The sequence below is a fragment of the Paenibacillus macerans genome (genome assembly GCF_050565405.1).
In the GTDB taxonomy this organism is placed as follows: domain Bacteria; phylum Bacillota; class Bacilli; order Paenibacillales; family Paenibacillaceae; genus Fontibacillus; species Fontibacillus macerans_B.
This window is the reverse complement of record NZ_JBNYYG010000032.1, coordinates 1-57,671: the sequence shown is the minus strand read 5'-3', so window position 1 is coordinate 57,671 and position 57,671 is coordinate 1. Positions and strand designations below refer to the sequence as shown.

The 57,671-nt window shown below is 58.6% G+C and carries 45 protein-coding genes (1 of these 45 running past the window's edge); 39 read left to right on the top strand and 6 right to left on the bottom strand.

Annotated elements, in window-relative coordinates:
* The 11 genes from ACQ4N8_RS18015 to ACQ4N8_RS17965 form a co-directional block, all read left to right on the top strand.
* On the top strand, positions 1 to 782 hold the 3' portion of the coding sequence (locus tag ACQ4N8_RS18015; protein WP_430705735.1) for a carbohydrate ABC transporter permease. 94 nt of this gene lie to the left of the window's left edge; only the last 782 of its 876 coding nucleotides appear in the window; the start codon falls outside the window, past its left edge; it ends in the stop codon at positions 780 to 782.
* Positions 783 to 793: 11 nt separating this feature from the next.
* Complete coding sequence (locus ACQ4N8_RS18010) at positions 794 to 1,630, top strand: carbohydrate ABC transporter permease (RefSeq protein WP_430705734.1); 837 nt, start codon at positions 794 to 796, stop codon at positions 1,628 to 1,630.
* Between the two features lie 55 nt (positions 1,631 to 1,685).
* The gene (locus tag ACQ4N8_RS18005; RefSeq protein ID WP_430705733.1) at positions 1,686 to 3,584 is read left to right on the top strand and encodes a cache domain-containing sensor histidine kinase; all 1,899 of its coding nucleotides are present in this window, start codon (positions 1,686 to 1,688) and stop codon (positions 3,582 to 3,584) included.
* Complete coding sequence (locus ACQ4N8_RS18000; RefSeq protein WP_430705732.1) at positions 3,574 to 5,229, top strand: response regulator transcription factor; 1,656 nt, start codon at positions 3,574 to 3,576, stop codon at positions 5,227 to 5,229. The genes ACQ4N8_RS18005 and ACQ4N8_RS18000 overlap by 11 nt, the downstream gene beginning before the upstream one ends.
* Positions 5,230 to 5,254: 25 nt before the next feature.
* Entirely contained in the window at positions 5,255 to 7,564 is a 2,310-nt protein-coding gene (locus ACQ4N8_RS17995; protein ID WP_430705731.1) for a glycoside hydrolase family 3 C-terminal domain-containing protein, read from the top strand.
* A gap of 644 nt (positions 7,565 to 8,208) precedes the next feature.
* On the top strand, positions 8,209 to 9,708 hold the full coding sequence (locus ACQ4N8_RS17990) for a sugar ABC transporter ATP-binding protein (protein WP_430705730.1): 1,500 nt from the start codon (positions 8,209 to 8,211) through the stop codon (positions 9,706 to 9,708).
* A gap of 106 nt (positions 9,709 to 9,814) precedes the next feature.
* Positions 9,815 to 10,795 (top strand): ABC transporter permease, encoded by a 981-nt coding sequence (locus ACQ4N8_RS17985; RefSeq protein ID WP_430705729.1) that lies wholly within the window; start codon positions 9,815 to 9,817, stop codon positions 10,793 to 10,795.
* Between the two features lie 38 nt (positions 10,796 to 10,833).
* The gene (locus ACQ4N8_RS17980; RefSeq protein ID WP_430705728.1) at positions 10,834 to 11,928 is read left to right on the top strand and encodes an ABC transporter substrate-binding protein; all 1,095 of its coding nucleotides are present in this window, start codon (positions 10,834 to 10,836) and stop codon (positions 11,926 to 11,928) included.
* 185 nt (positions 11,929 to 12,113) lie between these two features.
* A complete protein-coding gene (locus ACQ4N8_RS17975; RefSeq protein WP_430705727.1) occupies positions 12,114 to 13,736 on the top strand; it encodes a response regulator in 1,623 nt (540 codons plus the stop codon).
* A gap of 1 nt (position 13,737) precedes the next feature.
* Entirely contained in the window at positions 13,738 to 15,639 is a 1,902-nt protein-coding gene (locus tag ACQ4N8_RS17970) for a sensor histidine kinase (protein WP_430705726.1), read from the top strand.
* A complete protein-coding gene (locus ACQ4N8_RS17965) occupies positions 15,611 to 16,609 on the top strand; it encodes a substrate-binding domain-containing protein (protein ID WP_430705725.1) in 999 nt (332 codons plus the stop codon). Before ACQ4N8_RS17970 ends, ACQ4N8_RS17965 begins: the two co-directional genes overlap by 29 nt.
* An 82-nt stretch (positions 16,610 to 16,691) precedes the next feature.
* On the opposite strand, the gene ACQ4N8_RS17960 is transcribed toward ACQ4N8_RS17965, so the two are convergent.
* The gene (locus ACQ4N8_RS17960; protein WP_430705724.1) at positions 16,692 to 17,567 is read right to left on the bottom strand and encodes an AraC family transcriptional regulator; all 876 of its coding nucleotides are present in this window, start codon (positions 17,565 to 17,567) and stop codon (positions 16,692 to 16,694) included.
* Between the two features lie 243 nt (positions 17,568 to 17,810).
* Between ACQ4N8_RS17960 and ACQ4N8_RS17955 the strand changes: the two genes are divergently transcribed.
* The 7 genes from ACQ4N8_RS17955 to ACQ4N8_RS17925 all read left to right on the top strand — a co-directional run bounded on the left by ACQ4N8_RS17955 (position 17,811) and on the right by ACQ4N8_RS17925 (position 25,051).
* Positions 17,811 to 19,601 carry an L-fucose isomerase gene (locus ACQ4N8_RS17955; RefSeq protein ID WP_430705723.1) on the top strand — a complete coding sequence of 597 codons (1,791 nt, stop codon included), beginning with the start codon at positions 17,811 to 17,813 and terminating at the stop codon, positions 19,599 to 19,601.
* 32 nt (positions 19,602 to 19,633) lie between these two features.
* Entirely contained in the window at positions 19,634 to 20,293 is a 660-nt protein-coding gene (locus tag ACQ4N8_RS17950) for a class II aldolase/adducin family protein (protein ID WP_430705722.1), read from the top strand.
* Between the two features lie 17 nt (positions 20,294 to 20,310).
* Entirely contained in the window at positions 20,311 to 21,876 is a 1,566-nt protein-coding gene (locus tag ACQ4N8_RS17945; RefSeq protein WP_430705721.1) for a rhamnulokinase, read from the top strand.
* 78 nt (positions 21,877 to 21,954) lie between these two features.
* A complete protein-coding gene (gene fucU / locus ACQ4N8_RS17940) occupies positions 21,955 to 22,389 on the top strand; it encodes an L-fucose mutarotase (protein ID WP_430705720.1) in 435 nt (144 codons plus the stop codon).
* A 158-nt stretch (positions 22,390 to 22,547) separates the two neighbouring features.
* Positions 22,548 to 23,276 (top strand): SDR family NAD(P)-dependent oxidoreductase, encoded by a 729-nt coding sequence (locus ACQ4N8_RS17935; RefSeq protein ID WP_430705719.1) that lies wholly within the window; start codon positions 22,548 to 22,550, stop codon positions 23,274 to 23,276.
* A gap of 48 nt (positions 23,277 to 23,324) precedes the next feature.
* A complete protein-coding gene (locus ACQ4N8_RS17930; protein WP_430705718.1) occupies positions 23,325 to 24,302 on the top strand; it encodes an aldo/keto reductase in 978 nt (325 codons plus the stop codon).
* 113 nt (positions 24,303 to 24,415) lie between these two features.
* Positions 24,416 to 25,051 (top strand): ThuA domain-containing protein, encoded by a 636-nt coding sequence (locus tag ACQ4N8_RS17925; RefSeq protein WP_430705717.1) that lies wholly within the window; start codon positions 24,416 to 24,418, stop codon positions 25,049 to 25,051.
* Positions 25,052 to 25,456: 405 nt separating this feature from the next.
* Here ACQ4N8_RS17925 and ACQ4N8_RS17920 read toward each other — a convergent pair whose 3' ends face one another.
* A complete protein-coding gene (locus ACQ4N8_RS17920) occupies positions 25,457 to 26,359 on the bottom strand; it encodes a transposase (RefSeq protein WP_430705716.1) in 903 nt (300 codons plus the stop codon).
* A gap of 408 nt (positions 26,360 to 26,767) precedes the next feature.
* Between ACQ4N8_RS17920 and ACQ4N8_RS17915 the strand changes: the two genes are divergently transcribed.
* The 5 genes from ACQ4N8_RS17915 to ACQ4N8_RS17895 all read left to right on the top strand — a co-directional run bounded on the left by ACQ4N8_RS17915 (position 26,768) and on the right by ACQ4N8_RS17895 (position 32,768).
* Positions 26,768 to 28,849: a bifunctional aldolase/short-chain dehydrogenase gene (locus tag ACQ4N8_RS17915; RefSeq protein WP_430705715.1), complete on the top strand. Its 2,082-nt coding sequence runs from the start codon at positions 26,768 to 26,770 to the stop codon at positions 28,847 to 28,849.
* Positions 28,850 to 28,928: 79 nt separating this feature from the next.
* Positions 28,929 to 29,687, top strand: a complete 759-nt coding sequence (locus tag ACQ4N8_RS17910; protein WP_430705714.1) for a DeoR/GlpR family DNA-binding transcription regulator — start codon at positions 28,929 to 28,931, stop codon at positions 29,685 to 29,687.
* 51 nt (positions 29,688 to 29,738) lie between these two features.
* Entirely contained in the window at positions 29,739 to 30,467 is a 729-nt protein-coding gene (locus ACQ4N8_RS17905; RefSeq protein ID WP_430705741.1) for a (Fe-S)-binding protein, read from the top strand.
* On the top strand, positions 30,464 to 32,050 hold the full coding sequence (locus ACQ4N8_RS17900) for a LutB/LldF family L-lactate oxidation iron-sulfur protein (protein WP_430705713.1): 1,587 nt from the start codon (positions 30,464 to 30,466) through the stop codon (positions 32,048 to 32,050). Before ACQ4N8_RS17905 ends, ACQ4N8_RS17900 begins: the two co-directional genes overlap by 4 nt.
* Positions 32,043 to 32,768, top strand: coding sequence for a LutC/YkgG family protein (locus ACQ4N8_RS17895; RefSeq protein WP_430705740.1), 726 nt, complete (start codon positions 32,043 to 32,045; stop codon positions 32,766 to 32,768). The genes ACQ4N8_RS17900 and ACQ4N8_RS17895 overlap by 8 nt, the downstream gene beginning before the upstream one ends.
* Here the strand turns inward: ACQ4N8_RS17895 and ACQ4N8_RS17890 are convergent.
* On the bottom strand, positions 32,765 to 33,520 hold the full coding sequence (locus ACQ4N8_RS17890; protein WP_430705712.1) for a DeoR/GlpR family DNA-binding transcription regulator: 756 nt from the start codon (positions 33,518 to 33,520) through the stop codon (positions 32,765 to 32,767). The genes ACQ4N8_RS17895 and ACQ4N8_RS17890 overlap by 4 nt on opposite strands.
* A gap of 255 nt (positions 33,521 to 33,775) precedes the next feature.
* Between ACQ4N8_RS17890 and rhaB the strand changes: the two genes are divergently transcribed.
* From rhaB to ACQ4N8_RS17850, 8 genes are all read left to right on the top strand, one after another.
* Positions 33,776 to 35,233: a rhamnulokinase gene (gene rhaB / locus ACQ4N8_RS17885; RefSeq protein WP_430705711.1), complete on the top strand. Its 1,458-nt coding sequence runs from the start codon at positions 33,776 to 33,778 to the stop codon at positions 35,231 to 35,233.
* A gap of 51 nt (positions 35,234 to 35,284) precedes the next feature.
* Positions 35,285 to 36,544 carry an L-rhamnose isomerase gene (gene rhaA, locus ACQ4N8_RS17880; protein WP_430705710.1) on the top strand — a complete coding sequence of 420 codons (1,260 nt, stop codon included), beginning with the start codon at positions 35,285 to 35,287 and terminating at the stop codon, positions 36,542 to 36,544.
* A 144-nt stretch (positions 36,545 to 36,688) separates the two neighbouring features.
* A complete protein-coding gene (gene rhaD, locus ACQ4N8_RS17875) occupies positions 36,689 to 37,543 on the top strand; it encodes a rhamnulose-1-phosphate aldolase (RefSeq protein ID WP_430705709.1) in 855 nt (284 codons plus the stop codon).
* Positions 37,544 to 38,229: 686 nt separating this feature from the next.
* Positions 38,230 to 39,720: an L-arabinose isomerase gene (araA, locus tag ACQ4N8_RS17870; protein WP_430705708.1), complete on the top strand. Its 1,491-nt coding sequence runs from the start codon at positions 38,230 to 38,232 to the stop codon at positions 39,718 to 39,720.
* Positions 39,721 to 39,813: 93 nt separating this feature from the next.
* Entirely contained in the window at positions 39,814 to 40,908 is a 1,095-nt protein-coding gene (locus ACQ4N8_RS17865) for a GntR family transcriptional regulator (protein WP_430705739.1), read from the top strand.
* A 50-nt stretch (positions 40,909 to 40,958) separates the two neighbouring features.
* On the top strand, positions 40,959 to 41,654 hold the full coding sequence (araD, locus tag ACQ4N8_RS17860; protein ID WP_430705707.1) for an L-ribulose-5-phosphate 4-epimerase: 696 nt from the start codon (positions 40,959 to 40,961) through the stop codon (positions 41,652 to 41,654).
* A 19-nt stretch (positions 41,655 to 41,673) separates the two neighbouring features.
* Complete coding sequence (locus ACQ4N8_RS17855) at positions 41,674 to 43,344, top strand: ribulokinase (protein WP_430705706.1); 1,671 nt, start codon at positions 41,674 to 41,676, stop codon at positions 43,342 to 43,344.
* A gap of 40 nt (positions 43,345 to 43,384) precedes the next feature.
* A complete protein-coding gene (locus ACQ4N8_RS17850; RefSeq protein ID WP_430705705.1) occupies positions 43,385 to 44,572 on the top strand; it encodes a sn-glycerol-1-phosphate dehydrogenase in 1,188 nt (395 codons plus the stop codon).
* A 449-nt stretch (positions 44,573 to 45,021) separates the two neighbouring features.
* Here ACQ4N8_RS17850 and ACQ4N8_RS17845 read toward each other — a convergent pair whose 3' ends face one another.
* A complete protein-coding gene (locus ACQ4N8_RS17845; protein WP_430705704.1) occupies positions 45,022 to 45,891 on the bottom strand; it encodes a LysR family transcriptional regulator in 870 nt (289 codons plus the stop codon).
* Positions 45,892 to 46,043: 152 nt separating this feature from the next.
* On the opposite strand from ACQ4N8_RS17845, the gene ACQ4N8_RS17840 reads away from it, so the two are divergent.
* Complete coding sequence (locus tag ACQ4N8_RS17840; protein WP_430705703.1) at positions 46,044 to 46,940, top strand: DMT family transporter; 897 nt, start codon at positions 46,044 to 46,046, stop codon at positions 46,938 to 46,940.
* Position 46,941: 1 nt separating this feature from the next.
* Positions 46,942 to 47,679: an SDR family NAD(P)-dependent oxidoreductase gene (locus ACQ4N8_RS17835; RefSeq protein ID WP_430705702.1), complete on the top strand. Its 738-nt coding sequence runs from the start codon at positions 46,942 to 46,944 to the stop codon at positions 47,677 to 47,679.
* 73 nt (positions 47,680 to 47,752) lie between these two features.
* On the opposite strand, the gene ACQ4N8_RS17830 is transcribed toward ACQ4N8_RS17835, so the two are convergent.
* On the bottom strand, positions 47,753 to 48,670 hold the full coding sequence (locus ACQ4N8_RS17830; protein WP_430705701.1) for an ArsR/SmtB family transcription factor: 918 nt from the start codon (positions 48,668 to 48,670) through the stop codon (positions 47,753 to 47,755).
* Positions 48,671 to 49,048: 378 nt separating this feature from the next.
* Here ACQ4N8_RS17830 and ACQ4N8_RS17825 point away from each other — a divergent pair, with 378 nt between their 5' ends.
* From ACQ4N8_RS17825 to ACQ4N8_RS17800, 6 genes are all read left to right on the top strand, one after another.
* Entirely contained in the window at positions 49,049 to 50,569 is a 1,521-nt protein-coding gene (locus ACQ4N8_RS17825; RefSeq protein ID WP_430705700.1) for an alpha-N-arabinofuranosidase, read from the top strand.
* 174 nt (positions 50,570 to 50,743) lie between these two features.
* On the top strand, positions 50,744 to 52,075 hold the full coding sequence (locus ACQ4N8_RS17820) for an ABC transporter substrate-binding protein (protein WP_430705699.1): 1,332 nt from the start codon (positions 50,744 to 50,746) through the stop codon (positions 52,073 to 52,075).
* A gap of 72 nt (positions 52,076 to 52,147) precedes the next feature.
* The gene (locus ACQ4N8_RS17815) at positions 52,148 to 53,047 is read left to right on the top strand and encodes a carbohydrate ABC transporter permease (protein WP_430705698.1); all 900 of its coding nucleotides are present in this window, start codon (positions 52,148 to 52,150) and stop codon (positions 53,045 to 53,047) included.
* The gene (locus ACQ4N8_RS17810; protein ID WP_430705697.1) at positions 53,044 to 53,886 is read left to right on the top strand and encodes a carbohydrate ABC transporter permease; all 843 of its coding nucleotides are present in this window, start codon (positions 53,044 to 53,046) and stop codon (positions 53,884 to 53,886) included. The genes ACQ4N8_RS17815 and ACQ4N8_RS17810 overlap by 4 nt, the downstream gene beginning before the upstream one ends.
* A gap of 103 nt (positions 53,887 to 53,989) precedes the next feature.
* A complete protein-coding gene (locus tag ACQ4N8_RS17805) occupies positions 53,990 to 56,458 on the top strand; it encodes a LamG-like jellyroll fold domain-containing protein (protein ID WP_430705738.1) in 2,469 nt (822 codons plus the stop codon).
* An 89-nt stretch (positions 56,459 to 56,547) separates the two neighbouring features.
* Positions 56,548 to 57,522, top strand: coding sequence for a glycoside hydrolase family 43 protein (locus ACQ4N8_RS17800; RefSeq protein ID WP_430705696.1), 975 nt, complete (start codon positions 56,548 to 56,550; stop codon positions 57,520 to 57,522).
* A gap of 73 nt (positions 57,523 to 57,595) precedes the next feature.
* Here the strand turns inward: ACQ4N8_RS17800 and ACQ4N8_RS17795 are convergent.
* Positions 57,596 to 57,671 (bottom strand): IS3 family transposase (locus ACQ4N8_RS17795; protein WP_430705435.1); only part of this gene is annotated, 76 nt, incomplete at its 5' end.

The following is a 57,671-nucleotide window of genomic DNA, read 5'->3' as shown; positions in this document are numbered from 1 at the left end:
TGTCTCTGTACTATTCGGTGATGGATTGGAACGGCATCGGTTCGATGAAGTTCGTCGGCCTTGATAATTTCGTGAAGATCCTGGGCGACGACACCTTCTGGTTATCCGTCAAAAATAACGTCATCATCATGGTGACTGGCCTGATCGGCCAAATTCCGCTTGGTTTATTGCTTGCGCTTCTATTGAACCGCGGGCTCAAAGGCTCCGGATTTTTCCGGACGGTTGGCTTCATGCCGGTCGTGATTTCATCTGTTATGGTGTCCCTGATCTGGGGCATGGTTTACAACACGGAGTACGGGATGCTGAACAATTTGCTGGGCATCATCGGCCTCGACGGCTGGAAGCAAAATTGGCTCGGCGATGACCGGTGGTCGATGCTGTCGATCAGCATTGCGTATATTTGGCAGAACTGCGGGCTGTACATGGTCATTTTCCTGGCCGCATTGCAAAATATCCCCGATGAGGTCAATGAAGCAGCCGAGCTGGATGGGGCAACCGGGCTCAAACGGACCTTTCGTATTACGATACCGATGATTCGCAGCACGCTTATGGTTGGGGTCGTCTACAGCATCAGCAACTCCTTCCGCGTATTCGATCTGATTCAGATCCTGACGGGCGGCGGTCCGGCGCACCAAACCGAGGTCATGACGATCCACATGTACAACAGCGCCTTCATCAACATGCGTTACGGATACGGCAGCGCAGTTTCGATCCTGATTCTGCTGTTCAGCTTGATCGTTATTTCGTTGATTAACCGTTTGGGCCGGGAAAAAGATGCTTGAGGAAGGGGGAAATGGCCATGAATAAGAAGTCTGCAGGCTTCCGAATATTTGCGTACACTTTTCTAAGTCTATTCGCTATTATGAATATAGTCCCGCTGTTTTGGATGGTCGTAAACTCTTTCAAAAATGAACAGGAATATGCGGCCAGTCCGTTTTCGTTCCCGGAAGCCTTGCATTTCTCCAACTACGCGGAGGCGTGGAAGGTCGCGAATATGAATGTGTACTTTCTGAACAGCCTTTTTGTTACGTTTGCTTCGCTGATCGTAACCGTATTTTTCGGGGCCTTGGCGTCCTATTTTCTATCGCGTTTTCAATTTAAGCTTCGCGGAATAACCTACGGCGTATTTCTGCTCGGCATGCTTGTGCCGATTCACGCGACGCTGATTCCGATTTTTCTGATCATGCAAAAACTGCATTTGCTTGATACGCATTTATCGTTGATCTTGCCGTATACGGCGTTCCACCTGTCTCTGACGATTATTATTCTGGAGGGCTTCATGCGCGGGTTCCCCAAAGACTTGGAGGAATCGGGCGTGATGGACGGCGCGGGCATTTTCCGGATCTTCTGGTCGATCATTCTCCCGATCACAAGACCCGCAATGGCGACCGTCGTCATCCTCAACTTTATATACAATTGGAATGAATATTTGTTCGCCTTGGTATTGATCAGTTCGTCCGCTCTCAAGACGCTGCCGCTTGGTTTGGCCAACTTCGTCGGCATCGAAACGGCGAGCCTCACCTTGCAGATGGCCGCTTTGACAATGGCGTTGATTCCGATCATCATTTTTTACTTGCTTCTGCAAAAACAACTGGTTACCGGCATGACGGCAGGAGCGGTCAAAGGCTAATCCGGCGTGAGAGTTTGCCGCACAGTGCGGAGAAGGTGAACGAGGTGCCCGGGAAATGAACGATAAACGTCATTACGGTCCGTTACGGATCGGCAGAAGATGGCGACGGTACGAAACCCTACATCACGACCGGACGGAGGAGCGCGCGATGACGAGCTACAGAAGGATTCTCGGCAACTTTGGCTTAAAACGAAAAGCGCTTGTCATTTTCCTGCTCTTTGTCATCCTGCCAACGTTTGGCGTCGGCGTGGTCGTGCAATATAAGTTCAACCAGGTGCTGCGCGACCAGTTCATTAATTCGACCAAGCGCAATCTCGACAATGTCGTGGGCCAACTCGGCGAGCAGACCAAAATGGTCGAGGATATCGCCAACTATTTGATATTAAGTCCGGACATGAGGAGTTTCTTAAGGTCGTCTCCGCCGCTAGGCAGCGAGCAGCAGGCGAACCTGAAACGTAATATCGAGGATTTCCTCACATTCCAATTGATGTCGAAAGGCTATATCCGATCGATCGAAATATTGGGCTTCAACGGAAGCTTCATCGAGATGGGCGAACCGTTCAGCGGCGACGAACGAAAGTGGGAGCAGGCCGCGAAAGCGCGCAAGGGCGGGATTTCCTGGACCGAAGGCTATGCGCTTCACAGCGACTGGAAAAATGGAGAAGTTCGGGTGCTGTCGATGTTCCGCGTCCTCAATTCCTACAGCCAGATCACCAAACCGCTCGGCAGGCTGATCATCCGTTTGGATGAAACCAGCATCGTCAGCCTCCTGGAGAAAGGAATTTACAAGGACGGGGCGGGAACCGTGTTTATCGTAGGCGCCGAGGGACAGGTCATTCTGGGCTCGCGCAACCCGTTGCCGGACGATTTCAAGCCGGACTTGCCTCTTTTGGACAAGCTGTCCTCAAGCAAAGGCGACCTGACCTACGAGGTGGAAGGCAAACGGTATTTGATCCTGTATAACCGGATGGAGAACACGGACTGGAAAGTCATTGCGATGATCCCGGAGGCGAAGGTGTCCGAGGAGTTCCGCGGGATCAAAATGATCATGCTGGTGATCTTGACGGCAATCCTGCTGCTCGGTTTAACCGCGTTGATCGGCTTCCATTATACGATCATCCGTCCGATTTTGCGCCTCAAAAAGGAAACCAGCAAGGTCACGTACGGCGATTTCAACGCCCGGGTACCGGTCAATTCCAACGACGAAATATCCGAGTTGAACCGGAAGTTCAATGAAATGGTATCGACGATCCAGCAGTTGATCGAGCACAAATACAAGCTGGAGCTGAGGGAGCGGGAAGCCGAGCTCAAGCTGATGCAAAACCAGATGGATCCGCATTTTCTGTACAACACGCTCGACATGATCCGCTGGACGGCGCGTTTGGAAAAGGCGGCGAAGTCGAGCCAGCTGATCGAAATGCTGTCGAAATTTTTCCGCTCCAGCGTGGGAGGCGGCAGTTACCAAACCACGCTGCGCAAGGAGCTGGATTTTGCCCAGTCCTATTTGTACTTGCAGCAGCGGCGGCTTGGGGAGAAGAAGCTGAAGTATGCCCTTTATGCCGAAGCGGGCATTGAGGAAGCCGTTACGCTGAAGGCGACGATCCAGCCGTTGGTGGAAAACTTCATTAAACATGGATTGGACCGCAGCAAACCGGTCTTCGAAGTCAACGTTCGTTGCTATGCCTGCGGAGATGAGATCTGGGTCGACGTCATCGACAACGGCAAAGGGATGAATCCCGGCAAGGCGGAAGAAATCCGGAGCGCCCTGGAGCAAGCACCGGCGGGCGGAAGCAGGGAGGGAGCCATGAACAACATTCACGAAAGACTATCGATCTTTTTCGGGCAAGATTACGGTTTGCAGATCGTCGATACTTCGGCCGAAGGAACTTGGGTACGGCTTCGTTTTCCTTATGCCGAGGCAAGCCTAACGGGAGGTGATCGCGGTGAAGCTTGATGTTCGGGCAAGCTCCGAGTCTGCCGGCGAAGAGAATCGCATCAAAATGCTGATCGTGGATGACGAATCGGTCATCTGCGAGGGGCTGCGTTATACGATCGATTGGGCCGAGCTCGGCGTAGATGTCGTTGGGGAAGCTTATGACGGGAAGGAAGCGTTGCGGCTCATCGAGGAACGCGGAGTCGAACTCGTGCTCTCCGATATCCGCATGGACGGCATGGACGGGCTGGAACTGGCCCAACAATTGCGGCTTCGTCATCCCGGGGTACAGGTAGTCATGATCAGCGGTTACGAGGATTTCGGATATGCGCGCCAGGCAATCCGGCTTGGCGTTAATGATTATTTGCTCAAGCCGGTCGACATTGAGGAATTGACCGCCGTCGTGAAAAAAATCGTTCTTGGCATCCGCACCAGCGATAGGGAGGGGGCGGTTCGGGAGATCCAACTGTGGCTTTCGGGCATGGCGCGCCACGGGTCGGCGTACGGCAAAGAGGCTCCCGCCTCGCTGCATGGCGTTCAGTACCGCATTTTGGCGACGCAGCTGGCCGATTTCCAAGACAAGTTTGGCGATATGGAGGGCGAATGGTACGAAGCGGTCCGGGAGGCCTGGCAACTTGGGCTGCACCGCAATCTGGAGCGCTTCCCGTTCAGCGCGGTGTCCGTATTCGAACATGAGAACCTGCTGATTACCTTGCTGGCAGCGGAGCAATGGGCCGAGCCGAGCCTTTGGGATGAATGGGTGTCATCGGCGATTTTGCCGCTCGCTCCTGCGGCGGAAGGGCGAATTTATTGCGGCGCTTCCTCCGTATTCGAAGACCTGGGGGCAACCGCCGAACGCTGCGCCGAGGCGGTGCGTCTACTGGCGCTCCAGGTGCTGGACGACCGCCAGGTCCTGACGGCCGACTATGCCGAAACGGTTCAGTCGGGCCGGACGCTGCCGGTGTTCGATACAGCGGAAACGGTGCAGTGCCTTGTGTCCGCGCTGTTCAAGCAAGACCGGGAAGAGGTACGCCGGCTGGTGGCGGATATGTTCCGTTTTTTCGGGGCATCGCGTTATTTGCTGCCGGAAATTTGGAACAGGTACGAGGAATTGTTCGCGCTGCTGCGCCAGCGCCTGCGCAAAAGCGGAATGACCGGGCTGGATTACGGCCATCAAGGCCAGCCGGACCCGAATTTCTACAATACCTACGCGGCGCTCGAGGCGGTGGTTATGGAGGACATGGCGGAACTGCTGCAGTTGATCGATAAAAACGGGATCGACAAATCCTACTGGATCGTCGAAAAGGCGAAGAAGTTCATCCTCGAGCATTACCGCACGGATCTGAAAGCTTCGGAGGTCGCCGCCTGGCTGAAAATCACGCCAAGCTATTTTAGCTATATTTTCAAGCAGAGCACGGGAAAAGGCTTCACGGAATACATGAACGAGATGCGGATCGAATACGCGAAAAACCTGCTTGCCACGACGCACGACAAGGTGTTCGAGATCGCGGACAAGGTCGGCTACAAGGAATACAAATATTTCGTGTCCGTATTCAAGTCGTATACGGGCATGACGCCGAAGGAATACCGCGGCTTGCGCATCTGCAAGGAGGCGGGTGCAGGCGGCGGGGAAAAGCCGGCGGGCATGGAACCGGCGAAGGAATAGGATGATACGGCGGGGGGAAACACGGATGGAAACTTACAAGCAGCCGTCCGCTCCGTTGGAAGAGCGGGTGGCGGATTTACTGGCCCGGATGACGCTCCGGGAAAAGGTAGGCCAACTGAATCAGCGGATGTACGGCTGGGACGCCTACGTGCGAAAAGGCGATGCTTTCGTGCTGACCGACGATTTTATGGACGAGGTGGCCCGGGGCGGGGGGATGGGCGCATTGTACGGCTTGTTCCGCAGCGACCCGTGGTCGGGCGTGAATTACGCGAACGGAATTACCGCGGCGGATAGCGCGAAAGTGGCGAACATGGTCCAACGGTACATGCTCGAGCATACCCGGCTGGGCATTCCCGTCCTGCTGACGGAAGAATGTCCGCACGGCCACCAGGCGCTCGACGGGACGTTGCTGCCGGTTAATTTGGGTGCCGGCGCGACGTGGAATCCGGCGCTGATGGCGCGGGCGTATGCCTATGTGGCGGCGGAGATCCGCAGCCGCGGCGCGCATGTCGGTCTGGTGTCGGCGCTGGATATTTTGCAGGAACCCCGCTGGGGGCGTTCCGAGGAATGCTTCGGCGAAGACCCTTACCTGGCCGCCCGCTTCGCGGAAGCGGCGGTCCGCGGGATGCAGGGCGAGGACCCGCGGAAGCTGGATGCGCCGGACCGTGTCGCGGTCGTCCTGAAGCATTTGTGCGCGCAGGGAGCGGCGCAGGGCGGACGCAACGCCGGTCCGGCGGCCATCGGTCCGCGGGAACTGCGGGAGATCCATCTCCCGGCGGCCCGGGCGGGAGCGCTCGCCGGGGCGGCCGGCTTCATGGCGGCGTACAACGAAATCGACGGCGTGCCGTGCCACGCCAACCGTGGTTTGTTGACCGGCATCCTGCGCGAGGAGTGGGGATTCGACGGCGTGGTGATGGCGGACGGCGGCGCGGTGGACCGGCTGCTGGCGCTCGCCGGCAGCCACGAGTCCGCCGCGGCGCTCGCCTTGACGTCGGGCGTGGATCTCAGCCTGTGGGACACCGCTTTTACGACACTGGAGGAAGCCGTCCGTCAGGGGCTGGTGCAGGAGGCGGATATCGACCGGGCGGCCGCGCGCGTACTGCGCCTCAAATTCCGGCTCGGGCTGTTCGACCGGCCGTACGTGCCGGAGTTACGGACGATTTCCGTCGTCGGCAGCCCGGAATTCCGCGAGGTGAATCTGCAGGTCGCCCGCGAATCGGCCGTACTGCTCAGAAACGAGGACCGTTTGCTGCCCCTCGCCGGCCATCTGCGGCGGCTCGCGGTTATCGGCCCGAATGCAGACCGCTTGTACAACCAGCTGGGCGACTACACGAGCGTCCAGCGCGAGGGGACCGGCACGACGGTGCTGCAGGGCATCCGTGCGTGCGCCCCGGAAGGCGCCGATATCGTGTACGCCTTGGGCTGCGGCATTCGCGACCGGTCTGCGGCGGGCATCGCCGAGGCGGTTGAGGCCGCCAAGGGCGCGGACGTCGCGGTGCTTGTGCTCGGCGGGAGCAGCGCCCGGGAATTCGGGGGCGACTTCGAAGACAACGGCGCGGCGATCGTCAAGGAGGGCAGTCCGTCCGAGATGGACTGCGGCGAAGGCGTCGACCTGGCCGACCTGTCGCTCGGCGGGGTGCAGCGGGAACTGGTCGAGGCCGTCGCCGCCACCGGCAAGCCCGTCGTCGCCGTCATCGTTCAGGGCCGCCCGCATGCGATCGCCGATGTCGTCGACTTGTGCGGCGCCGTCCTCTGCGCGTGGTATCCCGGCACGGAGGGCGGCCGGGCGATCGCGGAGCTCCTGTTCGGAAAGGCGAATCCGAGCGGCAAGCTGCCGGTGTCGCTGCCGCGATCCTCGGCCCAGCTTCCCGTGTATTACAACCAAAAGGATCCCGGACGAACAAGAAATTACGTCGATATGCCCGCCGCGCCTCTGTACCCGTTCGGCTACGGACTGAGCTACACGGAGTTTGCCTATTCTCGTCTTTCTTTGTCCCGGGGTAGTATATCAGCGGCGGAGCTGGAACACGGAGAGAAGGTGACGGTCCGTGTCGAGGTGGAAAATACGGGAGCCTGCTGTGGGGCTGAAACGGTCCAGCTGTACATCCGGGCCCGGGAATCGGGCATTACCCGCCGGATTGCCGAGCTGAAAGAGTTCAGCAAAATCGAGCTGAGCCCGGGAGAACGCCGCACCGTCGAATTCGTCCTGGGGCGGGAGGAACTGGGGATCTGGAACCGGGAGCTGCGTTTTGCGGCGGTACCGTGCAAGATCGCCGTTCAGGTCGGGGGCAGCAGCCGCGACACGATTTCCGCCGAGCTGGCCGTGACGGTTTAGCGGCCGCGAGGATCGTTTATTCATCGTAGCGGCCTCCCGCCGGACGGGAGATTCGGAAACAGCGCAAGTAACCGGAGCAGTTAGTCCCGTCGCTTGCGCTGTTTTGTTTGGATTGCGGCAGGACGAATCAACCTAACTGCAAAAGCCGGAATCGCCGGTATCGAGGTAGATTCTATTCGAATTTTCATATACAATGCGCCGGAAACGCTAAAAGGGGATGATTTCTATTCGATTTTTCACATACATTCGCCGAAATCGCCCAAAGTGGACGAGTTCTATTCGATTTTTCATATACATTTGCCCAATCGCATCCACGCTTAGAAATCCACAACCGTAAACACCGCTTGCAAACGTCACCAACCAACGTCACCAACCAACGTCACCGCAACTCCTACCAACAACCCCCGCCAAACAAACCTTACCTCCCCCCTCCAACACCCCCTACGCCAAAAAACCACCAACAACCTTCGCCGCAACTCCCATCCATCCCCCAATAGCCGTCGCTCCTTTTCTCTACCGCACTCTCACGTAGGAGCACAGGGATATCATAAAATTTTAAACGTTTTCCAGTAGATTATTCCACTCTAATTCGGGGGACCGGCCTATAAACTGAACGTGAAGTCGAAAAAATCGAGGTGGGTCGGATGGACGACATTCTGGTCTCGATGGAAGGGATCGATAAGCAATTCCCCGGCGTGCGGGCATTAAGCGGCTGCCGGTTCGAGCTGAAGGCGGGCGAGGTACACGCGCTGGTCGGCGAAAACGGGGCGGGCAAATCCACGCTGATGAAAATCTTGACGGGCGTGTATCCGAAGGACGCCGGCACGATTCGCTACAAAGGACGGCAGGTTGAGATTCCCGATACGCGGACGGCCCGGGAGCTTGGCATTGGCATCATCCACCAGGAGCTGCAGTTGATGCCGGATCTGACGGTGGCGCAAAACATCTACATCGGCCGCGAGCCGAAAAAGTGGGCGGGCCTGCTGCTCGATGACGATAAGCTCAACAATCGGACGGCTGCCCTGTTTGCCGAACTGAACGTCAAGCTGGATCCGCGGGCGAGGGTGGCCGGCCTGACGGTCGCGATGCAGCAGATGGCGGAAATTTCGAAAGCGCTTTCCCATCAATCGGAGGTACTGATTATGGATGAGCCGACGGCGGCGTTGACGGATGCCGAGATCGAGGAGTTGTTCAACACGATCCGCCGTTTGCGCGACAAGGGCGTGGGCATCGTGTACATCTCGCACCGGATGGAGGAGCTGAAGCGCGTCACCGACCGGATTACCGTTATGCGGGATGGGTGTTACGTGGATACGGTGGACACGGCGGAAGCCAAGATCGACGACATCATCCAGATGATGGTCGAGCGGCAGATTTACGCGACCTCCAAACCGGATACGGCGCACGTTAGCGAGGAAAAAGTGCTGGAGGTCCGGAATCTGTGCCGGGGGACGGCGGTGAGAGACGTCAGCTTCCATCTGAAAAAAGGGGAGATCCTTGGCATCGCTGGGCTAATGGGGGCGGGACGGACCGAGGTGGCCCGGGCGGTATTCGGGGCGGATGCGCCCGATGCCGGCGAGATTTACGTATGTGGCCGGCACGTCAAGCTTCGCCGACCGGCGGACGCGGTGAAGCAGGGGATCGGCTATTTGTCCGAGGACCGCAAACGGTTCGGCCTGCTGGTGGATATGGATGTCAAAAGCAATATCGCCGTGGCCTCGCTGCACCAATACCGGAAGGCGTTCGGCTGGATGCGCGGAAAAGCGATCCGGGACAACGCCGAAGCGCAGGTTGCCGCCTTGAAAATCAAGACGCCCGGCGTGAACCAGGTCGTGAAGTTCCTGTCCGGCGGCAATCAGCAAAAGGTCGTCATCGGCAAATGGCTGACCCGGGACTGCGATATTCTGCTGATCGACGAGCCTACCCGCGGCATCGACGTCGGCGCCAAAAGCGAGATTTACAAGCTATTGGACGACCTCGCGCGCCAGGGCAAGTCGATCGTCATGATCTCCTCGGAACTGCCGGAAATTCTACGGATGAGCCATCGCGTGCTGGTCATGTGCGAGGGCCGGATCACAGGGGAACTGTCCAGGGAGGAGGCGACCCAGGAGGCGATCATGCGGCTGGCGACGATGAGGGAGTAGGAGCGGACTCCCGATTCGAAGCGCTGGACGCCGCACGCCCGAAACCAAGCGGACGCTGAGCATCGGACGGTGCTGCAAAAGTATTTCACATATAGGAGGGTTTCATATGGCTGAACTGCAACAATCGGCCGCTACAGCAAGGCCCAGATTATTCCGGGCAGGCGCCACCCAGAAAATATTGGCGTTCGCCAGCCTGATTCTGCTTGTCGTGGTCTTTTCGCTGTCGTCCGAGAACTTCTTCCGGTTCGACAACCTGATCGGCATCATGCTCTCGACGGCGGTGATCGGCGTACTGGCGCTCGGTTCCACCTTCGTCATCATTACGGGCGGGATCGACCTGTCCGTCGGCACGGTGATGACCTTCGCCGCCGTCATGGTCGGCGTGATCGTATCCTTCTGGAATCTGCCGGTCCCGCTGGGCATCCTCGGCGGCATAGCGGCCGGTGCGCTGTGCGGCTTCATCAGCGGCTGGCTGGTGGCGAGGATGGGCATTCCTCCGTTCATCGCCACGCTGGGCATGATGATGGTGACCAAAGGGCTGTCGCTTGTCGTCTCCGGGACGAAACCGATTTATTTCAACGACACGCCCGGTTTCTCCAAGATTGCCATGGCCACGCTGTTCGGCATCCCGTCGGCGGTGTTCATCTTTTTTGGCCTGGCGATCGTCGCGAGCATCATTCTGTCGAAAACGCTTATCGGCCGCTACAACTTCGCGATCGGCAGCAATGAGGAAGCCACCCGGCTGTCCGGCGTCAACGTGACCTTCTGGAAAATGATCATTTACGTCATTACCGGCGCCTTCGCCGGGATCGCCGGGATCATGATGGCTTCGCGGCTCAGCTCGGCCCAGCCGTCGCTCGGCTCGGGCTACGAGCTGGAGGCGATCGCCGCCGTCGTGATCGGTGGCACTTCGCTCAGCGGTGGCCAGGGTTCCATCCTCGGCACCGTCATCGGCGCGCTGATCATGAGCGTGTTGACCAACGGGCTGCGGATATTGTCCGTGCCGCAGGAGTGGCAGACGGTGATCGTCGGGGCCGTCGTGATTCTGGCGGTGTACGCCGATATTTTGCGGCGGCGGAAGAAGTAGGCGGAAAGTCCAAATTCAAAATTAAAGGGGAGAAAAACATGAAAAAAAACAGATGGATGCCGGCGATCATGATGCTGTTGATGGCGGTACTAGTACTGGGCGCGTGCGGCGAGGTCGGCAACAATGGCGCGGGAGGCAACGCGGGGAACGGCAGCGCGAACAGCGGTGGAGGCAGCAGCAGCAGCGGCGGCGGCGGTAACGCTGGTAATGGCGGTGCCTCCGAAGGTTCGGGCAATGCGGCTAACGGCGGGGCGGCGGACGAAAAGCCGTACATTCCGCTCATCTCCAAAGGGTTCCAGCATCAATTCTGGCAGGCGGTGAAGCAGGGTGCGGAGAAAGCGGCGGCGGAATTCGACGTCGACATTACGTTTGAGGGGCCGGAGAACGAATCCCAGGTCGACAAGCAAATCGAGATGCTGCAGGCGGCGCTGGACAAAGAGCCGGATGCGATCGGGCTTGCGGCGCTCGACAGCCAGGCGGCCGTGCAACTGCTGGAGAAGGCCAAGTCGGCCGGCATCCCGGTCATCGGTTTCGACTCCGGCGTGGACAGCGACATCCCGGCCGCGACGGCCGCAACCGACAACAAGGCCGCCGCGGCGCTCGCCGCCGATAAAATGGCCGAATTGATCGGCGGCAAAGGGGAAATCGCGCTGATCGTGCATGACCAAACGAGCCGGACCGGCGTCGACCGCCGCGACGGATTCATGGAGCAGATCAAAGCGAAATATCCCGACATCGACATCGTCGATGTCCAATACGGCGGCGGGGATCAGCTCAAATCCACCGACCTGGCGAAAGCGGTCATGCAAGCCCATCCCGATTTGAAGGGCATTTTCGGCTCGAACGAAGGCTCGGCGATCGGCGTCGTCAATGCGGTGGGCGAACTCGGCAAAAGCGGCAAAGTGACGGTCGTCGGCTTCGATTCCGGGAAGCTGCAGACGGATGCGATCCGCAACGGGACGATGGCCGGCGCGGTGACCCAGGATCCGATCGGCATCGGCTATTGGACGGTCAAGGCGGCGGTCATGGCCCTCCGTGGCGAAACGGTCGAGAATACGATCGATACCGGCTTTCACTGGTACGATAAAACGAACATGGACGCGGAAGAGATTAAACCGCTGCTCTACGAATAGGATAAAAATAAACGGTTAGCGTCGGCGGACACGAACCATGGACCCAGGCGACAGGTCCTGTTTCGTATCCGTCGGCGCGTTGTACAAGGAAGAGATGTAAGCGCTGTCGAAATTGAGGAGTGCTTTGGGAGCCTGCCAACGCCCATGTTGAACCTATTGACCTCTCAAGCGGGGAGGGGAGCGACTTGTACAAACTGATTGTAGTGGACGACGAGGACGAGGTGCGGGAGGGCATCCGGCTGAAAACCGACTGGGCCGCCTGCGGCTTCGAGCTCGCCGGGGATTACGCCAACGGCCGGGATGCGCTGGAGGCGGTTCATCAATTTCACCCCGACGTCATCCTAACGGATATTTGCATGCCGTTTATGGACGGGCTGGAGTTGGCTGAGCAGGTCGCCGGGCGTTACCGGGATATCCGAATCGTCATCGTGACCGGGTACGAGCATTTCGAATACGCCCAGCAGGCGATTCGGCTGAAGGTGAACGACTATTTGCTCAAACCGGTGAACCTGGAGGAGCTGACCGATTTTTTGCGGCGGATGAGAAGCGAACTGGACGAGGAGCGCGCCCATCGGGAAGACTTAAACCGGCTGCGCCGGCGGCTGAACGAGAGCCTGCCGCTGATGCGCGAACGCTTCCTGGAACGAATGGTCACCAGCCGGCTGAACGAAGCGGAAATCAACGAGAAGCTGGCTTATTACCAAATCGATTTATGCGGTCCGGCGTATCTGGCGCTTGTCGCGGATCTGGATGACCCCGTCCCGAACGGATTGCCTGCCGCTCAGAACCTGGATCAAGACGAGCTGCTGCGCTTTGCGGCCTTCAACATTTTCGAGGAAGTGTTCGCCAAGGAGCGGGGCGGATTCGCGTTTGGCACCCGGGACGACAAGATCGGGCTGCTGCTGGCCGGCGACCCGCAGGAGCTGGAGTCCGCCGCCCAAACGGCCGCCGAGCAAGCCGGATTTGCCGTGCACAAATACTTGAAGCGTTCGGTTTCCATCGGCATCGGCCGCCCTTGCCGGCTGCGGAGCGAACTGGCCCATTCGTACCGCGAGGCTGCCTCAGCGTTGGAATACCGCTTCTTGCACGGCCGGGGACGGGTGCTGGGCATCTCCGACGTCGAGTACGGCAAACCCGGCCTCGGCGGACATACCGGTTACGGGGAGCTGGAGAAGAGGCTCGCCGCCGCGCTCAAAACCGGCAAAGCCGACCTGGTCTCGCAGGCGCTGGAGGAAGGCTTCGGCGAGCTGCGCCGGTCGCTGGCCGCGCCGCGCCGCTGTTACGCCGCCGCCCATCGCATGCTTGCCCTGCTTATCCAGATGATCGTGGACGCCGGCTTCGACGACGGAGAACTGTTCGGCGAAGATCCGTTTTCCGGCTTGCCGCCGATCCAGACTTTAGGCGATCTGCAAAGCTGGCTGGACGACTGCTGCCGCCGAGTGCTCGCTTACCTGTCCGAACGGCGGGCCGGGGTGAGCGAATGGCAGATTGAGGAGGCGTTGCGGTTCATCCGGGAGCATTACGGCGACCCGGAGCTCAATTTAGGCCGGGTTTGCCGGCACGTGTATCTCAGTACGAGCTATTTCAGCGCCTTATTCAAGCAGCATGCCGGATGCACCTTTGTGGAGTACCTGACCCGGCTGCGCATCGACAAGGCCAAGGAGCTGCTCGCATTAACCCGCCTCAAAACCTATGATGTCGCCGGGAAAGTCGGGTATGGCGATCCGCAGTATTTCAGTGTGATTTTCAAGCGGGTAACGGGGGTCACGCCGAAGGAGTACCGTTCCGCCCTGAAGGAGAGTCGATAGGATGGCCGGGTGGACAAGGGGACGCTTCCGCTTCAAAAGCATCCGCACGGAAATCGCCGTCGCTTTCGCTGGCCTGATGCTTTGCACAACGGTGGGGCTGACGCTGAACACGCTGTTCCTGTCTTCGGACGCGGTCAAGCAGAGTTCCGGCCGCTACGCCGAGAAGCTGCTCGAGCAGGTCGGAGCGAACATCGCGGCTTACGTCGGCAACATGACCGGCATTTCCGAAATGGCGCTCAATAACAAGGACCTGCAGGCTCTGATGGAATCCGGCGATCCGATGGGCGCCGAGGGACGGGAGCATGCCGGGCGACTGCACGATTTTTTTCGGGCGGTAACCGAGTCGCGGAACGACATCGCGTCGATCCTCTTCATCGGCAGCAACGGCGCCGTGGTGTCCGACCGGGGGGGCGGGAAGATAAAGGACGCGGCGGAGCTGACCGGACAGGATTGGTACGCCGCGGCCCTGGAGGCCGGCGGCCGGGAGGTCGTATCTTCCTCGCGGGTGCAGCGTCTTGTTCACGGGGAATATCGTTGGGTCGTTTCGATCTCCCGGCAAATTCGAGGCGGCGGCTCAGGTAACGGCGCAAGCGGCGTTCTGCTGGTCGATCTCAACTATAACGTGATCAACGATCTCGGCAATTCGCTGCAAATGGGCAGCCGCGGGTATGTGTTTATCGTCGCGCCGGACGGCAGTCTCGTCTACCATCCGCAGCAGCAGCTCGTCTATTCCGGCCTCAAAACGGAGCCGATCGAAGCGATCATGCGCTCGCGGGACGCTACCTTCGAAGCGGTGAACGACAGTGGGGCCAGGCTCTATACGGTGCGAAATTCGGCGTTCGGCTGGAAAATCGTCGGGGTGAACGACCCCGAGGAGCTGGTCGCCAACAAGCGGCAAATCCAAAGCTCTTCCTTCCTGTGGGGCGGCGCATCGCTGGTTTTGACGCTGGGGTTGTCCTTGCTGTTATCGCTGAAGCTGACCGAACCGATTCAAAACCTGGGGCGGCAGATGAAAAAAATGGAGACCGGCGATTTCGACGTTCGGGTGGAGATTACCGGAGTCAACGAGATCGGCCGGCTGGCCCGCACCTTTAACCTCATGGCGGCGAAAATCAAACAGCTCGTCGGCCAGCTTGTGCGGGAGCAGGAGGAGAAGCGGATCAGCGAGCTGAAGGCGCTGCAGGCGCAGATTCAACCGCATTTTCTTTATAACACGCTCGACTCAATCGTATGGATGGCCGAGATGGGGAAATCGGCGGAGGTGGTCAAGATGACGTCGGCCTTGTCCAAGCTGCTTCGCGCCAGCATCGGCAGCGGCGAGGAGCTGGTGCCGCTCCGGACCGAGCTGGCGCAGGCGGAAAATTACCTCACGATTCAAATGATCCGTTACCGGGGCCAATTCACGTATTCGATCGACGTGGATCCGGAGCTTCTCGATTGTCTGACGATCAAGCTCGTGATGCAGCCTCTCGTGGAAAATGCCATCTACCACGGCCTTCGCCGCAAAGCGGATCCGGGCCATATCGCGATCTCGGGACGGCGAACGGCGAGCGGGATCGAGCTAGGCGTCCGCGATGACGGACTGGGTATGCCACCGGAGCAAATCGAGCGGCTTAGCTCCATGCTGCGGCAGCCGTCCGAAGCCGCCCGCGCGACGACGGCGTTCAGTTCTCCGGGCGCCATGCGCCCTGAAACGCAGCCGGGGAGGGGGACCGGCCTCGCCCGGGGCTGCGGCGGCCTTGGCCTGGTTAACGTCAGCCACCGCGTGCAGCTCCATTTCGGACGAGGCTACGGACTCAAGGTGGACAGCGAGTTGGACGAAGGAACAACGGTCGTGGTGAGCATCCCGGAACTTAACGAGAGGAGCGATGCCGATGCGGGGCCGAATGCTGATCTTGGGTAGTTGCGTGCTGCTGGCGGCGCTGCTGTGGGGGGCCTTCCATTACGTGAATCAGGCGGCTTCCCCGAAAACGCCGGTGATCTGGTACGTTCCGAAATCGCTCGACGCGGGTGTGGAATTCTGGGTAGTGGCGGAGCAGGGCGTAACGGCGGCATCCAAGGAATACGGCGTCCATGCGGTCGTCAAAGGCACGGCGACGGAAGAAGATATCGACGGGCAAATCGCCATTTTGCAGCAGGCCTTGAAAGAGAAGCCGGATGCCGTCATTTTAGCCGCCAGCGACCGTCAGCGCTTGCTGCCGGCGGCGAAGGCGCTGACGGAGGCGGGCATCCGGCTGGTCACCGTCGATTCCGGGCTTGAGGGCGGCGGCTCCGCCAGCTTTATCGGCACCGACAATTACGCCGCCGGACAGCAGGCCGGGATGATGATGGCGGACGCCCTCGGCGGAGAAGGGCTCGTCGGGATCATCAACACGGTGCGCGGCTCGGAAACCGCGTGGGAGCGGGAGCGCGGAGTCCGCGACGTGCTGCGGCAGCACCCGCGCATCGCCGTGATGGCGGCGAGCTACACGGGCAGCCTGCAGGCGCGGGCCTATGACGCCGCCCGGGAACTGCTTCGCTCCGAGCCGGAGCTTGCCGGCATCGTTGCCCTGAACGAGCCGACGGCGGTCGGGGCGGCCCGGGCGATCGCCGAGCTCGGGGATACGCGGCCGCGCGTGAAGCTGATCGGCTTCGACAGCTCGCGCAGTGAGGTCATGGATTTGGAGCAGGGGCTGCTCGATGCGACGGTCGTACAAAAGCCCTTTAATATGGGATATTTGGCGGTGAAAACGGCGATGGACCTGCTGCATGGGCGGAAGGTGGAGCCCGTGGTCGACACCGGCTCCGTCGTGATCACGAAGCGGAATATGTACGCTCGCGAGAACCAAAAGCTGCTGTTCCCGTTCGTGGAGGAGCCGGCTGAGGGGCGGTAAGCACGTGTCGGGGCTCGGCGATTCTGCGCGCATCCCAACATGAACGTTGCGGTTCACGTATGGCCCGATTCGCGCCCGCCTGTCACGGCCGTCCGGGCAGGTTCCCCGATGAATCCTTCCGGCCGTCCCGGTAGGCGCTTGGCGACAAGCCCGTCACCTTTTTGAACAGCATGGAAAAATACTTGTCGTTTCCGTACCCGACCCGGGCGGCGACCTCATGCACCGGCGCGTCGCTTTCGGCGAGCAGGCGTTTGGCTTCCTCAATGCGGCGGGTGATCAGGTAGTTGACGGGCGAATCGCCGAGCTCTTTTTTGAACAGATGGGACAAATAGTGCTGGCTGACGTAAAGGGTGTCGGCAATCTCCTTCAGCGTGATGCTGCGGGTGTAGTTTTTATCGATGAACTGCTTGGTGCGGACGGTGATTTCGTTCTTGTCCTTCAGCGGGTCAAACGGATGCTTGACGTCGACGATCCGGTACAGGAGCGTGATCAGCGACATGAGCAGGTTATTGCTGAGCGTTTCGTAGCCGAGCACCTGGGAGTCGCATTCCTGCAGCATCTCCGACAGGTAGCTCTCCACTTTGTAGGCGTATTTTTCGCAGGGGATGACCGGCTCGACGGAAGCGGGCAGCAATTGGCCCGGCGGAACGCCTTCGATATGCACGTTGCCTACGCCGCAGTAGATCACTTTGAACGGCTCCGCGCTGACCGAGCGTTCCTCATGCGGCACGCCGGCGTTGTAGACCGCGACGTCGCCGGGATTCACCTCGTACGTGTTGCCTCCGATCCGGAATTCTCCGCGGCCTTCGATGATATATATAATTTCGCAGTAATCGTGGATTTGCGGCGGCGCGTAGAAGCGTCGCTCATCGGCGACTTGACCGGCGTACAGCAGCTCGGGCGTTTTTTTGAAACGGAAACGGTCGCTTTTGCGATGAGGGATTTCGATTTTGGGCACGCTGGGTTCCTCCCGGGCGATTGGATAACTTCATTATAGCCGAAGCGGGGACGGATGGAACGAAAATGTCGAGCTTAGCCAAAGCCGGACGGGCGGAACGGAAAGGGGGAGGGCTTTTACCTCCGGCGGGTACACTTTTTTGCGCTTTTGCGGCGGCAACATGGCAACATAGTAGGTTCCCGATCAAGCGGGGCAATTTTAAAATGGGACTATAATCATCAAGGCCAAGGAGGCAGGTTAGTTATGGTTGAAAACGATTACAGATGGCAAGGCGGTTTTCCGAAAATCGGCATTCGTCCGACGATCGACGGCAGAAGAAGAGGCGTGCGCGAGTCCTTGGAGGAGCAGACGATGAATCTGGCCAAGGCGGTGGCGCGCCTGCTGGAGGCGGAGCTGCGCTATCCGAACGGCCAGACGGTGGAATGCGTGATCGCCGACACCTGCATCGGCGGGGTCGCCGAGGCGGCGGCCGCGGCGAAGAAATTCAAGCAGGCCGAAGTAGGCCTGTCGATCACGGTAACGCCGTGCTGGTGCTACGGCACGGAAACGATGGATACCGATCCGTCCATCCCGAAGGCGGTTTGGGGCTTTAACGGCACCGGGCGCCCGGGCGCGGTGTATTTGGCGGCCGTGCTGTCCGCGCATGCGCAAAAAGGGCTACCGGCGTTCGGCATCTACGGCGAGGATGTGCAGGACGAAGGCGACGACCGGATTCCGGCCGACGTGCAGGCGAAGCTGCTGCGTTTTGCCCGCGGCGGTCTGGCGGCAGCCATGATGCGGGATCAGGCTTACCTGTCGATGGGCTCGGTATCGATGGGCATCGCCGGCTCGATGGTGAACGACGCCTTTTTCCAGGAGTACCTGGGGATGCGGAACGAATACGTCGACATGACCGAGTTCACGCGCCGGATGGAAGAGGGGATTTACGATCCCGAGGAATACGAAGCGGCGCTCGACTGGGTGAAAAAGAACTGCCAGGAAGGTCCGGACAACAACCCGGCCCATTTGCAAACCTCGCGCGACCGCAAGGACCAGGAGTGGGAAACGGTCGTCAAGATGACGCTGATCACGCGCGACCTCATGATCGGCAATCCTCGCCTCGCCGAATTGGGCTACGAGGAGGAAGCGCAGGGCCATCACGCGATCGCTTCCGGCTTCCAGGGACAGCGGCAGTGGACCGATCATTTTCCGAACGGGGATTTCATGGAAACCGTGCTCAATTCTTCGTTCGATTGGAACGGCACGCGCGCGCCTTACCTCGTGGCGACGGAAAACGACAGTCTCAACGGCGTCGGCATGTTGTTCGGGTATTTATTGACGAATACGGCGCAAATTTTCGCCGATGTGCGCACGTACTGGAGCCCGGCTTCCGTGGAGCGGGTGACCGGCCATAAGCTGGAGGGCCGTGCGGCCGGCGGCATCCTGCACCTGATCAACTCCGGATCGGCGGCGCTGGACGGGACCGGCGAGCAGACGAAGGACGGCGCGCCCGCGATCAAGCCGTTCTGGGACATCAGCGAGGAAGAAGCCCGGCGGATGCTGAAGGCGACGCAGTTCCGCCCGGCCTCGCTGGAATATTTCCGCGGCGGCGGGTTCTCCACCGATTATTTGACCCGCGGGGGCATGCCGATGACGATGACGCGGCTGAACCTGGTCAAGGGGCTGGGGCCGGTGCTGCAAATCGCCGAAGGCTACTCGGTCGATCTTCCGGAGCATGTGCACGATACGCTTGACAAACGGACCGACCCGACGTGGCCCTCAACGTGGTTTGCACCGAACCTGACCGGCAGCGGGGCCTTCTCCAGCGTGTACGGCGTGATGGACAACTGGGGCGCGAACCACGGCGTGATCAGCTTCGGGCACATTGGCGCCGACCTGATTACGCTGGCGTCGATCCTGCGAATTCCGGTGAGCATGCATAACGTACCGAAGGAGCAGGTGTTCCGTCCGCGGGCCTGGGGCCTGTTCGGCACCGAGGAAGCGGAAAGCGCCGATTTCCGGGCTTGCGCGGCGTTCGGGCCTCTGTACAAGTAGTATCAAGCTTGAAAGAAAAGGAGAATAACAAGATGCAAAACATGGAGACGCGCCAAGAGCTATGCAAATACGCCCGCAAGATCGTGGATCAAGGACTTGTCGTGGGGCCGGGCGGGAACATCAGCGCCCGGGCGGGCGACAACATGTACCTGTCGCCAAGCGGCTTTGCGCTAGAGGAGATCGAACCGGAGCAGTGGATCGAGGTGGACATCCCGACCGGGGAGATCACCGATATCGGTCTGCGCCCGTCGTCCGAGGTGCTGATGCATTTGTACGGTTACCGCGAAAAGCCCGATCTGGGCGCGATGGTGCATACGCATCCGTCGCATTGCATCGCTTTTACGCTGATTGAGCAGAAGCTGCCGATCATGTTTCCGGATCAGGCGGCGCTGGTCGGACGCACGGCCTACATTCCGTATTTGATCCCGACGACCGATCTGCTGGCGAACGCCGTGGCCGCCAAGGTGAACGAAGCGAGTTCGATATTGCTGGGGAACCACGGCCTCGTGACGACGGGCCGAAATTTGCGGGAAGCGTATTACCGGACCCAGGTCGTGGAGGAGAGCGCGAAAATTTACTTAAGCGCGAAGGCGGCGGGAACGCCGGTGCCGCTCACGGATCGGGAAGTGGCGGATATCGCGGCGCTGGAGAGCGAGGACTACCGGATCCAGCTGCTGCAAAAAATGAAATGATCGGACGGTGAGAGTTCATGTCATCGGAAAAACGTTCCCCTTGCGTGTTGGCGTTTGATTTGGGAGCCGGCAGCGGCCGGGCGTTCGTCGGCGAGATCGTAAGCGGGACGAATGGGGGCAGCGGCGGTTCGGCTCCCTCCGCCGGTTCCGGCAAGCTGAGGATCACGGAAATCCACCGTTTTCCGAACACCCCGGTATCCATTGGCGGTCATCTGCACTGGGACACGCCGATGCTGCTGCAAGAGATCAAAACCGGCATCCGCAAAGCGTTCCAAGCCGGCTACCGGCCGGAGAGCTGCGCCATCGACACCTGGGGCGTCGATTTCGGCCTGCTTGACCGGGGCGGCGAGCTGCTGGGCATCCCGTACCATTACCGCGACCGCCAAACGGAAGGGCTGATTGAAGAAGTGTCCGAGCTCGTCGGGGCAGAGCGGCTGTTCCGCGAAAGCGGGCTGCAATTTATGCCCTTTAACACGATATACCAGCTGTATGCGCTGAAAAAAGCGAACTCGCCTAAGCTTGACATCGCCGAGACGCTGCTGTTGACGCCGGATTTGCTGAACTATTTTCTCACCGGCAAACGCTGCTGCGAGTTTACGATGGCGACGACGACGGGGCTGTACGACCCGGGGCGAGGCGCGTGGAATCGGCCCTTGCTGGCGGAGCTGGAGCTGCCCGGCGCCATGTTCCTCGAACCGGTTTCGCCGGGAACGGCGATCGGCGAATTGACTGCGGAGGTTCGCGCGGAGCTGGGCGTGCCGCCGATGAAGGTGATCGCCGTCGCCTCGCACGATACGGAATCGGCCGCGGCGGCCGTACCGGCGGATTCGGCGTCGTTCGCCTATCTCGTCAGCGGCACCTGGTCGCTGCTCGGGACGCAGATGCCCGCGCCATTGCTGGAGCAGGCCGTGCTGGAGCGCCAATTCTCCAACGAAGGCGGCGTGGACGGCACCTATCATTTGCTGAAGAACATCATGGGCCTGTGGATTCTTCAGGAGTGCAAGCGCAAATGGGAGCAGGGGGGCGGCTACGGCTACTCTTTCGCCGAACTCGTGCGGCTGGCGGAGCAGGCGGAACCGCTGCGCTCCCTGATCGATCCGGACGACCTGCGGTTCATGAATCCGGCCGACATGCCGGAGGAAATCCGCAGCTACTGCCGGGAGACCGGCCAGCCGGTGCCCGATTCGACCGGCGGTTTCGTCCGCTGCATCCTGGAAAGCCTCGCCCTGCGTTACCGGCAGGTATTGGAACAGGCCGAGGAGCTGACCGGCTCGCGTTTTGCCGGGCTGCACATGGTTGGCGGTGGCATCCAGAACGAGCTGCTCTGCCGCTTTACGGCGGACGCGCTCGGCCGCCCGGTCTGGGCGGGGCCGGTGGAAGCCAGCGCGATCGGCAATCTGCTCGTCCAACTGCGGGCGGGCGGTTGGCTCAAGGATATGCGGGAGGGCACCAAACTGGTGAAGGCGTCATTCCCGTTGCAACCCTATGAGCCGGGCTCTCCGGAGCAAAGAGCAGCATGGTCCGCCGCGTACGGGCGTTATGAACGGCTTTCCTCCTTTGCAGGCCCATCGGGGCCCGCTTGAAACCGCGGATGATGTTCCGTGGATAACGCGAAGATGAAATGAGCAAGGTGCAAAACGTGACTTTGGGAGGCCAAGCTTATGTTAAAAGGAATATCCGGCTTGCTTTCGCCGGAGCTGCTGAAGATCCTCATGGAGATGGGGCATTCGGATGAAATCGTGCTCGCCGACGGGAATTTTCCGGCCGCCAGCCATGCCCGCCGTTTGGTGCGCTGCGACGGCCACGGGATTCCGGGGCTGCTCAAGGCGATCCTGCCGCTGTTTCCCCTCGACGCGTACGTGGACCGCCCGGTGTCCTTGATGGCGGTGACGCCGGGGGATCCGGTCGAGACGCCGGTCTGGGACGAATACCGCGAGATCGTGGGCCGCTTTCACCAGGCGGACGACCCGTTCGAGGAGGTCGAGCGGTTCGCTTTTTACGAACGGGCCAAACAGGCGTACGCGATCGTCTCCACCGGGGAAAAAGCGCTGTATGCCAACCTCATCCTGAAGAAAGGCGTTGTCGTACAGGATTGAGTCGGACCACGGAAACACCGGAACACCGTTCAATATGAAAACAGGGGGCTGCCTTGAGCAAGCCCTCTTTTAACGTTGAAGAAAAGCGTTTACAATAAGGGGGACCGTAACCGCATCTACCTGCGGTGGATGCTTCAGGAGAGGGAGAGTGGGCTGCAATGACCTATACAACATTCGTTACCGGGGCCGATCACGGCATCGGTTTCGAATTGTCGCGCAAGCTGCTGGAGGAGGGCCATCGGGTGTTCGCCGGACGGTTCAATCCAAAGGATACGGCGTTGTTGGAACTGAAATCGCGGGACGGCGACCGGCTGGTCCTCGTGGATCTGGACGTGGGCAGCGATGCCAGCGTGCAGGCGGCGGCCGACGCAGTACGAAGCCATACCGATGTTTTGGACCTGCTGATCAACAACGCGGCGATTCTTGGAGATATTGAGGAGACCGTGCAGGGCCAGCTGAATTTCGATGAGATGCTGCAGGTTTTTAATGTCAACGCTTTAGGCAGCTTAAGGGTCACGAATGCGCTGATCGGGCTTATCATGAACAGCCGGCCGCGCACGATCGCCAACATTTCCTCGGAAGCGGGCAGCATCGGCCAATGCTACAGGGACGGCTGGTTTGCCTATACGATGTCGAAGGCGGCGGTGAACATGCATTCGAATGTCGTGTACAACGGTCTGAAGGCTCAGGGGGGTCAGGTGCTGGTGCTGCATCCGGGCTGGGTGCAGACGTTTATGCGTGGGGAGAAGGATACGGCTGCCGCTTTGACGCCGGAGCAATCGGCCGGCAAGCTGTGGGGCATCATCCGGGAGCGGATGGAGCAGCGCGGGGAAGTGGCCGATCCGCCGGCGTTCCTCGACGTGGATGGCAACGTGCTGTCATGGTAAAGAATGGGATTTTAAATATGAACAATCTCAGAGATGGAGGCGTACGCAATGGAATATACATACTTGGGCCGTTCCGGTCTTAAAGTCAGCAAGCTGTGCTTGGGCACGATGAACTTCGGGGTCAACACCGACGAGAAGGAAGCTTTCCGCATCATGGATGCGGCGCTGGATGCCGGGGTGAACTTTTTCGATACCGCCAACATCTACGGATGGGGCGAAAATGCCGGGAAAACGGAAGAAATTATCGGCCGTTGGTTTGCCCAAGGCGGAGGCCGCCGCGAAAAAGTCGTGCTGGCGACCAAAGTGCACGGCGACATGAGCGACCCGCTCGATGGACCGAACAGCCCGGCCGGACTGTCGGCCTATAAAATCCGCCGCCACCTGGAAGGCTCGCTGCGCAGGCTGCAAACGGATCATATCGAGCTGTACCAAATGCATCACATCGATCGCAACGTCTCCTGGGACGAGTTGTGGGAGTCGTTCCGCATTTATATCCTGCAGGGAAAAATCGGCTACGTCGGCTCCAGCAACTTTGCCGGCCGCGATTTGGTGAAGGCGCAATACGAAGCGAAACACCGCCACATGCTGGGCTTGGTGTCGGAGCAGCACAAATACAACCTGCTCTGCCGCCTGCCGGAGCTGGAAGCTTTGCCGGCGGCCGAAGATCTCGGCATCGGCGTCGTGGCCTGGAGCCCGCTTGAGGGCGGCTTGCTCGGCGGCAACGCGGCGAAGAAGCAAGCGGGCTCGCGCACGGCGAACGACAATCGCTACGAGCAGTTCCGTCCGCAGCTCGAGGCGTTTTCCGCGCTGTGCCGGGAGCTGGGAGAAAGCGAAGCCAACGTTGCTTTGGCCTGGACGCTGGTCAACCCGGCGATGACCGCGCCGATCATCGGGCCGCGGACGCTGGAGCAATTCCAGGATACGCTGCGGGTGGTTGAAATCAAGCTGGATGAAGCCGTGCTGAACAAGCTCGACGAGATTTTTCCGGGCCCGGGCGGATCGGCACCACAAGCCTACGCTTGGTAAAGGGAGCAAAGTTAAACCGACTATTCGGGTAACATGAGGAAGATACGCCGGAGCTCCCGAGAGGGGAACCGGTGGACTATTGACTTGGGTTAAGGGAGAGGGGAGAGTTGGGAATGGGAATGTCGAGGCGTAACGCTTTGATGATCGGCAATAACGCAGATGCGCCTTACCATCCGCTGGACGCGGTCCGGGAGGAGATGGGGCGGATTTTGCGGGACGATTTTCAGGTTGCGTCCAGCGCGGATTACGGGTTGCTTGCAGGAGATAATCTGTCCCGTTATGATCTTTGCATTTCGTATGCGGACCGCTGGGACGACCCGGTGACCGCGGAGCAAGCGGCGGGGTTGATCGCCTATGTAGCGGGCGGCGGAGGGCTGCTGGTAGTGCACAACGGCATCTCCCTGCAAGCGAAACCCGAGCTAGGCCAAATGATCGGCGCCAAATTTACGGAGCATCCCGCTTATACGGAGCTCGAATTCGAGGTGACGGCGGCGGATCACCCGGTGATGGAAGGCATCGGGCCGTTCGTGCTCGCGGAGGAGCCCTACCGTTTCGACTTCGATCCGTTTTGCGACAAAGAGGTGCTGCTTGCGTACCGTCATGAAGGCCGGGAATGGCCGGCGGCTTGGGCGCACGCCTTTGGGCTGGGCAAGGTCGTATTCCTGATGCCGGGGCACCATCTCCCGTCGTTCCGGCATGCCGAGTACGCCAAGCTGCTCCGCAACGGGGTGAAATGGGTGGCGAGGTAAATAGGTTTAAACCGATGGTGGTAAGAAAACGCGAAGGGTGTTGAGAGATTGCGGACAGGAAGTCCGGTGGATTTGGCGGCAGATCAACACTCGCTGTCCGGACGCTTTGCACGATTATCCTGTTTGATCAGGTAGCAGAGCAACAGAACAAGCCGGGACCAGAAAATACTTTGTGGAAAAGCAGATAGGTTCGAGATCATGAGACGGTCTTGGGAAAAAGAATCGGGGCTGGGCGAAATGAAGCAGACCGAACGAGAGGGATGGGCAAGACGCCGAAAAAAAGTGAAAAGACCGTGGTTCTTGCTGCAGCCTGAACCCTGAATTCTTCCGACTTCACCGTACATGCTAAATCACACCGATCAAGTGACCCGCATTTTGCTGACCTCTACCATCCAAATAGTTCTATTAGGCCGCAGCCGCAAGGGGCTGATTCGGTTGGCACGCGATCAGTTGGCGATAGGTAATCGCCGGAATCGCCACACACAGGTGCAGCAACGTCTGCCGCATCGTTTCTTCCGTTCCGTGCAGGCGCAGCCGTCGGCGCACGGTGTACTCGTTCAGATACGCCTGCAGATGCTTCAGTCCCAAGGCTACATACGTACTCTTCAGCGATTCCCACGCCGCTCTCACCACTTTTCGCAAGGGCAAATATAGCCGAAAGGCTAGAGGGAACGACTGCACCACCGATGTACGGACATCCACATGCCCGTTGATGAACGCGGTAAGTTCGTGACGACTTGCCCTTTTTTCGGCGCCTCTCTTCTGCGGCAACAGATGGATTTTAACCTGCTCCGGCTCGCCCGACTCCGTTACCGTGCAGCCGGCTACGACCGCCGAGGCATACGGATGGAGTAACTGACACCGGGATGGATCCTGCCCATACAGATCGCTGTTCACCTTCACGTCTCCGCAGAGCAGCTCCCGGGCGTCAAACTCCCCGACGGCATGGCGTATTTTGTGCAGCATCAACCAAGCGGTCTTGTAGGAGACCCGGATCACCTGGCTCAGCCGTAGCGCTGAGATGCCATCGGGAAGCAAGAACAACTCTAGCGCCCGGAACCACTTCACAAGGGGCAGGTGCGTTCGTTCAAAAATCGTACCGACCAAAGGCGACGTTTGATTCGCGCATCTAGCGCACTCGAACAAGGGGATACGCCGGGAGGTCAGACGGCTGCACCGGGTGTGAGCGCAGCGCGGGCAGACAAAGCCATTCGGCCACTTCATCGCGATCAACGCCTCCATGCAGGCCTGCTCGCTGTGATAACGACTGCTGAAGGGTTGAAGATCCGTACCCGCATTGACTTCCATGTCCGCTCACCCCGAATCAAGAATTCACGTACGTATGTTCGCTTTATTTCATTATACCAAACAAACGTTCCCACCTCAAGTCGAAAATCTCACCTGAACCGCCTCTTTTTTTTTCTTATCTCTTTTTTCTTCATCCCTTACCCTAGTCTCCAACCACTAGCCCCTGCCCCCTGAATGAAAGGGATAATCGTGCAAAGCAACATGCAGGGACATCAAGACATGAACCCTATAGAAAGCCACCTTAGCCGCTCACCTCAGCCACCTTAGTCTGGCATCCTGGGGTTATTAGAGCTTAAAAAAAGTCCGTTTTTTTTGTGAAAGCGCTATATTCAAAATGAAACAAATATATTAAAATTAAAACAAACAAAAATAAAGAAAAAAATAAACAATCAAAAATGGAGGTAAGACATGGTACAGAACTTATGGGACTCATCGAAAGCATCTGCAGTATCTTCGGGATTGGGCGAGCTGGTGTACCGCTCGAACCTGCTTGGCGCGGATCGCCGGGTTTGCAATTGGGGCGGCGGCAATACGTCAAGCAAAACGACCGAAAAGGACTTCCGCGGGCGCGACGTGGAGGTCATGTGGGTCAAAGGCAGCGGCTCGGACCTGGCTACGATGAAGGCCGGGAACTTCACGGGCCTGCGCATGGACGATATTCGGCCGTTGTTCGAGCGGGCGGAAATGACCGACGAGGAGATGGTCGCCTATTTGGCCAACTGCATGATTGACGCCAAGCATCCGCGGGCTTCGATCGAAACGCTGCTGCACGCCTTTTTGCCGTTTAAGCATGTCGACCATACGCACCCGGACGCGATCATCAGCTTGTGCTGCGCCGACAACGGCCGCGAGATTGCCCGGGAAATTTACGGCGACCGCTTCGTTTGGGTTCCTTATATTCGGCCGGGCTTCACGTTGTCCAAAATGATCGCCGAAGGCGTACTGGCCAATCCCGGCGCCGAGCTGGTGTTGATGGAGAAGCACGGGCTTGTGACCTGGGGCGATACGCCGGAGGCCTGCTATGCCCAAACGATCGCGATCATTAATGAAGCCGAGCGCTACATTGAGGCAAAAGCCGAAGCGCAGGCAGCCGAAGGCCGCGTGTTCGGCGGCAGCAAAGCCGCGCCGCTTTCGGCAGATCAGCGGCGGGCAATCGCGGCGGCGGTCATGCCGCTGGTCCGCGGGCTGGCGAGCGGCGACAAGCCGGTGATCGTCACGTTCGACGACGAGGAGGACGTGCTGGAGTTCGCCGGCAGCCGCGATGCCGCCGAACTGTCGCAGGTCGGCGCGGCTTGCCCGGATCACCTGGTGCATACCAAGGTGGTGCCGCTGTTCGTCGACTGGACGCCGGACGCGAGCGACGCCGACGGCCTGAAGGATAAACTCACGAGCGGAATCGCCGCCTATAAAGAGCAGTATAAAGCTTATTTTGAGCGCAACAAGCAGGCCGGCGACGTCATGTTCGAAGCGGCTCCCCGCGTTATCCTGATTCCCGGCGTCGGGATGCTGAACACCGGCAAAAGCTGGAGCAATTCCAAGCTGAGCGGCGCGTTGTACCACCGGGCCATTGCGGTCATGAGAGGGGCGACGGCGCTGGGCCGATTCGTCTCGCTCAGCGAAAACGAATCCTATAACGTGGAATATTGGCCGCTGGAGCTGTACAAATTGTCGCTTGCGCCGGCGGAAGCCGAGTTCTCCCGCAAGGTCGCTTTCATTACCGGGGGAGCCGGCGGCATCGGCAGCGAGTCCGCGCGTCGCCTCGTCGAGGAAGGCGCGCATGTCGTGCTGGCGGACCTGAATCTGGAAGGCGCGCAGAAGGTCGCCGCGGAGATCAACGCCAAATACGGCGAGAACCGGGCGCTGGCGGTCCAAATGGACGTCACGCAGGAGGAGCAGGTGTCGGCGGCTTATGCCGAAACGGCGCTGGCCTACGGCGGCGTGGATATCATCGTCAACAATGCCGGCCTGGCGACCTCCAGCCCGTTCACGGAAACGTCGCTGAAGGAGTGGAATTTGAACATTTCCGTGCTGGGGACGGGATATTTTCTCGTGGCGCGCGAAGCGTTCAAGCTGATGAAGGAGCAGAATACCGGCGGCAGCATGGTGTTCATCGGCTCGAAAAACTCGGTGTACGCCGGCAAGAACGTCACGGCCTACAGCTCCGCCAAAGCGCTTGAAGCCCATTTGGCCCGCTGCATCGCCGCCGAAGGCGGGGAGCTGGGCATCCGCGTCAACACGATTTTGCCGGACGCGATTTTGCAGGGCTCGGCCATCTGGAACTCGAATTGGCGCAATGAACGGGCGGCCGCTTACGGCATCGAGCCGGATCAACTGGAGGAGTATTACCGCAAGCGCACCACGCTGCTCGTCAACATTTATCCGCGCGACATCGCCGAAGGCGTCGCTTTTTTCGCTTCGTCCAAAGCGGCAAAAACGACCGGCTGCATGCTGACGATCGACGGGGGCGTGCCGGCGGCGTTCGTGCGGTAACGGGTAACGGAACGGAACGATACGATACGCTGGGATTGGATTGCAGCACTTATTTGAGGTCAAGGGTAGGAGGATGCAGATGTTAGCTGCCGAGAGATATGAGAAAATCGTCCGGCTCGTCAACGAACGCGGTAGCATGCGCGTAACGGAGCTGAGCGAGCTGTGCCGGGTGACCGAGGAGACGATCCGGCGGGACCTGGACCGGCTGGAGAGCGCAGGGCGCTTGCTCCGCTCCCACGGCGGGGCGGTCAGCGTGCAAGGCCATCAGCCGGAGACGCCATATTTTGAACGCGAGGTTATGCAAGCCGAGGAGAAGAAGCGCATCGCCCGGGAAGCGGTGAAGTTGATCGAGCCCCGGGAGCGGATTCTACTCGATGCAAGCACGACGGCCTGGTACATGGCGGCCGATCTGCCGGATATGCCGCTGACCGTGTTGACCAATTCGCTCAAGGTCGCCGCCGAACTGGGCGGCAAGGAGCAGATCGAGGTCATCTCGACGGGCGGGCAGTTGGCGCGGCGCTCGATGTCCTGGGTCGGTCCGCTCGCCGAGCGGTCCCTGGATGCGTACCACGTCGACCGATTGTTTCTGTCTTGCAAGGGATTCCATCTGGAGCGCGGGATCAGCGAGTCGAACGAGCTGCAGGCGATGGTCAAACGGAAAATGATCGAAATCGCCGACGAAGTCGTGCTGCTGGCCGACGCCAGCAAATTCGGCCAGCAGGCTTTTGCCCATGTGGCCAAGGCCGAGCGGCTGCATACGATCATTACCGATTACCGGCCGGATGCCCGGGTTCTGGACGAATTGCGGCAGCGGTCGATCGGCTTAATTCAGGTTTAACATCATATAACGAATGGAGGTGCGTAAATGGATAAACCAACGGCTGCGGATATCAAGGTGTCGATGTTCATCACCTGCGTCAGCGACGCGGTATATCCCCGCATCGGAGAAGCAATGGCCAGGCTGCTGGCGCGGCTCGGCGTGAAGCTCGATTTCCCGAAAACGCAAACCTGCTGCGGCCAGCCCGCGTTCAACAGCGGCTATTGGAACGAAGCACGGCAGTCGGCGGCCACGCTGCTGGAGGCTTTCGCGGACAGCGACTTCGTCATCGCGCCATCGGGTTCCTGCATCGGCATGATTCATCATTACCCGAAGCTGTTCGAGCAGGATCCGGTCCGGCTGGCGATGGCCGAGGAGTTGCAGGCGAAATCCTACGAGTTTACGCAATTTCTCGTGCAGGTGCTGGGGATCACCGACCTTGGGGCGGTATTCCCCCATAAAGTAACGTACCACCCCTCTTGCCACGGTAGCCGGCTGCTCGGCATCAAGGACGAACCGATGGCGCTGCTGCAGAACGTCAAGCGGCTGGATCTCGTTCCGCTTCCGTTCGCCGAGGACTGCTGCGGCTTCGGCGGGACGTTTGCGGTAAAAATGGCCGACATTTCCGGAGCGATGGTGACGGAAAAAGCCGACCATGTGCTGGAGACGGAAGCGGAGGTGCTGACCGGGCTGGACATGGCCTGCCTGATGAATATCGCCGGCAATTTACGCTACCGTGAACAGCCGGTTCGCGTCATGCATCTGGCCGAGCTGCTGTACGAAGGGGTGAGCGGAGCATGAGCAAAGGAACGGCGGGCGCAGTCCATACGACAGACCGGGCCGCCACGGTAAAAGAGCGTGCCGGCGAGGCGCTGAATAACGACTTTTTGCGCAAAGCGGTGCGTTTTACGACCGAACGGCTGCGGGACGGAAAGAAGAAGGCGGCCGAAGACCACGGCCATTGGGAGGAATGGCGGGAACGCGGACGGCAAATCCGCCTGCATACGATCGCGCATCTGGATTATTATTTGAACCGGTTTGCGGCGCAAGCCCGGGCGAACGGAGCGCATGTCCATTTTGCCGAGACCGGGGAAGAAGCGGTGCGGATCGCCTTGGAAATCGCCGCCCGCAAGCAAGCGCGTTCCGTCGTGAAGTCGAAGTCGATGGTCAGCGAGGAACTGCACATCAACCAAGCGCTGGAAGCAGCCGGCGTCGAAGCCGTGGAGACCGACCTGGGCGAATACATCATCCAGTTGGCCGGCGAAGCCCCGTCGCATATCATCATTCCGGCGATCCACAAGAACCGGCATCAGATCGCCGAGCTATTGTCCCGAGAAGCGGGGGAGCAGCTTCCTCCGGACACGGCCGTGCTGGCCGGATTCGTGCGCCGCAAGCTGCGCGCCAAATTTCTGGCGGCGGACATCGGCATGACCGGCTGCAATTTCGCTATTGCGGAGACCGGCTCGATCGTGCTGTTCGAAAACGAAGGCAATGCCCGCATGGTGTCGACTGTGCCGAAAACGCAAATCACGTTTATGGGCATGGAACGGATTATTCCGTCGTGGAGCGACCTCGAGGTGATGGCGACGCTGCTGCCGCGCTCGGCGACCGGTCAGAAGCTGACCGTGTACATGTCCGGCATTACCGGCCCGCGCCGGCCCGAGGACGGGGACGGACCGGAGGAGATGCACATCATCATCCTGGATAACGGGCGATCCGGGCAGCTGGGCGATCCGGAATTCCAGGAGCTGCTCAACTGCATCCGCTGCGGGGCATGCCTCAACGCCTGTCCCGTTTACCGTCACATCGGCGGACACGCCTACGGCGGCACATACAGCGGCCCGATCGGAGCGGTGCTGACGCCGGCGCTGAACCGCAATGTGGCGGAATGGGACGACATCGCATCGGCCTCCAGCCTATGCGGGGCTTGCTACGAAGCTTGTCCCGTCAAGATACCGCTGCACGACATGCTCGTTTATTTACGCAGACGCAAGGTCGAGCAAGGCCACGGCGATAAGCTGGAAACCGCCGGAATGAAGGGCTTTGCGGCGGTCATGGGCAACTCCAAGCGGTTCCATCGGGCGCTGAAGGCGGGGCGGATCGCCCAGAAGTTGGTCGTGCGCGGAGGAGAGATCCCGGCCCGGGTCGGTCCGCTTAAAGGCTGGAACACTTACCGCGTAGCCCCGAGCCTGGCGAAGCAGCCGTTCCGCGAACACTGGGATACGCTGCAATACGAGCTGCGGGCTTCCGTGGCGGAGACGGTGGCCGGCATGGCCGCGCAGGAACGCATGAAGGAGGCGCTGCGCAAGCGCCAGGCGGATCGGGCTCAGCGAAGCCGCGAGCCCGTCAATGGCAAGAAAGAAGGTCAGACCTATGATGGATAAAGGACATGAGGATTGGCTTAAACGGGCGGAGGCGGATTCGCGCAGCAAGCAGGAGCGGTTCATGCAGCGGATTGCGGAGCGACTAAAGCGGCCCCGGCTGCTAGAGAAGCCGGTCCACCCTTTCCGGGGAGCGCCGGACGCTTGGCGGGAATTCGAATGGAGCTTGGAGGAGCGGATGGCCCGGTTTACGGACCATTTCCTAAGCGCGGGCGGGCATGTGGCCCGGCTCGAAGATATGGAGGCCGTAAAGGGGTTCATAAGCGGAAAAGCGGAGGAAATGGGAGCCCGCCGCATTTTGCGGCAAAATGATCCCTTGCTGGAGGAGCTTCAGCTGGAAAAGGCCCTGGCCGAAGCCGAAGTCGCCGTCTGGAACACCGGAGGCGGAGAGGCGTGGACCGCCCGCGCGGCCGAAGCCGATTTCGGGATCGTGGCGGCCGATCACGCCGTGGCTTACACCGGTTCGCTCATCGTCAAGTCGGCCGCGGAAAGAGGTCGCTCGGTCAGCCTGCTGCCGACGGTGCTGTTCGCCGTCATCCCCGTAGAGCGGCTGAAAACGCGCCTTGGCGAGGTGTTGGACACGTTCGACGAAGCCGGGCGTGCCGGGCTGCCGGCCGGGATCCATTTCATCTCTGGCCCAAGCCGCTCGGCGGACATCGAAAACGACCTGACGATCGGCGTGCACGGTCCCGGCGTCGTGTTTGCGCTGCTGGTCGGCTAGTACAACACCTCGATGTTTTTGTCCCGCAGCAGCTTTAGCCAGGCATCGGCAGGCTCGCGATCGGTGATCAAATAATCGATTTGCTCCCAATCGGCCAGCTTGATGAAGGCGTTCTTGTCGAACTTGGTATGGTCCGCGAGCAGAATGACCCTGTCGGCATGGCGGAGCATATGTTTCTTGAGCTCGCATTCCGGCTCGTTGGAATCGGAGATGCCTTTGTCCGGCGACATGCCTTTGCAGCTGATGACGGCGGTGTCGACGTTGTATTTTTGCACCGTATCCTGGGCGGCGGGGCCGACCAGCGACAAGGAGCGGGCGCGCAGCGAGCCTCCGGTGGAAATCACGTGCAGGTTCGAGCCGGCAAATTCCTGCAGGACGCTGACGGAATTGGTGATGACGGTGACGTTGTTTTTGTTGAGCAGCGTCTTCAAAAACTCGAAGCAGGTCGAGCTCGGATCGATCATCAGCGTATCGCCGTCGTTCACCAGCTCCATCGCTTTGAGCGCGATGTCCCGTTTGATCTCCACGTTGAGCGTGTTCCGGGTCGTATACGGCAGGTCTTCGTTCGTATGCCGGTTCAGCATGGCGCCGCCGTAGGAGCGGGTAACGATCCCTTCCTTCTCCAGCTTCTCCAGGTCGCGGCGGATCGTCTCCTCCGTCACCTCGAACATTCGGCTCAGCTCCGACACCAGCACACGTTTGTCCTGATGAAGCAGGTCGATGATTTTTTGCTTGCGTTCAGCCGCCAGCATGGCGTTCACCTCGGGATCCGTTCAATTTTTCCATGGCCTGCGGCCTTGGGTTCCTTCCCATCATAGCGATAAATCAGCCTGCTTGGCAACGAGATAGGGGATAAAAAGCGATATTCACCCATTCCGTTTTCACGGAATAGACAAAAACAAAAATAAACAAACATAAATTATCTTTGTTATGTTGACTTCAAAAAGAAACGGGCATAGGATAAAAGTAAGATACGGCAGCATTTCATAGCGAGGAGCGCTGAGGAAATGATGAATCACATCGCCGTCGATATCGGCGCCTCCAGCGGGAGGCTGGTTTGGGGAAAAAGGCAGGACGGCCAGCTGTCGCTGCGGGAAATCCACCGGTTCGACAACGGCTTTCAGGAGCATGACGGACATTATTATTGGGACATCGATCATTTATATCGGGAAATCGTGCATGGGCTGCAGCAGGCCAAACGGCTTGGCATCGAGGCCTGTACGCTTGGCATCGATACTTGGGCGGTCGATTACGTGCTGTTGGACGGGAAAGGCGATCGAATCTCGGAGGTGTTTGCCTACCGCGATCCCCGTACCCACGAGGCCGCCAAACAGGTTCACGCCAATATTCCGTTTGAGCGGATCTACGGCAAATCGGGCATTCAATATCTTTCTTTCAATACGCTGTACCAGCTTTACGCGCATGATTCGAAGGAACTGGCCGACGCGGAGCACATTTTGCTCGTGCCGGACTATCTCTACTATTTGCTGTCGGGGCGGCTGATGAATGAAACGACGAACGCTTCCACGACGGCTTTGCTGAACCTGCAAACCCGCGATTACGATATGGAATTGCTGGATTTGCTGGGGCTGCCTCGGACGAAGTTTCCGGCTTTGACCGAGCCGGGAGCGCGGCTGGGCCCGATCAAGGAAGAGCTGGTGCGGGCTTACGATTTGCCCGATTGCGAGCTGATCGTCGCGGCGACGCACGACACGGCCTCCGCCGTCCTGGGCGTGCCGGCACGGGAAGGTTCCTGGGGTTACCTCAGCAGCGGAACATGGTCGTTGATCGGCGTGGAGCGTGCCAAGCCGCTGGCGACCGCCGAGGCGATGGAGCGCAACTATACGAACGAGTGGGGCGCCTACGGCACGTACCGTTTTTTGAAAAACATCATGGGGATGTGGCTCATCCAGGAGGTCCGAAAGGACTATGGCAAAGTGCACGGCTATGCCGAATTGGTGAGCCTGGCCGAAGCCGTGCCGCCGTTCCGTTCGCTCATCGATTGCAACGACGATCGATTTATGAACCCCCGGGCGATGACGGAAGAGATCCGGCAGTATTGCCGGGAAACGGGCCAGCCCGTTCCGGGAACGCCCGGAGAAGCGGCGCGATGCATTTTTGACAGCCTGGCCTTATCCTATGATTTTTACATTCGGGAGCTCGAGCGCTTGACCGGGGAGAAGCTGGATGCCCTGCATATCGTCGGCGGCGGGGCGAACAACGAATTGCTGTGCCAATGGACGGCCGACATACTCGGCATCCCGGTGGAAGCCGGGCCGACGGAATCGACGGCTTTGGGCAATCTGGCGGTGCAGATGGCCAGCATAGGCGCGATTCGCGATATCGGCGAGGGACGGGAGCTGATCCGGCGGTCTTTTCCGGTACGAAGCTATCTTCCGCGGACAACCGCGGCCGGCGCGATCGAATCGGCGCGGCAGCGATTTGCCGATTTGCTGAGGCGTTAAACGCCCGTTACGTCATGATGTGAAATGAATATTGCCGAGGAGGAGAAAACGGTGGAACCAACGATACAAACGAGCTATAACGAGGCCAAAAAGCTGTATGAGCAGCATGGCGTCGACGTGGAGGCCGCGCTTGCCCGGCTGAAACAAATCAAGATATCCCTGCATTGCTGGCAGGGGGACGACGTCAAAGGCTTTTTGCGGAAGGATACGGAGCTGAGCGGCGGCATTGCCGTCACCGGCAGCTACCCCGGGCGGGCGCGGACGCCGGATGAGCTTCGCCGGGACCTGGACCGGGCGCTCGGCCTGATTCCGGGAAAACATAAGGTCAACCTGCACGCGATCTATGCGGACACGAACGAAAAGGTCGAGCTGGACGCGCTGGAGCCGCGGCATTTCGCCGGCTGGGTCGACTGGGCGAAGGAGCGGCAGCTGGGGCTCGATTTCAATCCGACCTGCTTCTCGCACGACAAAGCCAAGGACGGGTTTACGCTGAGCCATCCCGACCCGGAGATCCGCCGGTTCTGGATCGACCACTGCAAGGCTTCGCGTAAAATCGCCGAATCGTTTGGCAAAGCGTTGGGTCAGCCATGCGTTACGAATTTCTGGTTCCCTGACGGATTCAAGGATACGCCGGTGGACCGGCTATCGCCGAGGGTGCGCCTGAAGGAAGCGCTCGACGAGGTTTTCGCCGAGGAAATCAGCGAAGAATACAACATCGACGCCGTAGAGAGCAAGCTGTTCGGCATCGGCTCGGAAAGCTACGTCGTGGGTTCGCATGAATTTTACATGGGATACGCCTTGACGAGAGGAAAGGCGGTGTGCTTCGATGCCGGCCATTTCCACCCGACGGAAACCATCTCGAACAAGCTGTCCTCGTGGCTGCTGTTCGGCGACCAGCTGCTGCTGCACGTCAGCCGTCCGGTTCGCTGGGATAGCGACCATGTCGTAACGATGGACGACGAGCTGCTGGACATCGCCCGCGAGCTGGTGCGCGGGGACCTGTTGGACCGGACGCACATCGGGCTCGACTTCTTCGACGGCAGCATCAACCACATCGCGGCCTGGGTGATCGGCACCCGGAACACGATCAAAGCGCTGCTGCGGGCCATGCTGGAGCCGATCGGCAAGCTGAAGGAGCTGGAGCTGAACGGCGATTACACCTCCCGTCTGGCGCTGGTCGAGGAATTCAAATCGTATCCGTTCGGCGCGATTTGGGATTACTACTGCGCGACGCAAGGCGTTCCGGTGCGCGAGGCCTGGCTGGCGGACGTGAAGCAATACGAAGAAAACGTGCTGTCGGCCCGCCGGTAGGCTCGGCGCTTGAATCGGAAGCAGCGCCGCCGAAATGCACTGGGCGCGTTTTTGTTCAGCCCTGCGCCGCGCGTGGTGATCGCCGCAACGGTAATCCGCAATTTTTTTTACAATATAAGCATTAGCGAAGGAGAGGAACCTGCTGTGAGTAAAGCGGTATCGGAAGTGGAAAAAGGATGGACGGGTCCGGTTAGGGAAGTGCCTTTTATCCGGGAGATGGCGGAAATCACGTATCATATGTGGCGGCTGGGCTGGGATGAGCGCAACGGCGGGAATATCAGTTATTTGCTTGACGAGGCGGAGGTAGCCCGGCACATCGGCATCGGGAAGGAGCAGGCGGGCAGAGTGCTGCCGTTGGCTTTTCCGGTGAGAGAGCTGGCGGGCAAATACTTCATCGTAACGGGTTCGGGCAAATACTTCAAAAACGTGATCTCCGATCCGGAAGCCAATCTTGGCGTGCTGCGGGTGGCGGAGGGCGGCGAACGCGTCGAGGTGCTGTGGGGGCTGCGGGACGGCGCGGTGCCGACCAGCGAGCTGCCGGCGCATTTCATGAGCCATATCGAGCGGCTGAAGGCGGACCCGGCGCACCGCATCGTGATGCACTGCCATGCGACGCACGCGCTGGCGATGACGTTCATCCATGAGCTGGACGAGAAGAAGCTAACCAAAACGCTGTGGGAAATGTGCACGGAATGCCTGGTGGTGTTCCCGGACGGCGTCGGCATCGTGCCGTGGATGGTTCCCGGCAGCCCGGAAATCGGGCGGGCCACGGCCGCGAAAATGCGCGAGCACCGCGTCGTCGTGTGGCCGCAGCACGGCATTTTCGGCACGGGGACGACGATGGACGAAGCGTTCGGACTGATCGAAACGGTCGAGAAGGCCGCGCAAATCTACATGCTGCTCGGCGAACGTCCGGTCATGCAAAAAATCACCGACGCCCAGTTGATCGACCTCGCCAAAGCGTTTGGCGTCACGCCGCTGCCAGGGATCTTGAATTAGGGTTCTAGCGGCCGGCCCCGGCGTTACGGAAGAAGGCGATAGGGAAGAAGTTGTTTTGCAACGTCAAGGATGGATGAGTGGAGAAATAGTATATAGGAGATTGCGGCAGGGGGATGAACCGCTGACCGTAGTCCCAAACGGATTCCGAGTGCGGGGTCCGTTTTTTTTGTTCGGCTAAAAAGGAGGGAAATAGGCTCGCTCGGCAGCAAAAAAGGAGCAGGGAGGGAATAGGAGGGCAAACCACCGAACATGCAGAACAGGCGAATGGCCTCGGCGGCCTTGAGCTTCAACCTAGCGGACACAGGAGACGTTATTTGGGCAAAAAACGCGGTTTGAAAATTGTAACGGACACCAGTGCGCTTATTAAGCCCAAAGCGGGCCCATTAAGGGCATATTAAGGTAAATAAGGGCTCCTGAGTCCGTAAGAATCTTGAAAGGGCGAAAAAGAGCCGAATAAGGGCTCTCAAGTCCGTTAGAGACTTTCAGGCGGGAACGGCAATGGCAGCACTGGTAAAGCGCAATTCGTCGATGGCGATTTTGGAAACGCTATTGCCTTTTGGGGCGGGGGGACGTAGAATAAAGGTAATTCGACTTGTACGTACAACGGCGGAATTTATGATGTTATTTTCAATGTGGTATGTACAAGTTAGTAAGCTATATATTCATATACTTAGGAGGCGCTTTGAATGATGAAATTGAAACCGCATTCTTATTGGTTTGTGACCGGAAGCCAGCACTTGTACGGACCCGAAACTTTGGAGGAGGTTGCCGCTCACTCCAGAACCATTGCCGAGCAGCTGGACAAGGACCCGGTGTTTGGTTTCCCGGTGGTCTTCAAGCCGATCGTGACGACCTCGGACGAAATCTACAAGTTGATTTTGGCCGCCAACGGCGACGAAACCTGTGCGGGCATCATCACCTGGATGCATACGTTCTCCCCGGCCAAAATGTGGATCGCCGGACTGTCCCAGCTGCAAAAGCCGCTGCTGCATTTCCATACGCAGTTTAACCGCGATATCCCGTGGGAAACGATCGACATGGACTTCATGAACCTGAACCAATCCGCCCACGGCGACCGGGAATACGGCCATATCGGAGCCCGCCTCGGCATCGCCCGCAAAATCGTCGTCGGCCATTGGGAAGACGGCGAAGTGCGCGCAAGCATTGCCGGCTGGATGCGGACGGCGGCGGCCTATGCCGAAAGCCGCCAGCTCAAGGTGGCCCGCTTCGGCGACAACATGCGCGAGGTGGCCGTGACGGAAGGCGACAAGGTCGAAGCGCAAATCAAGTTCGGCTGGTCGGTGAACGGCTACGGCGTCGGCGATCTGGTGCAGGTGCTGAACGAAGTGAGCGATGCCGAGGTGAAGGCGCTGCTGAACGAATATGCGGAGCAGTATTCCATAACGCAAGCCGGCTTAAGCGATGGCCCGGTCCGCGATTCGATCGCTTATCAGGCGAAGCTTGAAATCGCCATGAAGCGGTTCCTGGAGCAAGGCGGTTTCGGGGCCTTCACGACAACGTTCGAGGATCTGCACGGGCTGAAGCAGCTGCCGGGGCTGGCCGTGCAGCGGCTGATGGAAGCCGGGTACGGCTTCGGCGGCGAAGGCGACTGGAAAACCGCTGCCCTCACGCGCGTGCTGAAAGTGCTGGCGAACAACAAGAGCACGTCCTTCATGGAGGACTATACCTACCATTTCGAGCCGGGCAACCATATGATCCTTGGCGCGCACATGCTGGAGGTGTGCCCGACGATCGCGGCGACGAAGCCGACGGTCGAGGTGCATCCGCTGGGCATCGGCGGCAAAGCGGATCCGGCCCGCATCGTGTTCGACGGCCAGGACGGCCCGGCGGTGAACGCTTCGCTCGTCGATCTGGGGCATCGCTTCCGGCTGCTCGTGAACGTCGTGGACGGCGTGAAGGTGGAGAAACCGATGCCGAAGCTGCCGGTGGCGCGCGTGCTGTGGAAGCCGCAGCCTTCGCTGCGCGAATCGGCGGAAGCGTGGATTTTGGCCGGCGGGGCGCATCATACGGTGCTGTCGTACGCCATCACCGCCGAGAACCTGTCCGACTGGGCGGAAATGGCCGGCGTTGAAGCCGTGATCATCGACAAGGACACGAAGGTAGCGGGCTTCAAAAACGAGCTGCGCTGGAGCGACGCCGCTTACCGTTTGCGTTGATCGTTCGGATTGCGCCGCGCCTATGCGTTCGCCCGGCCTATGATACAATAGCGGGTAGATAGGTGGTTATCGGGAAGGGTGGACTTAGAGAAGATGGACGGCAAAAAAATACCGAAATACCTACAGCTGAAGCATGAACTGCTGTCGTGGCTGCAAACGGGAAAACTGCAGCCCGGCCAGCAGTTTCCGTCGGAGAACGAAATCGCCGAGCAGTTCGGCTTAAGCCGGCAGACGGTCCGGCAGACGTTCGGCGAACTGGAAAAGGACGGCTGGCTGGAGCGGATTCAGGGCAAAGGCACGTTCGCCCGAAATCCCGTGCGGCGGGACGGCGAAGCGGTCAAAACGATCGGGATCATGACGACGTATATTTCCGATTATATTTTTCCCCATATCGTCCGGGGGGCGGAGGCGGAGCTGCGCAGCCATGGGTACCGCCTGTTGCTGTCGAGCACGGACAACACGAAAGAGAAGGAAATGGACAGCCTGCAGCTCATGACCGGCCAGCCGCTGAGCGGCCTGATCATCGAGCCGACGAAAAGCGCGGAGGGCAATCCGAACCTGGGGTATTTTTTGGAGCTGCAGGAGAAGGGCATTCCGTATTTGATGATCAATGAAAAATACCGCGAGCTGGAATGTCCCTGCCTAAAGGTGGACGACGAGGCGGGGGGCCATAAGGCGGCGCGTCACCTGCTGGAGAACGGGCATCGGTCGATCGCCGGTTTCTTCAAAAGAGACGACCTGCAGGGCGTAAACCGGCTGAAAGGCTTCCTGTCCGCGCATCGGGAGCAAGGCATCACGGTGTCGCCGCAGCATGTGGTGACGTATACGACGGAACAAAAGGGCGACTACGCCTATCAAAAGGCCATCGAGCTGCTGCAGGGAACGCCGGAGCAGCGCCCGACCGCGCTGGTGTGCTACAACGACGAGTTGGCGGTTATGTTGATGGACGCGGCGGCCGCGTGCGGCTTGCGGATTCCGGAGGATCTTTCCGTGATCGGCTTCGACGATTCCAGCCTGGCGGCGGCCTCGGGCACGAAGCTGACGACGTTGACCCATCCCAAAACGGCGATGGGGGAGTTGGCCGCCCGTCAGCTGGTCGGCATGATCGAACGGGGGGAGAGCCCCGGAGATACGGTGTTCGAGCCGGAATTGGTCGAGCGGGATTCGGTGCACAGGATCACGCTGTAACTTGTACGTACCATTTTTGAGATTGGATTCGAAAGGAGCTGGAACTAGCGATGCTGGAAGCTTTGAAACAGCAGGTTTGGGAAGCGAACCTGGAACTGCCGAAATACGGATTGGTCACTTTTACGTGGGGCAACGTCAGCGGAATAGACAGGGAAAGCGGATTGTTTGTCATTAAACCAAGCGGCGTGCCGTATGAGGAATTAAAGGCGGAGCATATGGTCGTGGTCGACCTGGAGGGCAACGTCGTGGAGGGAAACTTGCGTCCATCCTCCGATACGCCGACGCACAGGGTGCTCTACCGCGAATTCCCGGAGATCGGCGGGGTCGTGCATACGCATTCCCCGTGGGGAACGAGCTGGGCGCAGGCGGGACGGCCGCTGCCGGCTTACGGAACGACGCATGCGGACTATTTTTACGGGGAAATTCCCGTCACGCGGCCAATGACGAAGGAAGAAATCGAAGGCGCTTACGAGCTGGAGACGGGCAATGTGATCGTGGAGCGGTTTGCCGAACTCGGTCTCGATCCGACCCGGGTGCCGGGGGTGCTCGTTCACTCGCATGCCCCGTTCGTGTGGGGCAAAGATGCGCATAACGCGGTGCATAACGCCGTCGTTCTGGAAGAGGTGGCGAAAATCGCCGCCCGCATGCTGCAGATCAACCCGGAAACGCCGCCGATGGATCAGACGCTGCTGGACCGGCATTTTCTGCGGAAGCATGGAGCAGGCGCCTACTACGGGCAAAAATAAAATCAAGGAGGAGTTCAAGATGGGCAAAAAATATACCATTGGCGTCGACTACGGAACCCAGTCCGGCCGCGCCGTGCTGGTGGATTTGTCGAACGGCCATGAGGTCGCCGACCACGTGACGCCGTATCCGCACCATGTCATCGACGAGCGGCTGCCGGGTTCCGGCATCAAGCTGGAGCATGACTGGGCGCTGCAGCATCCCGGCGATTACCTGGAGGTGCTGCGGCGTTCCGTGCCGGCGGTGCTGAAGGAGTCGGGCATCGATCCGGCGGACGTGATCGGCATCGGCATCGATTTTACCGCCTGCACGATGCTGCCGGTGGATGCCCAGGGGCAGCCGCTGAGCTTCGATCCGGCGCTGACGGACAACCCGCACAGCTGGGTGAAGCTGTGGAAGCATCATGCCGCCCAGCCAGAAGCCGACAAGATCAACGCGATCGCCGCCGAGCGGGGAGAAGCTTTCCTGCCGCGGTACGGCGGGAAAATCTCGTCCGAATGGATGATGGCCAAAGTATGGCAAATCCTCGATGAAGCGCCGGAGATTTACGAGAAGACCGACATGTTCCTGGAGGCGACCGACTGGGTCATCTCGCAGATGACCGGCACGATCGTCCGCAACAGCTGCACGGCCGGCTACAAGGCGATCTGGCACAAGCAGGACGGGTATCCGGATAAGGATTATTTCAAAGCGCTGGATCCCCGGCTTGAGGATTTGACGGATACCAAGCTGCGCGGCGACGTGATTCCGCTGGGGACGAACGCCGGCGGGTTGATCCCGGATATGGCCGAGATGATGGGACTTACGCCGGGCATCGCCGTTGCGGCAGGTAACGTGGACGCCCATGCGGCCGTGCCGGCCGTTGGCGTCGTGACGCCGGGCAAGCTGGTCATGGCGATGGGCACCTCCATTTGCCACATGCTGCTGGGGACCGAAGAGAAGCAGGTGGAGGGCATGTGCGGCGTCGTCGAGGACGGCATCATCCCGGGATTGTACGGCTACGAGGCCGGGCAATCGGCCGTGGGCGACATTTTCGAATGGTATGTGGAGGAGGCGCTGCCGGGTTATGTAAAGGAAGCGGCCGACAAGGAAGGCTTGAACGTGCACCAATGGCTGGAACGCGAAGCATCCGCCTATAAGCCGGGGCAAACGGGCCTGCTGGCGCTGGATTGGTGGAACGGCAACCGGTCCGTGCTCGTCGATACCGATTTGACCGGACTCGTTCTCGGTATGACCCTGTTGACCAAACCGCAGGAAATTTACCGGGCGCTGCTGGAAGCGACTGCCTTCGGCACGCGCAAAATCGTGGACGCATTCGATCGGAATGGGGTTCGCGTTGATGCGTTGTATGCCTGCGGCGGGCTGCCGCAGAAAAACCGCCTGCTGATGCAAATCTATGCGGACGTGACGAACCGCGAGATTTTCGTAGCGGATTCCAAGCAAACGCCGGCGCTTGGCGCGGCCATGTTTGCGGCGGTGGCGGCGGGCGCGGAAGCCGGCGGCTACGATACGATCATCGATGCGGCCGGGAAGATGGCCCGGGTCAAGGAAGAAACGTTCAAGCCGATTCCGGCGCACGTGGAAGTGTACGACCGGTTGTATCGGGAGTACAGCAAGCTGCACGACTACTTCGGCCGCAGCGAAAACGACGTGATGAAGCGGCTGAAGCGGATCAAGCAAGCCGCCGAATAAGCGTGAGCAATGTCCGACCAACCGCCAACGCAGCGCGACGATGCGTACCAGGAGCCACCTGCATTGGAAGGTGATTACCAAAGGAGGGGAAAGCATGTTGGAAGATTGGCAATTGGAGCAGTTGAAGGTGCTTGAGCTGGAGCGAGGCGCGATAGGGAAGGTTGCCACGTATCTGCAGGAGCAGGGTTACCGCCGCACCGTTCTGGTCGCCGACGAAAATACGTATCGGGCGGCGGGAGAACAGCTGGCTGGCTTGCTGGAGGCCGACGGATTGGCTGCGAAGTTGTGCCTGATTCAGCCGGACGGGCAAGGCGACGTGGTGGCCGACGAAATTTCGCTCGTTCAACTGCTGCTGGAGATTAGTCCTGAGGATACGGACGCGCTGATTGCCGTCGGCTCCGGGACGATCCACGACATCGTCCGCTTTGCCGCCCACAAGACCGGCAAGCCGTTCGTGTCGGTCCCGACGGCGCCGTCCGTGGACGGCTTCACCTCCGCGGGCGCGCCGCTCATCATTCGCGGCGTCAAGAAGACGGTGCCGGCCGTGCCGCCGGCAGCCATCTTCGCCGACCTCGACATCCTCACGGCGGCCCCGCAGCGGCTGGTCGCCGCCGGGTTCGGCGATATGCTCGGCAAATACACGTCCCTGTTCGACTGGAAATTCTCCCGCCTGACGGCGGGCGAACCTTACGACGAACAGGCGGCGGCGATTACCGGGCGGGCGCTTCGCAGCTGCGTGGAGCACGCCGCCGACATCGGCGCGCGCACGGAGGAGGGGATCCGCGCCTTGATGACGGCGCTGATCGAGTCCGGCATCGCCATGCTGCTGTTCGGGCAGTCGCACCCGGCCTCGGGCGCGGAGCACCATCTCTCCCACTACTGGGAGATGGAGTACCTGCGCCTCGGGCGGCGGGCGCTGCTGCACGGCGCCAAAGTCGGCGTGGCCTGCGCGGAGATCGCCCGCGTGTACCACGCCGCGGGCGAAGGGACCTATCCGGGCGCCGAGCCGGAGGCGCTCCGGATGCACGCCGGGCAGGTCCGCGAATGGCTGCGGGACCTGCCCGGCGAAGCGCAGATCCGCGGCCTGCTGCGCCAGGCCGGCGGGCCGGCGAGCCTCGCCGAGCTTGGCGTCGGCGAGGAGCTCTTCGCGCGCAGCCTGCGCGAAGCCCATCGGGTCCGCGACCGGCATACGCTGCTGCGGGCGCTGAATGAGGCGGGGCAGGACTAGCCGCGGAGAACAAGAACCGGCGGTCGTGGATACGCCGAAATATGAGCGACGGCTTTGAATACGAGCCGGCCTGACCGTGGAGATTTCGCGGTTGGCCGGCTCGTTTCTTTGCTTTTTCGGGGTGGGAAATAGCGGTAAATTAAACCGAAACCGGATTTTTCGCGAAATAGCGCCATAAAATACTCTTATTTTCCCGGAAACCGTCTCAAAACAGGGTGTCGGAAGTGTCGGAAGAAAATAAGACCAAAAAATAACCTTATTTCTAAGAAAACAAGCATTCTTTCCGAAATAAGGCCATTTTTTAACGCTATTTCTGCGCCCTGACGTGCCCACGTACCTGCTGCTAACCCGCCGAACCGGCACACCCAGCCGCAGCCTCGCAACCTACTGCCTGCCCCGCCGCGAACCGGCGCCCGCTGCACCCCACATCTGCTCCGCTTCCCAGCGGGTTACGAAGGGACTTTCTCCTGCACGTCCAGCAGGTCGATCAGAGCGCGGAGCGCGCTGGTCGGATGGGCGTTTTTGCGGTAGATGAGTTCGGTTTTCATATGCCGCATCGATTCGGGGACTTCATGAACCCGTACGGCGCCTTCTCTTTCCTGCTTTTGCGCGACGATCCGCGGCACCAGCGATATGCCGAGCCCGGCCGATACGCCGCCGAGGATCGCCTCCAGCGTGCCGAACTCCATCGTGCCCACATGGGTTATGCCGCGGGAGCGCTGCAGTCCCTCCAGCATTTCGCGGTAGGAGCAGCCTCTGCTGTAGACCAGGCTAGGCTTCGCCAGCGCTTCGTCCATATCGGCGATCCCGGGAGGAGAAATCACCACGACCTCCTCATCGAACACGGGAATGGACACCAGATCGTCATGATTGTACGGGAAACTGCCGAAAGCGACGTCCAGATCGTATTGCAGTACTCTCTCCGCCAGGCGGTCGGAAAGATCGGTCGTGAGCGTCAACTCCACCTTCGGATACATCTCGTAGTACTTGCTTAGCAGCTTGGGCAGCCGCACGGCCGCCGTCGTTTGCGAGGAACCGATCAGCAGCGGGCCGGTGGGCTCGCCGGAGCGGGAAAGCGCCGCCGCTGCTTCGTCCAGCAGGCCGACGATTTTATCGGCGTAATCCAGCAGCATTCTGCCGCTGGAGGTTAAGGTCATGCCCCGGTTATGACGGTAAAAAAGCCCCGTTCCCAGCTCGGACTCCAGCTGCTGGATGCGGGCGGTCACGTTGGACTGTACATAGCCGAGCCGGGCGGCCGCTTTGGTGATGGAACCCTCCCGGGCAACCGCTTGAAAAATACGCAATTCGGTGCTATCCATGGCGTTTCTCCCCTCCTCATTTTCAACATGTTCGTATAGTGTTCATTTGATATCATTAATTATGATATTCAGTATCTCTATCAATCATTATACATAATTGCAAACCTCCCTTACAATACTCTCATGACCTACAGCAAGGAAGGATGATCCGCATGAGTATTTTGAAATATACGGTTTTGGTGCTATTGACCACGTTCCTGATGGGGACGGCGTATCCCGTCAGCAAGCTGGGGATGATGCATACGACGCCCCTGGCTTTAATGGGGATTCGATTCGTGCTCGCCGGAGGTTTGCTAGCTATGTTCAGCGCCAAAAAGCCGCAGCCCAAAGGAGCGAAGCCGTGGCTGCAAATCGCGCTGCTGGGATTGTTCCAGTCGGTCGGAGTCATGGGGTTCACCTCCTACAGCATGCGGTGGATTACTTCCGGGGAGTCGGCCATTATCTCGAGCACCAGCCCGCTCATGCTGATCGTATGGGGAGCGCTGATGGGGACCGCTTACCGCGTAAGGCAGTGGTTCGGCGTCGCGATCGGTTTTGTCGGCGTCGTGATCACCTTCGGGCTGCATATGAGCTTCGACCCCGGCACGGCGTTCGCTTTTGCGGGAGCCGTTTGCTTCACGGTTGCCACGCTGATCATTAACCGGATCGCCCCGGCGTTCGATAAAAGGGTGCTTGCTGCCTATCAAATGCTGGCGGGAGGCATCATGCTGCTGGCCATCAGCTTTGCGGGGGAGAAACCTTCCTTCGACCTGAACGCCGAGTTCGCGTTAGTCGTTGTTTGGCTGGTCGTATTATGTTCCATCGTGCAGTTTACCCTTTGGTTTTATTTGCTGGGGAGCAGCGATCCGGCCAAAACGAGTTCGTTTCTGTTCCTCGTGCCGGTCTTTAGCGTACTCTGCAGTTGGTTGCTGCTCGGCGAGCATGTTGCCTGGTACGTTTACGTCGGCGGGGCCTTCACCTGCCTGGGCATCTTCCTGGTCAATTGGCAGGGGAAAATCAAGCCTCAGTCCGAACCGACTGCCCGATATCAATGTCAGGAGGAGATCTGAGATGGGTTTTCATAACAAAGTCGTATTGGTCACCGGCGGCGGTACGGGGATCGGCCGGGCTGCGGCCATGCTGCTGGCGGAACGCGGAGCGATTGTCGTCGTCAACTATTCGCGTTCGGCCGCGGAGGCCGAAGAGACGGTGCAAGCCATCCAGCGGATCGGCGGCCGGGCAGTCGCGATTCAAGCCGACGTCTCCCGCAATCCCGAGGTCGCCATGATGGTCGGCAAGATTGCGGAACAATTCGGGTCGCTCGATTACCTGGTCAACAACGCCAGCATCACCCGGCATATCGCGATGGACGATCTGGAGGCGGTCACGGAGGACGCGTGGGACGATCTGTTTGCGGTCAATGTGAAGGGCATGTTCAACTGCGCGCGGGCGGCGGCGCCTTATCTGAAAGCCCGAAAGGGAGCGATCGTCAACGTTGGCAGCATCGCCGGCATCACGGGCAAAGGTTCCTCGCTCCCCTACGCGGTATCGAAGGCGGGCGTGCACGGCTTGACCAAATCGCTGGCCCATGCTCTGGCCCCGGACATCCGGGTAAACGGCGTGGCGCCCGGAGCGGTAGCGACGAGGTGGTGGGCCGGGAAGGAAGCGCAGATGCATTCGCTAATCACCCAACTGCTCTTGGATCGGATTTCCGCTCCTGAGGAAATCGCCACGCTGATCGCCGCCGTCCTGGAGCAGCCTTCGCTCACCGGGCAAATCATTACGATAGATAACGGGCAAACGATGTGAAACTAGCGTGTTCGTATTATAAAAGCTGCCTACAGGTCAAGTTGTGGCCTGTAGGCAGCTTTTCTGCGTTCCCCTATTCTTCCCGCACATCATACAGCACCCGGGCCAGCAGGTCCTGGCTGTAGTTGCCGAAGTTTTTGCCGAAAATGGTCAGCCCCCGCTTGTTGACCGGCTTGTCGGTGACGGCGATGCGGAACGTCAGCTCGCTTTTGTAATCCAGGTTGATTTGCTCCAGCGTCACGTCGGAAATGCGGCATCCATCGATAAAGCTGCCCTCGTTGTTGATGCGGATCAGCTTCAGCATGCCGTATTGGTTCAGGTGCGGCGGCCACCAATCCGGGTTGAACGTGCCCCGCGCATCTCCGAAATCCCCCGGACTCGTCCAGAAACCGATTTCTACGCCGTTCAAATAAAAATAGATGTCGGACGGGTAGTTGTCGCAGAATCCGGGCGCTTCCGAACCGAGTTCCATCGAGAATTGAATCTCCCGGAACGACTGGTTGGGCTTGAGGTAGTTCGGAATGCGGTATTCCAGGAAGCCCTCGGACAGCCAAATGATCTCCGAGTCGATCCGTTGCGGGTCGGCGAAATAGCGGGGATCGTCGAAGTCGCCGATGATGCTGTCCTTGGTGGCCAGTCCGCAGGTCGGGACAGCTTGATAGTTGCTGTAATGGCCCACCTGGATCTCCACTTCGTACAGATTGTCGACATCTTTGCTGCGCAGGTCGACCATCAGCTTATCTTTGTTCAAGTAACAGATCTTTTGGATGCCGTGTTTGCCCACCGAGGTATTGATTTCGATGAGGCCGCTCTCTTCGAGCTTCTTAATGTGCATCGTAATGGCTCCGTTGCTTAAATTCAGCTTCGTGGCCAGGTCGTTCAGGTTGAGGGCTTGATTTTTCGCCAGCAATTCGAGGATTTGAATCCTGATCTCGGAGCTTAAGGCTTTAAAAATATCGATCCCGCTCATCAAATCCTTAATATAGATCATCTGATTTCGAACCTTCTTCCGATGGGAGATAATAAATCGTTTTATTTTAGGTTATTATAAACTAACTCAGTCGTATAATAAAGCATAAAATCAAAAAATGTAAATTACCTTCAAAAAATAGTTTAATTTTGTAATAAAATCGCGCTTATATTTAATGATATCTAAAATTAAACTGCAGAAACTTGCGAAAGTTAATGCGAAAAAGGTTGGTTTTTCGGAAAAATCTCTTTATTTTTCATTTAATTTTATAAAAATATAAAAAGGTTTAGAAAACTATATTTACATCCTGAATTCTATATGTTATTTTATACCTGTAAACGCATTCATTCAAATTATTTTGAAACAGTTTAGGATTTACTAAAACGGAAGGTGGTCAACATGTCATCTGCAGCGCCGCGGGCAACGATGGTCGTAGACAAGGCTTTTAAAATTGCGGAAGTGGATAAGCGAATATACGGCTCGTTTATCGAACATTTGGGCCGGGCGGTTTACGGCGGGATTTACGAGCCGTCGCATCCGGCAGCCGACCGGTTGGGGTTCCGAAACGATGTGAAAGAACTGGTCAAGCAGTTGAACGTTCCGATTATCCGTTACCCCGGCGGAAACTTCGTTTCCGGGTACGACTGGGAAGACGGGGTTGGCCCTGTCGAAGCGCGGCCGAAGCGCCTGGAGTTGGCCTGGCGGACGGTCGAGCCGAACTGGGTAGGGACGAACGAGTTTGCCGGCTGGGCCAAGGAGATCGGCTCGGAAGTGATGATGGCGGTGAACCTCGGAACCCGCGGCGTCGATGCCGCCAGAAACCTGATCGAATACTGCAACCATCCGGGCGGCAGCTATTGGAGCGATTTGCGGCGCAGCCACGGCTACGAGCAGCCGCACGGCATCAGAACCTGGTGTCTGGGCAACGAGATGGACGGCCCGTGGCAAATCGGCCAGAAAACGCCACAGGAATACGGCCGACTCGCCTACGAGACGGCAAAGGCGATGCGGCTCGTCGATCCCGGCATCGAACTCGTTTCCTGCGGAAGCTCCAGCTCGTCAATGCCGACTTTCCCCGAATGGGAAGCGGTGACGCTGGATCACACTTACGAGGTTGCCGATTACATATCCCTGCATCAATATTACGGCAACCGGGATGACGATACGGCGGACTTCCTGGCCCGGTCGATGGACATGGACCATTTTATCCGGACGGTGATCGCGACCTGCGACTATGTCAAAGCGAAGAAACGCAGCAAAAAAACGATGTACCTCAGCTTCGACGAATGGAACGTTTGGTACCATTCCAACAACGCGGACACCAAGATCGAACCTTGGGGAATCGCGCCGCCGCAGCTCGAGGACGTTTACAACTTTGAGGACGCCCTGCTCGTCGGCAGCATGCTGATAATGTTCCTCCGCCACGCCGACCGGGTCAAGATGGCCTGCATGGCCCAATTGGTCAACGTTATTGCGCCGATCATGACGGAAAACGGAGGGCGGTCCTGGAAGCAAACGATTTTTTATCCTTATATGCATGTATCGGCTTACGGCCGGGGCGTTTCGCTGCAGCCGGTCGTCGACTCTCCGGTTTATGACGCCCGGGATTATACCGACGTGCCCTATCTGGACAGCGCCGTCGTGTACAACGAAGCGGACGAGGAGCTGACGATTTTCGCCGTCAACCGCCACTTGCAGGAAGGCTTGGAGCTGGGTTGCGACGTCCGCGGATTCGAAGGCTACCGCCTGATCGAACATCTCGTGCTCGAGCACGAGGACCTGAAGGCGGTCAATACCGTCGACCGGGAAAACGTCAAGCCCCATGCCGGCGGAAACGCGGTTTGCCAGGGAGGATTCGTGAACGCCCGTTTGGCGAAGGCTTCCTGGAACGTGATCCGCTTGGGCAAATCGACGTCTTGACGTACATGAAAACACGGTAGCGCTTCAACCCCCGATTGACGGATTCGATATAAGCTATGCACAACAGGCGAGCGCTTCTTTGGGGATCGATGGAACCACCGGTTTTACAGGAAGTGAGAGAAACGGACTGTACATGGAGTGTGTAGATTTTAATAATGTCAGGGAGGGTCAAGGATGAAGAAAAAAGGTTTGATTGTGCTTTTGATTTTAACGATGGCCACATGGTTATGGGGCTGCGGCAAGTCGTCGACGACGGCCGGGGGAGAAACCTCGGTTCTGGACGGCGGTGCCGGAGAAAGCGCAACGGAGCTGTCGTATTGGACGTTCGTGGAATTGCATGGGCAGCATTTCGAGAAGATGCTGGAAAAGTGGAACGCGGCAAATCCGGATCGGCAAATCAAATTGAACGTTACCGTGATGCCTTACGACGACATGCATAACAAATTGTCCATCGCCGTGCAGACGGGCGTAGGCGCGCCGGATATCGCGGATATCGAGCTGGGGAAATTCCCCGACTTTTTGGCCGGAACCCCGCAGTTGGTATCCTTGAACGACGTCATCGATCCGTATAGGGACACCATCGTCAAGTCAAGAATCGACCTGTACAGCAAGGACGGCGTGAATTACGGCATACCTACCCACGTCGGCGCTTCCGTCGCTTTTTATAATACGGAATTATTGGAGCAGGCCGGCGTGGATTATAAGACGATCGTCACCTGGGACGATTTCAAAAAGGCCGGGATCCAGGTTTACGAGAAAACCGGCAAATACATGGGAACCGCCGATACCAGCGCAACCTGGCAAACCTCCCAGCTGCTGGCGCAGCAAGGAGCCGACTTCACGGATGATGCCGGAAACCCAGTGATCAACTCGGATCAGCTGGTAAAAGCACTCACGATTTTGAAAGACCTGCAGGACAACAATGTCCTCGCCACGATCGCCGGCGGGCAGCCGGATACGGAGGAAGCCTACGGCGAGTTCAACGCCGGCAATTATGCGACCGCTTTCATGCCGTTGTGGCAAATGTCGAGATATACGAACTACATGAAGGATCTCTCCGGTAAAATCGCTATTGCGCCGATTCCGGTTATCGAAGAAGGGATGCCAAGGTCGGTCGGCGGCGGGGGAACCGGGACCGTCGTAACCAAGACCGCCAAAGACGTACAACTGGCTAAAGACTTTCTGGCTTTCGCCAAGCTGTCGCTGGACGCGAACAAAGAAATCTGGAATACGCTCGGCTTCGACCCGGTCAATATGGACGTTTGGGACATGAAGGACGTGACGCATAATCCGGAAAACCAGTTCGTCAAATATTTCGTGAACAATCCGTTTGACGTGTTAAACGAAATCAAGGATGAAATCCAATTGATCAAATCGACCTCGGCATCGCCAACCATCAACAACGTACTCTGCACCGTCACGCTGAACGAAATTTTCGAAGACGGCAAGGATATCAAGCAAGCCTTGGACGATGCGCAAGCGCAAATCGAGCAGGAACTGAAATAAGCGAAGGTCCAGAAAAAAGGTAACGGAGCTACTCTGCAGAAGAGTAGCTCCGTTTAAAAAAGGGGTAGGGTGATGATAAAAAAATTCCTATACTCGCAAAAGGTGGCTCCTTACGTATTTGTTTTGCCGTTCGTTCTCGTTTTTCTCGTGTTTTGGGTCTATCCGCTTGCCAGCTCTTTCGGGATGAGCTTTCAAAAAGTGACCTTGGGGCAGGAAGCGGCGTGGGCCGGATTGGACAATTACGACAAATTGATGGGCGACGGAGTTTTCCTCAAAGCGGTTGCAAACAGCGCGATCTACATGGTTTTGACCTTGGTGATCCTGATTCCGTTTCCGATGCTGTTTGCCGTATTGATCAACAATAAGTTCATGTGGGCCAGAGAATTTTTCAAATCCTCGTTTTTCTTTCCGGCGCTGACTTCGGTTGTCGTCGCCGGCACCATTTTCCGGCTGATGTTCGGTGAGATGGAAGGTTCGCTGATCAACAGCTTGTTGGGTTGGTTCGGCGTGGAGCCGATCAAGTTTCTGAAAGGGCAGACGACCGGCTTTATCGCCTTGCTGGCGCTGGCTACGTGGCGGTGGACGGGGGTCAATATGCTGTACTTTTTATCCGGACTCAAAAGCATTCCCGACGAATATTACGAAGCGGCTTCGATCGACGGGGCGTCCCCCATCCAGCGATTTACGAAAATCACCATGCCGCTATTGAAGCCGACCACGATTTATGTATTAACGATCAGCATCTATGCCGGATTAGCGATGTTCATCGAAAGCATGATGCTCTGGAACGGCAACAATTCGCCGAAAAATATCGGGCTTACCATCGTCGGTTATTTGTACCGCCAAGGGATCGAAAAAAATAATCTGGGTTATGCGGCCGCCGTCGGCATCGTCCTCCTTGTCATTACGATGGTCATCAACCTAACGCAATTGGCCTTTACCGGCATGTTCAAGAAGGAGGAGGAAGCATGACGAGAACGACGAAGGGTTTGCCGGTTAAAATCGTCCTTTTTGTGCTTTTTGCCGTCCTTTGCGCGCTGATCCTCCTGCCGTTTTATGCCGTCACGCTGGCTTCGTTCAAGCCGGGAGAGGATTTGATCCGTTACGGGTTGAATTTGCGGTTTGATCTGTCGGCCATGAGCTTCGACAACTTCGTTTACCTGTTCACGGGCAGCCATTCCTATTTCGTGTGGTTTTTCAATTCGCTCCTGCTGACGATCGTGCAGGTGGTGTTAACACTGCTGGTCAGCGCAACGGTAGCCTACGGTTTTTCGGCTTACGAGTTCAAAGGGAAAAACTTCCTGTTCGTTTGCGTGCTGCTGATCATGATGGTTCCGTTCGAAATCCTGCTTCTGCCGTTGTATACGTTGACGTATGACATCGGGCTGATGAACTCGTATTCGGCGATTATTTTGCCCGGGATCGCCAGCGCCGCGACGATTTTCTTTTTCAGACAGTATCTGCGGGGGATTCCCAAGGAAATCATCGCCGCCGGCAGGGTGGACGGGGCCAGCGAATACGGAATCTATGTGCGGTTGATTTTGCCGGTGATGAAGCCTTCTTTTGCGGCCATGGCGATCCTCAACGGTATGAACAGCTGGAACAACTTCCTGTGGCCGTTTATGGTATTGAGCAATGCGAACAAATATACCCTGCCGATCGGTTTGAAGACGCTGCTTACGCCTTATGGAAACAACTACGATTTGCTGATCGTCGGTTCCTTTTTTTCCATCATTCCGATCTTCTTTTTGTTTGTGGCCTTCCAAAAATATTTTATCGACGGGATGACGGCGGGAGCCGTGAAAGGTTAGGACGGGATTTCGTCAACATGCCTTCGAATCGCAAAAAAGGAGGGAAGTCCGTTTGAAAAGCTTGTACAAGTGTCTGGCGCTGCTATTTGTTTTTAGCCTGCTGATGCCCGCCGAAGGATGGGCGAGCAGCGGAGGTTCCGCGGACAAGAAGCCGTCGCCGGCGTTCGTCGACGTATCCGTCCACGATTCGAACATCGTCAAGGACGGTTCGGCCTATTATGTTTTCGGTTCGCATATCGAAGCGGCCAAGTCTGCCGACTTGATGCAATGGACGACGTTTACCAACGGCTATCAAACGCCGGGCAACGCGATCTTCGGCGATCTGTCCGACAATTTGGCCGGATCGTTTGCCTGGGCGGGAGAAGACGACGCGGACAGCAAAGGCGGGTACGCGGTGTGGGCGCCGGCCGTCATCTGGAACGAGCACTACCGGAATGCGGACGGAACGAAGGGTGCGTACATGATGTATTACAGCGCTTCGTCGACGTATATCCGTTCGGCCATCGGTTACGCGGTAGCAAAAAACATCGAAGGGCCTTATACCTACGTGGACACGGTCATTTACTCCGGCTTTACGAAAGAGACGGCATTTGATGCAAACAGCCAAGTGAACAAAAAATGGACCAATACGAACATCAAGGCGCTGGTGGAGCAAGGAAAGCTGGCGGATGCCAATCCGAGCTGGTTCAACGGCGACGGGTCATACAATAACGCCATGTATCCGAACGCGATCGACGCTGCCTTGTTCTTCGAGGAGGGGGGCAAGCTGTGGATGACCTACGGCTCCTGGTCCGGCGGGATTTTTATCGTTCAACTGGACCCGGCGACGGGTCAGGTCATGTATCCGGGCGAGGACGGCACGACGGCGGACGGCCGCCCCGTGGACCGTTACTTCGGCTCCAAAATCGCCGGAGGCTTTACGAAATCCGGCGAAGGCCCTTACATTCTCTATGATAAAGCTTCGGGCTATTATTATTTGAACGTTTCTTACGGCTGGCTGGGGGCGAACGGCGGATATAACATCCGGCAGTTCCGATCGACGAGCCCGGACGGCCCTTACCTTGACGCTTCCGGACAGAATGCGGTGTTGCCGGGCGATACGGACAATGCCCCGTATGGCATCAAAATGGTCGGCAATTTCCTGTTCGACCGGAAAATCGGCGACCCCGGCACCGGGATCGGTTACGGGTATGCTTCCCCGGGGCACAATTCGCTTTATTTCGACGAAGCCGCCGGGAAATATTTTTCGGTCTTTCATACCCGGTTCCCGCAGCGGGGAGAGGTTCACGAGGTCAGAGTGCATCAGCTATTCATGAATAAAAACGGGTGGCTGGTCATGGCGCCGGAACGTTATGCCGGAGAATCGTTGAAGAAAGTGACGGCCTACAAACTGGCTGGCGACTATCAGTTCGTCAACCATGGGCAGAGCTATTCCGGCGAGATCCCGACCTCGGTCCATATCACCTTGAATAAAGACTATACGATTACGGGCTCTCATCCGGGAACGTGGAAGCTGAATGGTTCCTGCGAAGCGGCTCTTACCATCGACGGGGTCGCCTATGACGGTGTTTTCGTCGCCGGTTGGGATCCGAACCAGGGCCGGGAGACGATGACCTTTACGGCCGTTTCTGCGGAAGGCAAAGCGATTTGGGGGATCCGGCAGCCGGAGATGAGCGACCGGCAGATCGTGAACGCCGTACGGGAGGCATTAAGCCTGGGCGATACCGGCAAGGTCATGAATAATCTCACGCTGCCGGCGGAAGGGACGCATGGAGCCAAGATTTCCTGGTCGTCCTCGGATTCGGGCGTCATCTCCGAGACCGGTGTCATTTATCCGCCGGATCCCGGCGAAACCGATGCCAAGGCTACGCTGACGGCGGCGATTACGAAGGGGAAAGCCCGCGCCGCGAAGCAATTTACGATCATCGTCGCTCCGATCGATACTTCATATGGGCTCACTGCCCATTATGGCTTCGAAGGGGATTTGTCGGAAGCTGCAGGGCGGTTCGCGGACGGGGCGGTAACCGGGGCGAAGATCGACGCCGAGCGGGGAACGATCACCTATGCGGACGGCGTTCAAGGGCAAGCGGCCGTGTTTGACGGGAACTCCGGCATTCGGCTGGCCGACGGACTCATTTCCGGGAACCGCTATTCGGTCTCGTTATGGCTGAATCCGCAGCAATTCACCCAATTTACGACCAGCTTCTTCGGTGCCGAATCGAATGCGAGCTGGATCAGCCTCGTACCGGATTCCTGGGATCATAATACGATGCTTTGGTCCGGCGAAGCGTGGTACGACGGCACCACGGGCTCGCGGATTTCGGCGGGAGAATGGCATCATGTCGCCTTTACCGTCGACGCCGGAGCCGTGAAGGTGTTCGTGGACGGGGAGCCGAAATTTTCGGGAACCGGATTCCCGGATATTTTCACGGACGGATCGGGGATTTTCGGTTTTGGCGTCAATTGGTGGGATCCTCCTTACCAGGGGTTGATGGATGAGCTGCGCGTCTATGACTTGCCAATCACGGAAGCGGTGATCCGGAAATTGTTCGAGGAAGGCCGGGCTGGCTGAGGGGAGTGAACGAACCGTGGAGTTGAAACACCATAATTCGGCTCGGCGCTGCTAAACTGAATTAACCTATATATAAAGGAGAAACCGACATGAATCACAAGCAGACATATTTCAATCCGATCGTGGAGCAACGGGCGGATCCGTGGGTTTACAAGCACACGGACGGTTTTTACTACTTTACGGCTTCGGTTCCCGAATACGACCGGATCGAGATCCGCCGGTCCGTTACGCTTCAGGGGTTAGGCGCCGCCGAGCCGGTGGTGGCCTGGCGCAAATACGATGCCGGCCCGCTAAGCGCAAACATATGGGCTCCGGAAATCCACTTCATTGATGGAAAATGGTACATCTACTTTGCTGCGGCCCGCACGACCGAAACGCGGGAAGGTTTGTTCGATCATCGGATGTACGCGCTGGAGAACGCCTCCACTAATCCGCTGGAGGGGGCGTGGGAAGAAAAAGGGCAAGTTCGCACGGGCTGGGAATCGTTTGCGCTGGATGCGACGACGTTCGAGCACCGAGGGGAACGGTATTACGTGTGGGCGCAAAAAGATCCGGCGATCGACGGCAACTCCAACCTGTACATTTCCCGTATGAGCAACCCCTGGACATTAACCGGGGAGCAGGCGATGATCTCGATGCCGGAGTACGATTGGGAAACGATCGGCTTTAAAGTGAACGAAGGGCCGGCGGTGCTGAAGCGGAACGGCCGCATTTTCATCAGCTATTCGGCTAGTGCCACCGACCATCACTACTGCATGGGTTTGCTCGCGGCCGACGAGTCGGCGGATCTCCTGAACCCGAGCTCCTGGATGAAATCGCCCGTACCGGTGTTTGCGACCAGCGAGGCAGCCGGTCAATTCGGACCGGGGCACAACAGCTTTACCGTCTCGGAGGACGGGCGGGAAGTTTTGGTCTATCATGCCCGCAACTACAAGGAGGTCGTCGGGGATCCCCTGTACGACCCGAACCGGCATACGCGCGCCCAGTGTTTCACCTGGAACGACGACGGCATGCCGAATTTCGGCTTGCCGGTCAAAGACGCGGCCCGTACGGAGAGCAATTGACCGAAAAAGAGGAAATGGCGACGCAGGGATAACTAAACTGGCCCCTTAGTCAAGGACACTTTGGAAAAAAGAATTAAGCAGCATTTATGAGATGATTCCTGTATTGCACAGGAGTCATCTTTTTTAATCCCCATTGGTATCTGAAATTG

Bases quoted from the DNA above. Each gene is read 5' to 3' on its own strand.
- ACQ4N8_RS18010 (WP_430705734.1), top strand. From the start codon at position 794: ATGGCCATGAATAAGAAGTCTGCAGGCTTCCGAATATTTGCGTACACT.
- ACQ4N8_RS18005 (WP_430705733.1), top strand. From the start codon at position 1,686: ATGAACGATAAACGTCATTACGGTCCGTTACGGATCGGCAGAAGATGG.
- ACQ4N8_RS17995 (WP_430705731.1), top strand. From the start codon at position 5,255: ATGGAAACTTACAAGCAGCCGTCCGCTCCGTTGGAAGAGCGGGTGGCG.
- ACQ4N8_RS17990 (WP_430705730.1), top strand. From the start codon at position 8,209: ATGGACGACATTCTGGTCTCGATGGAAGGGATCGATAAGCAATTCCCC.
- ACQ4N8_RS17985 (WP_430705729.1), top strand. From the start codon at position 9,815: ATGGCTGAACTGCAACAATCGGCCGCTACAGCAAGGCCCAGATTATTC.
- ACQ4N8_RS17980 (WP_430705728.1), top strand. From the start codon at position 10,834: ATGAAAAAAAACAGATGGATGCCGGCGATCATGATGCTGTTGATGGCG.
- ACQ4N8_RS17970 (WP_430705726.1), top strand. From the start codon at position 13,738: ATGGCCGGGTGGACAAGGGGACGCTTCCGCTTCAAAAGCATCCGCACG.
- ACQ4N8_RS17965 (WP_430705725.1), top strand. From the start codon at position 15,611: ATGCGGGGCCGAATGCTGATCTTGGGTAGTTGCGTGCTGCTGGCGGCG.
- ACQ4N8_RS17955 (WP_430705723.1), top strand. From the start codon at position 17,811: ATGGTTGAAAACGATTACAGATGGCAAGGCGGTTTTCCGAAAATCGGC.
- ACQ4N8_RS17950 (WP_430705722.1), top strand. From the start codon at position 19,634: ATGCAAAACATGGAGACGCGCCAAGAGCTATGCAAATACGCCCGCAAG.
- ACQ4N8_RS17945 (WP_430705721.1), top strand. From the start codon at position 20,311: ATGTCATCGGAAAAACGTTCCCCTTGCGTGTTGGCGTTTGATTTGGGA.
- fucU (WP_430705720.1), top strand. From the start codon at position 21,955: ATGTTAAAAGGAATATCCGGCTTGCTTTCGCCGGAGCTGCTGAAGATC.
- ACQ4N8_RS17935 (WP_430705719.1), top strand. From the start codon at position 22,548: ATGACCTATACAACATTCGTTACCGGGGCCGATCACGGCATCGGTTTC.
- ACQ4N8_RS17930 (WP_430705718.1), top strand. From the start codon at position 23,325: ATGGAATATACATACTTGGGCCGTTCCGGTCTTAAAGTCAGCAAGCTG.
- ACQ4N8_RS17925 (WP_430705717.1), top strand. From the start codon at position 24,416: ATGGGAATGTCGAGGCGTAACGCTTTGATGATCGGCAATAACGCAGAT.
- ACQ4N8_RS17920 (WP_430705716.1), bottom strand. From the start codon at position 26,359: ATGGAAGTCAATGCGGGTACGGATCTTCAACCCTTCAGCAGTCGTTAT.
- ACQ4N8_RS17915 (WP_430705715.1), top strand. From the start codon at position 26,768: ATGGTACAGAACTTATGGGACTCATCGAAAGCATCTGCAGTATCTTCG.
- ACQ4N8_RS17910 (WP_430705714.1), top strand. From the start codon at position 28,929: ATGTTAGCTGCCGAGAGATATGAGAAAATCGTCCGGCTCGTCAACGAA.
- ACQ4N8_RS17900 (WP_430705713.1), top strand. From the start codon at position 30,464: ATGAGCAAAGGAACGGCGGGCGCAGTCCATACGACAGACCGGGCCGCC.
- ACQ4N8_RS17895 (WP_430705740.1), top strand. From the start codon at position 32,043: ATGGATAAAGGACATGAGGATTGGCTTAAACGGGCGGAGGCGGATTCG.
- ACQ4N8_RS17890 (WP_430705712.1), bottom strand. From the start codon at position 33,520: ATGCTGGCGGCTGAACGCAAGCAAAAAATCATCGACCTGCTTCATCAG.
- rhaB (WP_430705711.1), top strand. From the start codon at position 33,776: ATGATGAATCACATCGCCGTCGATATCGGCGCCTCCAGCGGGAGGCTG.
- araA (WP_430705708.1), top strand. From the start codon at position 38,230: ATGATGAAATTGAAACCGCATTCTTATTGGTTTGTGACCGGAAGCCAG.
- ACQ4N8_RS17865 (WP_430705739.1), top strand. From the start codon at position 39,814: ATGGACGGCAAAAAAATACCGAAATACCTACAGCTGAAGCATGAACTG.
- araD (WP_430705707.1), top strand. From the start codon at position 40,959: ATGCTGGAAGCTTTGAAACAGCAGGTTTGGGAAGCGAACCTGGAACTG.
- ACQ4N8_RS17855 (WP_430705706.1), top strand. From the start codon at position 41,674: ATGGGCAAAAAATATACCATTGGCGTCGACTACGGAACCCAGTCCGGC.
- ACQ4N8_RS17850 (WP_430705705.1), top strand. From the start codon at position 43,385: ATGCGTACCAGGAGCCACCTGCATTGGAAGGTGATTACCAAAGGAGGG.
- ACQ4N8_RS17845 (WP_430705704.1), bottom strand. From the start codon at position 45,891: ATGGATAGCACCGAATTGCGTATTTTTCAAGCGGTTGCCCGGGAGGGT.
- ACQ4N8_RS17840 (WP_430705703.1), top strand. From the start codon at position 46,044: ATGAGTATTTTGAAATATACGGTTTTGGTGCTATTGACCACGTTCCTG.
- ACQ4N8_RS17835 (WP_430705702.1), top strand. From the start codon at position 46,942: ATGGGTTTTCATAACAAAGTCGTATTGGTCACCGGCGGCGGTACGGGG.
- ACQ4N8_RS17830 (WP_430705701.1), bottom strand. From the start codon at position 48,670: ATGATCTATATTAAGGATTTGATGAGCGGGATCGATATTTTTAAAGCC.
- ACQ4N8_RS17825 (WP_430705700.1), top strand. From the start codon at position 49,049: ATGTCATCTGCAGCGCCGCGGGCAACGATGGTCGTAGACAAGGCTTTT.
- ACQ4N8_RS17820 (WP_430705699.1), top strand. From the start codon at position 50,744: ATGAAGAAAAAAGGTTTGATTGTGCTTTTGATTTTAACGATGGCCACA.
- ACQ4N8_RS17815 (WP_430705698.1), top strand. From the start codon at position 52,148: ATGATAAAAAAATTCCTATACTCGCAAAAGGTGGCTCCTTACGTATTT.
- ACQ4N8_RS17810 (WP_430705697.1), top strand. From the start codon at position 53,044: ATGACGAGAACGACGAAGGGTTTGCCGGTTAAAATCGTCCTTTTTGTG.
- ACQ4N8_RS17805 (WP_430705738.1), top strand. From the start codon at position 53,990: ATGCCCGCCGAAGGATGGGCGAGCAGCGGAGGTTCCGCGGACAAGAAG.
- ACQ4N8_RS17800 (WP_430705696.1), top strand. From the start codon at position 56,548: ATGAATCACAAGCAGACATATTTCAATCCGATCGTGGAGCAACGGGCG.